The organism is Haemophilus parahaemolyticus, assembly GCF_002015035.1.
In the GTDB taxonomy this organism is placed as follows: domain Bacteria; phylum Pseudomonadota; class Gammaproteobacteria; order Enterobacterales; family Pasteurellaceae; genus Haemophilus_A; species Haemophilus_A parahaemolyticus.
On sequence record NZ_MUXY01000008.1, the window covers coordinates 1 to 57,671 of the forward strand.

General features: G+C 39.9%; 50 protein-coding genes, 5 tRNA genes, 1 other RNA gene and 5 pseudogenes (1 of these 61 running past the window's edge). 32 read left to right on the plus strand and 29 right to left on the minus strand.

Annotation, left to right across the window (positions count from 1 at the left end; genetic code table 11):
- A pseudogene (locus tag B0185_RS10345) lies at positions 1–366 on the plus strand (transposase); the annotation flags it as partial.
- A gap of 475 nt (positions 367–841) precedes the next feature.
- Here B0185_RS10345 and bioD read toward each other — a convergent pair.
- The 9 genes and pseudogenes from bioD to ssrA all read right to left on the minus strand — a co-directional run bounded on the left by bioD (position 842) and on the right by ssrA (position 7,507).
- On the minus strand, positions 842–1,483 hold the full coding sequence (gene bioD, locus B0185_RS06065; RefSeq protein WP_005707547.1) for a dethiobiotin synthase: 642 nt from the start codon (positions 1,481–1,483) through the stop codon (positions 842–844).
- A gap of 8 nt (positions 1,484–1,491) precedes the next feature.
- A complete protein-coding gene (gene bioC, locus B0185_RS06070; protein ID WP_005707501.1) occupies positions 1,492–2,274 on the minus strand; it encodes a malonyl-ACP O-methyltransferase BioC in 783 nt (260 codons plus the stop codon).
- A complete protein-coding gene (locus B0185_RS06075; RefSeq protein WP_005707596.1) occupies positions 2,262–2,909 on the minus strand; it encodes a pimeloyl-ACP methyl esterase BioG family protein in 648 nt (215 codons plus the stop codon). Before B0185_RS06075 ends, bioC begins: the two co-directional genes overlap by 13 nt.
- A 9-nt stretch (positions 2,910–2,918) precedes the next feature.
- Positions 2,919–4,061, minus strand: coding sequence for an 8-amino-7-oxononanoate synthase (gene bioF / locus B0185_RS06080; RefSeq protein WP_005707553.1), 1,143 nt, complete (start codon positions 4,059–4,061; stop codon positions 2,919–2,921).
- Between the two features lie 8 nt (positions 4,062–4,069).
- On the minus strand, positions 4,070–5,359 hold the full coding sequence (bioA, locus tag B0185_RS06085) for an adenosylmethionine--8-amino-7-oxononanoate transaminase (RefSeq protein ID WP_039863435.1): 1,290 nt from the start codon (positions 5,357–5,359) through the stop codon (positions 4,070–4,072).
- Positions 5,360–5,380: 21 nt separating this feature from the next.
- Positions 5,381–5,568, minus strand: a pseudogene (locus tag B0185_RS06090) (lipoprotein-releasing system transmembrane subunit LolC); the annotation flags it as partial.
- 26 nt (positions 5,569–5,594) lie between these two features.
- Entirely contained in the window at positions 5,595–5,801 is a 207-nt protein-coding gene (locus B0185_RS10150) for a hypothetical protein (protein ID WP_005707597.1), read from the minus strand.
- 110 nt (positions 5,802–5,911) lie between these two features.
- Positions 5,912–6,934: pseudogene (locus tag B0185_RS06095) on the minus strand (integrase arm-type DNA-binding domain-containing protein); the annotation flags it as partial.
- Between the two features lie 206 nt (positions 6,935–7,140).
- Positions 7,141–7,507, minus strand: a transfer-messenger RNA (tmRNA) gene (gene ssrA, locus B0185_RS06100).
- 78 nt (positions 7,508–7,585) lie between these two features.
- On the opposite strand from ssrA, the gene rpoH reads away from it, so the two are divergent.
- Positions 7,586–8,545 carry an RNA polymerase sigma factor RpoH gene (rpoH, locus tag B0185_RS06105; RefSeq protein WP_005707542.1) on the plus strand — a complete coding sequence of 320 codons (960 nt, stop codon included), beginning with the start codon at positions 7,586–7,588 and terminating at the stop codon, positions 8,543–8,545.
- Between the two features lie 58 nt (positions 8,546–8,603).
- Here the strand turns inward: rpoH and crr are convergent, their stop codons facing one another.
- The 3 genes from crr to B0185_RS06120 form a co-directional block, all read right to left on the minus strand.
- Complete coding sequence (crr, locus tag B0185_RS06110; RefSeq protein WP_005707503.1) at positions 8,604–9,104, minus strand: PTS glucose transporter subunit IIA; 501 nt, start codon at positions 9,102–9,104, stop codon at positions 8,604–8,606.
- 79 nt (positions 9,105–9,183) lie between these two features.
- Entirely contained in the window at positions 9,184–10,905 is a 1,722-nt protein-coding gene (ptsI, locus tag B0185_RS06115; protein WP_005707533.1) for a phosphoenolpyruvate-protein phosphotransferase PtsI, read from the minus strand.
- Positions 10,906–10,979: 74 nt separating this feature from the next.
- The gene (locus tag B0185_RS06120) at positions 10,980–11,240 is read right to left on the minus strand and encodes an HPr family phosphocarrier protein (RefSeq protein ID WP_005707572.1); all 261 of its coding nucleotides are present in this window, start codon (positions 11,238–11,240) and stop codon (positions 10,980–10,982) included.
- A gap of 248 nt (positions 11,241–11,488) precedes the next feature.
- Here B0185_RS06120 and thiP point away from each other — a divergent pair, with 248 nt between their 5' ends.
- From thiP to B0185_RS06190, 14 genes and pseudogenes are all read left to right on the plus strand, one after another.
- On the plus strand, positions 11,489–13,069 hold the full coding sequence (thiP, locus tag B0185_RS06125; protein WP_005707568.1) for a thiamine/thiamine pyrophosphate ABC transporter permease ThiP: 1,581 nt from the start codon (positions 11,489–11,491) through the stop codon (positions 13,067–13,069).
- Positions 13,070–13,204: 135 nt separating this feature from the next.
- Entirely contained in the window at positions 13,205–14,245 is a 1,041-nt protein-coding gene (locus B0185_RS06130; protein WP_005707551.1) for an extracellular solute-binding protein, read from the plus strand.
- Positions 14,246–14,423: 178 nt separating this feature from the next.
- Entirely contained in the window at positions 14,424–14,993 is a 570-nt protein-coding gene (locus tag B0185_RS06135) for an acetate uptake transporter (protein ID WP_005707520.1), read from the plus strand.
- 172 nt (positions 14,994–15,165) lie between these two features.
- On the plus strand, positions 15,166–16,800 hold the full coding sequence (locus B0185_RS06140; RefSeq protein ID WP_005707536.1) for an ABC transporter substrate-binding protein: 1,635 nt from the start codon (positions 15,166–15,168) through the stop codon (positions 16,798–16,800).
- A gap of 83 nt (positions 16,801–16,883) precedes the next feature.
- On the plus strand, positions 16,884–18,554 hold the full coding sequence (gene ettA, locus B0185_RS06145; protein ID WP_005707524.1) for an energy-dependent translational throttle protein EttA: 1,671 nt from the start codon (positions 16,884–16,886) through the stop codon (positions 18,552–18,554).
- Between the two features lie 225 nt (positions 18,555–18,779).
- Positions 18,780–20,096 (plus strand): dicarboxylate/amino acid:cation symporter, encoded by a 1,317-nt coding sequence (locus B0185_RS06150; protein ID WP_005707578.1) that lies wholly within the window; start codon positions 18,780–18,782, stop codon positions 20,094–20,096.
- A gap of 69 nt (positions 20,097–20,165) precedes the next feature.
- The gene (gene aroE / locus B0185_RS06155) at positions 20,166–20,981 is read left to right on the plus strand and encodes a shikimate dehydrogenase (protein ID WP_005707580.1); all 816 of its coding nucleotides are present in this window, start codon (positions 20,166–20,168) and stop codon (positions 20,979–20,981) included.
- Between the two features lie 173 nt (positions 20,982–21,154).
- A tRNA-Met gene (locus tag B0185_RS06160) sits at positions 21,155–21,231 on the plus strand.
- Positions 21,232–21,234: 3 nt separating this feature from the next.
- Positions 21,235–21,319: transfer RNA gene (locus B0185_RS06165), tRNA-Leu, on the plus strand.
- Between the two features lie 23 nt (positions 21,320–21,342).
- A tRNA-Gln gene (locus tag B0185_RS06170) sits at positions 21,343–21,417 on the plus strand.
- Positions 21,418–21,465: 48 nt separating this feature from the next.
- Positions 21,466–21,540, plus strand: a tRNA-Gln gene (locus B0185_RS06175).
- A gap of 152 nt (positions 21,541–21,692) precedes the next feature.
- Positions 21,693–23,333: a glucose-6-phosphate isomerase gene (gene pgi, locus B0185_RS06180; protein WP_005707491.1), complete on the plus strand. Its 1,641-nt coding sequence runs from the start codon at positions 21,693–21,695 to the stop codon at positions 23,331–23,333.
- A 74-nt stretch (positions 23,334–23,407) separates the two neighbouring features.
- Positions 23,408–23,986, plus strand: coding sequence for a crossover junction endodeoxyribonuclease RuvC (gene ruvC, locus B0185_RS06185; RefSeq protein ID WP_005707522.1), 579 nt, complete (start codon positions 23,408–23,410; stop codon positions 23,984–23,986).
- Between the two features lie 12 nt (positions 23,987–23,998).
- Positions 23,999–24,272 (plus strand): annotated as a pseudogene (locus B0185_RS06190) (acylphosphatase).
- A 32-nt stretch (positions 24,273–24,304) separates the two neighbouring features.
- Here the strand turns inward: B0185_RS06190 and B0185_RS06195 are convergent.
- From B0185_RS06195 to B0185_RS06205, 3 genes are all read right to left on the minus strand, one after another.
- Positions 24,305–25,177 carry a hypothetical protein gene (locus B0185_RS06195; RefSeq protein ID WP_005707530.1) on the minus strand — a complete coding sequence of 291 codons (873 nt, stop codon included), beginning with the start codon at positions 25,175–25,177 and terminating at the stop codon, positions 24,305–24,307.
- A 58-nt stretch (positions 25,178–25,235) separates the two neighbouring features.
- Positions 25,236–27,002: an aspartate--tRNA ligase gene (gene aspS, locus B0185_RS06200; RefSeq protein WP_005707511.1), complete on the minus strand. Its 1,767-nt coding sequence runs from the start codon at positions 27,000–27,002 to the stop codon at positions 25,236–25,238.
- A gap of 484 nt (positions 27,003–27,486) precedes the next feature.
- Positions 27,487–28,473: an amidohydrolase family protein gene (locus tag B0185_RS06205; RefSeq protein WP_005707588.1), complete on the minus strand. Its 987-nt coding sequence runs from the start codon at positions 28,471–28,473 to the stop codon at positions 27,487–27,489.
- Positions 28,474–28,888: 415 nt separating this feature from the next.
- On the opposite strand from B0185_RS06205, the gene thiB reads away from it, so the two are divergent.
- From thiB to prlC, 5 genes are all read left to right on the plus strand, one after another.
- Positions 28,889–29,884: a thiamine ABC transporter substrate binding subunit gene (gene thiB, locus B0185_RS06210; RefSeq protein WP_005707505.1), complete on the plus strand. Its 996-nt coding sequence runs from the start codon at positions 28,889–28,891 to the stop codon at positions 29,882–29,884.
- 217 nt (positions 29,885–30,101) lie between these two features.
- Positions 30,102–30,548, plus strand: a complete 447-nt coding sequence (gene dksA / locus B0185_RS06215) for an RNA polymerase-binding protein DksA (protein WP_005707519.1) — start codon at positions 30,102–30,104, stop codon at positions 30,546–30,548.
- Between the two features lie 168 nt (positions 30,549–30,716).
- Entirely contained in the window at positions 30,717–32,150 is a 1,434-nt protein-coding gene (gene pcnB, locus B0185_RS06220) for a polynucleotide adenylyltransferase PcnB (RefSeq protein WP_005707587.1), read from the plus strand.
- Positions 32,150–32,623, plus strand: coding sequence for a 2-amino-4-hydroxy-6-hydroxymethyldihydropteridine diphosphokinase (folK, locus tag B0185_RS06225; protein ID WP_005707498.1), 474 nt, complete (start codon positions 32,150–32,152; stop codon positions 32,621–32,623). Before pcnB ends, folK begins: the two co-directional genes overlap by 1 nt.
- 59 nt (positions 32,624–32,682) lie before the next feature.
- Positions 32,683–34,713, plus strand: a complete 2,031-nt coding sequence (prlC, locus tag B0185_RS06230) for an oligopeptidase A (protein WP_005707589.1) — start codon at positions 32,683–32,685, stop codon at positions 34,711–34,713.
- Between the two features lie 47 nt (positions 34,714–34,760).
- Here prlC and thiQ read toward each other — a convergent pair whose 3' ends face one another.
- Together thiQ and mqo are read right to left on the minus strand one after the other, a co-directional pair.
- A complete protein-coding gene (thiQ, locus tag B0185_RS06235) occupies positions 34,761–35,393 on the minus strand; it encodes a thiamine ABC transporter ATP-binding protein (RefSeq protein WP_039863429.1) in 633 nt (210 codons plus the stop codon).
- Positions 35,394–35,483: 90 nt separating this feature from the next.
- Positions 35,484–36,944, minus strand: a complete 1,461-nt coding sequence (gene mqo, locus B0185_RS06240) for a malate dehydrogenase (quinone) (protein ID WP_005707544.1) — start codon at positions 36,942–36,944, stop codon at positions 35,484–35,486.
- 187 nt (positions 36,945–37,131) lie between these two features.
- Between mqo and B0185_RS06245 the strand changes: the two genes are divergently transcribed.
- Positions 37,132–37,779 (plus strand): bifunctional 4-hydroxy-2-oxoglutarate aldolase/2-dehydro-3-deoxy-phosphogluconate aldolase, encoded by a 648-nt coding sequence (locus tag B0185_RS06245; protein ID WP_005707513.1) that lies wholly within the window; start codon positions 37,132–37,134, stop codon positions 37,777–37,779.
- Between the two features lie 116 nt (positions 37,780–37,895).
- Here B0185_RS06245 and B0185_RS06250 read toward each other — a convergent pair.
- The 5 genes from B0185_RS06250 to potA form a co-directional block, all read right to left on the minus strand.
- Positions 37,896–37,985, minus strand: a tRNA-Ser gene (locus B0185_RS06250).
- 102 nt (positions 37,986–38,087) lie between these two features.
- Positions 38,088–38,399 carry a BolA family protein gene (locus tag B0185_RS06255; protein ID WP_005707586.1) on the minus strand — a complete coding sequence of 104 codons (312 nt, stop codon included), beginning with the start codon at positions 38,397–38,399 and terminating at the stop codon, positions 38,088–38,090.
- Between the two features lie 110 nt (positions 38,400–38,509).
- Entirely contained in the window at positions 38,510–39,277 is a 768-nt protein-coding gene (gene potC / locus B0185_RS06260) for a spermidine/putrescine ABC transporter permease PotC (RefSeq protein ID WP_005707579.1), read from the minus strand.
- A complete protein-coding gene (gene potB, locus B0185_RS06265) occupies positions 39,277–40,137 on the minus strand; it encodes a spermidine/putrescine ABC transporter permease PotB (protein ID WP_005707525.1) in 861 nt (286 codons plus the stop codon). The genes potC and potB overlap by 1 nt, the downstream gene beginning before the upstream one ends.
- Positions 40,127–41,239 (minus strand): spermidine/putrescine ABC transporter ATP-binding protein PotA, encoded by a 1,113-nt coding sequence (gene potA / locus B0185_RS06270; protein WP_005707523.1) that lies wholly within the window; start codon positions 41,237–41,239, stop codon positions 40,127–40,129. Before potA ends, potB begins: the two co-directional genes overlap by 11 nt.
- Before the next feature lie 265 nt (positions 41,240–41,504).
- Here potA and rep point away from each other — a divergent pair, with 265 nt between their 5' ends.
- The 3 genes from rep to tsaC are packed head-to-tail and all read left to right on the plus strand — an operon-like array spanning position 41,505 to position 44,626.
- A complete protein-coding gene (gene rep / locus B0185_RS06275; RefSeq protein ID WP_005707512.1) occupies positions 41,505–43,523 on the plus strand; it encodes a DNA helicase Rep in 2,019 nt (672 codons plus the stop codon).
- Between the two features lies 1 nt (position 43,524).
- Positions 43,525–44,079, plus strand: coding sequence for a DNA topoisomerase family protein (locus B0185_RS06280; protein ID WP_005707581.1), 555 nt, complete (start codon positions 43,525–43,527; stop codon positions 44,077–44,079).
- Positions 44,072–44,626, plus strand: a complete 555-nt coding sequence (tsaC, locus tag B0185_RS06285; RefSeq protein ID WP_005707560.1) for an L-threonylcarbamoyladenylate synthase type 1 TsaC — start codon at positions 44,072–44,074, stop codon at positions 44,624–44,626. Before B0185_RS06280 ends, tsaC begins: the two co-directional genes overlap by 8 nt.
- Before the next feature lie 143 nt (positions 44,627–44,769).
- On the opposite strand, the gene B0185_RS10350 is transcribed toward tsaC, so the two are convergent.
- The 6 genes and pseudogenes from B0185_RS10350 to B0185_RS06315 form a co-directional block, all read right to left on the minus strand.
- Complete coding sequence (locus tag B0185_RS10350; RefSeq protein ID WP_005707493.1) at positions 44,770–44,883, minus strand: YetF domain-containing protein; 114 nt, start codon at positions 44,881–44,883, stop codon at positions 44,770–44,772.
- 47 nt (positions 44,884–44,930) lie between these two features.
- Positions 44,931–45,200: a sulfurtransferase-like selenium metabolism protein YedF gene (gene yedF / locus B0185_RS06295; protein WP_005707539.1), complete on the minus strand. Its 270-nt coding sequence runs from the start codon at positions 45,198–45,200 to the stop codon at positions 44,931–44,933.
- A 36-nt stretch (positions 45,201–45,236) separates the two neighbouring features.
- The gene (gene yedE / locus B0185_RS06300; protein WP_005707510.1) at positions 45,237–46,454 is read right to left on the minus strand and encodes a selenium metabolism membrane protein YedE/FdhT; all 1,218 of its coding nucleotides are present in this window, start codon (positions 46,452–46,454) and stop codon (positions 45,237–45,239) included.
- Between the two features lie 255 nt (positions 46,455–46,709).
- Positions 46,710–47,378, minus strand: coding sequence for a hypothetical protein (locus B0185_RS06305; protein ID WP_005707599.1), 669 nt, complete (start codon positions 47,376–47,378; stop codon positions 46,710–46,712).
- A 240-nt stretch (positions 47,379–47,618) separates the two neighbouring features.
- Positions 47,619–47,852, minus strand: a pseudogene (gene ushA / locus B0185_RS06310) (bifunctional UDP-sugar hydrolase/5'-nucleotidase); the annotation flags it as partial.
- A gap of 5 nt (positions 47,853–47,857) precedes the next feature.
- Positions 47,858–48,220, minus strand: coding sequence for a diacylglycerol kinase (locus B0185_RS06315; RefSeq protein ID WP_005707495.1), 363 nt, complete (start codon positions 48,218–48,220; stop codon positions 47,858–47,860).
- A gap of 231 nt (positions 48,221–48,451) precedes the next feature.
- Between B0185_RS06315 and sstT the strand changes: the two genes are divergently transcribed.
- The 4 genes from sstT (at position 48,452) to B0185_RS06335 (ending at position 52,595) form a co-directional block, all read left to right on the plus strand.
- Entirely contained in the window at positions 48,452–49,669 is a 1,218-nt protein-coding gene (gene sstT, locus B0185_RS06320; RefSeq protein WP_005707598.1) for a serine/threonine transporter SstT, read from the plus strand.
- A 390-nt stretch (positions 49,670–50,059) separates the two neighbouring features.
- On the plus strand, positions 50,060–50,560 hold the full coding sequence (ftnA, locus tag B0185_RS06325; protein WP_005707556.1) for a non-heme ferritin: 501 nt from the start codon (positions 50,060–50,062) through the stop codon (positions 50,558–50,560).
- Positions 50,560–51,057, plus strand: coding sequence for a non-heme ferritin (gene ftnA, locus B0185_RS06330; RefSeq protein WP_005707545.1), 498 nt, complete (start codon positions 50,560–50,562; stop codon positions 51,055–51,057). Before ftnA (B0185_RS06325) ends, ftnA (B0185_RS06330) begins: the two co-directional genes overlap by 1 nt.
- A 236-nt stretch (positions 51,058–51,293) precedes the next feature.
- Positions 51,294–52,595: an NCS2 family permease gene (locus tag B0185_RS06335; protein ID WP_005707549.1), complete on the plus strand. Its 1,302-nt coding sequence runs from the start codon at positions 51,294–51,296 to the stop codon at positions 52,593–52,595.
- Positions 52,596–52,724: 129 nt separating this feature from the next.
- On the opposite strand, the gene B0185_RS06340 is transcribed toward B0185_RS06335, so the two are convergent.
- Entirely contained in the window at positions 52,725–54,029 is a 1,305-nt protein-coding gene (locus tag B0185_RS06340) for a cation:proton antiporter (protein WP_005707574.1), read from the minus strand.
- Positions 54,030–54,273: 244 nt separating this feature from the next.
- Between B0185_RS06340 and B0185_RS06345 the strand changes: the two genes are divergently transcribed.
- The 3 genes from B0185_RS06345 to apbC all read left to right on the plus strand — a co-directional run.
- Positions 54,274–56,148, plus strand: coding sequence for a SurA N-terminal domain-containing protein (locus tag B0185_RS06345; RefSeq protein ID WP_005707514.1), 1,875 nt, complete (start codon positions 54,274–54,276; stop codon positions 56,146–56,148).
- A 112-nt stretch (positions 56,149–56,260) separates the two neighbouring features.
- The gene (locus tag B0185_RS06350) at positions 56,261–57,010 is read left to right on the plus strand and encodes a periplasmic substrate-binding domain-containing protein (RefSeq protein ID WP_005707496.1); all 750 of its coding nucleotides are present in this window, start codon (positions 56,261–56,263) and stop codon (positions 57,008–57,010) included.
- 71 nt (positions 57,011–57,081) lie between these two features.
- A protein-coding gene (gene apbC, locus B0185_RS06355) for an iron-sulfur cluster carrier protein ApbC (RefSeq protein ID WP_005707508.1) crosses the window boundary here: on the plus strand, positions 57,082–57,671 show its 5' portion. 508 nt of this gene lie beyond the right edge of the window; only the first 590 of its 1,098 coding nucleotides appear in the window; its start codon is at positions 57,082–57,084; the stop codon falls past the right edge of the window.

The window sequence follows — 57,671 nt, forward strand, 5'->3', positions numbered from 1 at the left end:
GCTTATGGATTAAGTCGTCGCCCAAATGGCAGGTTAGTGCAAGAAATGCTGTTACAAGCGGTTAAAAAATTGCCGAGAAATGCGAATTTGATATTACATTCAGACCAAGGAATCCATTATTAAATGCCGAGCTATCAACGCTTATTAGCGAAAAATAGGATTTCTCAAAGTATGTCGCGAAAAGGGAATTGTTTGGATAATGCGGCAATGGAAAGCTTTTTTGGGCGAATGAAAACGGAGTGTTTTCACGGAAAATCATTTACTAGCATTGATGAACTTGAAAAGGTTATCAATGATTATGTGCGGTACTATAATGAAAAACGAATCCAATTAAAATTAAAAGGACTGAGTCCGATACAATATTAAAAGCAGTCCTTTAAATAACAGTCTAACTTTTTGGGGGCAGATCAAACAAAGGCGACACCACGAAATAAGACAGGCAACCGTGCGAATAAGTGGAGATATTCAGTATTAGCAGTTGAACCCTTGTTACACCTTTTCAAAAGTGTGAAACAAGCCTTACTAACTAAATATACTGAGGACATTTCAATGTTCACCTATCTATTCAAAGGCATTGCAAGAAGAGATTTAGGCAATATGTAGTGATCAACTAATTCAACAGTCCCCGATAGGTTGTTTTTGTTAAAATAGGCGGCAAGCCTTGATTGTAACGATGTGGATGAAAAAAATTGTAATACATCACATAATCTCTTACATCGTTTATCGTTTGTCCTAATGTTAAGTAGACGCTCTTTTGCATCCACTTGTATTTAAAACTGCTGGGCTCATACTTTGTGTTAAAGCATAAGCTTGCGCGAGTCTATCACACTTTTCCTTGAGCTTAAATTTCAATACACCCAAAGCATTCAAATCCTGTTTCAGGAAAATGTTTTTCAAGATAACGTTTTAAATAGCGTTGGGTTTCTTGACTAATAATAGGATCATATTCTGGGTAACCGTTATACATTACACTAAATACTGAAATACCGCGAGTACGGCAGGCCTCTAAACTTAATAATGTATGGTTTATACTACCTAATTTTCCCGATGTCACTAAAATTAAAGGGTAATTATTTAACTGGATATAATCCAACGTCGTCTCTTCTTCACAATAAGGTACCATTAAGCCACCAGCACCCTCCAATAGTACATAATCATATTTTTCTGCCAAAAGTGCGGTAGATTTTTCAATGATTTTTGCTTCAATTTTTCTACTTTCTCGCTTTGCAGCTAAATGTGGCGAACAAGGATATTCAAAAACATAAGGGCAGGTTTTGCCTTGTAAATCTTCTTCCGTTAAATCAATCCCTTGAATCTTTCGATGCACAAGCAAATCATCAGCGATATTTTTACAACCTGTTTGAATCATTTTTTGTGTAATCACGGAAGAGCCTTGTTCCATCAACTTTTTAGCATAAATCCCTGTTGCCACTGTTTTACCCACATCGGTATCAATCCCCGATATAAAAATAACTTTGCCCATAAGCTGCCTTATTGCCTGCCCGCCGCAGAGTAGCGCGCGATAAAAAATAACGGATGATAAGTCAGGCGCACTTTGCCCGACGGCATACCGAACGCCGACAAGTAATCGCCAATAAATCCATTGAGATTTTTTCTTGTCCAATTTTTTTGGTTCGTGGCGGTAACGCCTGTATATTTAAGGTGTTTGAGTACATCTAACGGCGTATCAAAGTCTAGTATTACCTTAAAATCCTCACACCATAAAAGCTCAAAATCTTTGGCTAACCAAGTCTGCCATTGGGATAAAGTCGGGTAATTTAAGCCTATATTTGTAATTTGGCGGACTTCTTTTAAATTGTCTTTGCCAAAGGTTGCTACCGCCAATAATCCGTTTGTTTTCAAGCCTGTTTTGCAATGGGGGATAAAAGCCTCGGGTTGATGAAACCATTGCACGGCGGATGCGCTTGCGATTAAGTCAAATTGTCGTTGAAAAGGAAAGTTTTCCGCATCGCCGCAATAAAAATCAAAGGATTGCGGCAGTTTTTCAGCCAGTTGGGGCTGCACATCGCACAAATCATTAAATAACCAATAATTCGCTGAAATCTGTTTTTGCAGCAAGGCACTCAACATTCCTGAGCCGCAGCCCAATTCCAACACGTTTTCCAATGGCATATCCGGCAAATAATCTTGCAAATGCGCCATTAAATTAATCGTCATTTTTTGTTGGATTAAGGCGTGCCGGTCATAATCGTTTAATGCTTTTTGGAAAGCCTGCCGAATGCGCGATTTATTTATGGCAGTCAGTGATTCCATAGTGCCGACCAATGGGTGAATCTTGAAAACAGGTAATGTCCGCCGTCAATTTCCCGAACGGTGCAACGCGGTGTCCAATATCGGTGCTGATTGGCAGGCATAAAAATTTTATCGCCCGATCCGACCAAGGCATTTGTCCAGCGGATAAGATCTGTACGTCTATCTTGCCCGATCATCGCAAAAAGTGCGATAAGTTCTTGATGAATTTCGTCAAACGGGCGTGCGGGAAATTGTTGGTAATCTTCAAAAGATGCTTTATCACCACACATTCTGCGTTCAAATTTTAAACGGGTGTTTTCCGTGAGGTTCTCCAATGTGCCTTTAAAAACGGCGCAAGGGATACCGAAATTATCATCGCAAGGCAAATCTGTGCCATTCACTGCCGTTGCGGATTTTAATCTTATTCCTTGCAATGCCCTCTCTGCCGCCCAAACGCCCATTGACCACGCCACCAAACGGATGTGCCGATAGGCGGAAAAATCAAAATCCAAATTTAAATCTTGATAATCATAGCAAATCAATAAATCGTGATTTTCCGGCAAAATCAAATGATTTACAGCATCGGGCGGCGTTCCCCAACCTGCAAAATACAGAATTAAATGTCCGCCTTGATGATTGTAAAATTTCGTTTTCATATCATATCCTTACAGGCACGCCGCAAACTGCCGCACTTCATCCGTTGTCATATCGGCAGTCAAAGATAATCGTATTCTGGATGTACCTTTTGGTACTGTCGGCGGTCTGATGGGCAGGCAATAATAACCCTGCCCTTGCAGGTATTCCGCTTTGGCAAGGGTGGCTTCATTCCTGCCTAAAATATAGGGGACGATACAGGTTTGGCTCGGCATTATTTGCGTCCGATGCGCCACTTCCCGCCGTAAAAATGCACTTAACTGCTCAAGATGGCTTCTTTCTTTTGAGAATTGCGGCAATCGTTCAAAAATAAAATAAGTCCAAGCCACATTAAACGGCGGCAATGCGGTTGAAAAAATCAATGGGCGCATTTGATTAATCAAACATTCTTTCAATACTTGGTTGCAGACGGCATACGCCCCCACCGAGGCTAAGGCTTTGCCGAAAGTGCCGACCAGTAAATCAATCTCGGCAATCAGATTATCCCGTTCGGCAATCCCCAATCCGTTTTGCCCATAAACACCGATTGCGTGGGCTTCATCCACATAAAGATAAGTATTGGGAAACTGTTTTTTTAATTGGACAAGCTGTTTCAAATCCGCCACATCACCGTCCATACTGAAAACAGATTCGGTAACGATAAAAGTGCGGTCAAATTTTCCGACGTTTTTTTCAAGCAGATTTTTCAAATGTTCATAATCATTATGACGATAACGGAAAAACGCACACCGGCTCAAACGGATGCCGTCAATCATACTGGCGTGAACAAATTTATCTGCCAAAATCAAACTTTTCGTCGTCGTCAAAGCAGGCAAAATACCGAGATTGGCGTGATAGCCGCTGTTGAACAATAACGCGCTTTCCCGTTGGAAACGTTGTGCGACAAGCTCTTCCAAATCGGTATAAATAGGAAAGTTGCCCGTTAATAAACGCGATGAAGAACTGGTAAAAGAGGGAAAATTACCGCCGTATTGCTGCAAAAAAGACCGGCGCAAGTTTTCATCTGATGCCAAACCCAAATAATCATTAGACGACATATTCAGCATTTTGCAGTTTTCCCGCGTAATATACCGCCCTTGATGAATCAAATCCGGAATCGAACGATATTGGTTTTGCGCGCTAAGCTGTTCCAGTTGCTGTTTGAAAGCATCCATTTTTCATCCTAATGTTCATATTCCTGCGTTAAAGCCAAAATCATGCCTTCCGTTAATTTCTGAAGTTCATCATCTTTAATCACAAACGGCGGCATAACATAAACCAATTTTCCGAAAGGTCTAATCCAAACACCTTGTTCCACAAAACGCGGGACTAAGGTTTTCATATTTACCGCACTTTTCATTTCAACCACCCCTATCGCCCCTAATACGCGAACTTCTTTGACATAATCTTTTTCAGATAAAGGCGAAAGCTGTTGTTTTAAGGAATGCTCAATTCGCTGAATATTTTGCTGCCAAGGACTTTCCAACAATAAACGGATAGATTCCGCCGCAATCGCACAAGCCAACGGATTTGCCATAAAAGTGGGGCCGTGCATAAAACATTTAGCCTCACCGCGACAAATAGTTTGTGCGATTTCAGTAGTCGTAATAGTTGCCGATAAAGTTAAATAACCACCTGTTAATGCTTTACCGATACACATAATATCTGGCGAAATGCCTGCGTGTTCGGCAGCAAATAGTTTTCCTGTTCGACCAAATCCCGTAGCGATTTCATCAAAAATCAGCAAAACGCCATATTGTTTACAAAGTGCTTGCGCTTTCACTAAATAAGTTGGCGAATAAAAATACATACCGCCTGCACCTTGCACAACAGGTTCTAAAATTAGTGCGGCAATTTCATTACCTTTTTCTCGAAGTAAATCAGCTAAAGGTTCAATCGCACAATCATTCCAAGATTCATTAAATGAAACATTAGGTTGAGGAAGAAAATACTGCACGGGCAGGCTTTGATGAAATAAATGATGCATCCCTGTGGTTGGATCACACACTGACATCGCATTCCACGTATCGCCGTGATAACCTGAACGAATAGTGGCAAATTTTTGTCGTTGTGGTTCCCCTTTTGCGTGCTGATATTGAATAGCCATTTTCATCGCCACTTCTACCGCAACTGAACCGCTATCGGCAAAAAAGATTTTATCCAGTCCATTGGGCGAAATTTGTACTAATAATTGAGCTAATTCCACCGCTGGATCGTGGGTAAATCCACCAAACATAATATGGCTCATTTTTTCCAATTGATTCTGTGCTGCCGCATTTAAGCGTGGATGATTATAACCGTGCAACGCCGCCCACCAAGAGGACATACCATCAATCAAACGACGACCATCTTTTAAGGTTATCATCACGCCATCAGCGCGTTCTACTGCATAAAGCGGCATATCAGAAGAAACTGAAGAATAAGGATGCCAAATATGTTGTGTATCAAAAGCTAAAAGTGATTGTTCATCCATCATTCATTTACCATTAAAAATTTATTTGTATCTCAAAGCAGCAGGTTCTACTTTCGCAGCTCGATAAGCGAGATAAAGTGTAGACAGTAAAGAAAGCAACAAGGAAAATCCAATGACAAAAATCATTTGAACAAAGGATAATTCTGTCAGTAAAAAACACCTTGTGGATTTACTGCACTTACAGTGTCTGTTAAGTTCAACGTAACTACGCTTATTCGGTTATAAATTGGTTATATCATTGAGCAATTGCTGATTCAATAAAGTGGATATACCGCCTTTCAATGTGTAAGCTAGTAAAAGCCCCTTTTAAAATTCGCTTGTAAAGCTCGTCATTGATAATTTCTTTTTTGATGAATCGCCCTGTGCTTATTCCTCGCTTGATTTTTTCTAGCGTTTCTATTCTCGCTTGCTTGTTGTTTATGTATTTATGGGTTAAGTTCATTTTGTTTTCTCCATAAGCGGGGAATAAATCCCCACGCCAATAAAATATTAAATAATTATCAAATAGGTGCTTGCAATGCTACGCAAACCGTGGGCTACTAATTTCCCCTAGCCCATACGTTTTATAGCTCCGTTCGCTGTCTGTGTGTTTACGTGGGTTTGTGGGTTCTTCACACTAGGGAATAAATAAACCTTTCCTCCGCTCAATTTCTTAATCTCTCTCAATAATGCCATCGCTTGCCGTGATAGGGTAATTTTATGTTCACGCCCCCGCCCATCTTGTTTAATGCCTTTCTGAATGTAAACTGTCCATATTCTCGAACGCTCATCAATATCTTCATACTTGGCAGTAGCTGCCTCATTTGGACGGGTCATTGTCAGTAATTGCCATAGAATTAAATAGCGGGTCTGTAAATGAATTTGAGCATTGTTCAGCGTGTAGATAAATTCGCCTAAATCTTCAGGCTTAATCGTTTTGAAGTGTTCTACGGTTGGACTGTCAAACTCTTTTGAAATATTGGCGGTAGGATTGAACGGGATGAGTTCACGATGTAATGCGTAAGTCATTATCTCGTTATGCTTTTGAATCGTCCGCTTTAACTTCTCTAGTTTCCCCTCATCTTGATACTGCTTAAAGGCTTTTAACGCCATTGGTGCAGTAATCTGTGAAATTGGCAAGTGTCCAAAATGTGGCAAGAGGTTTCTTCTTATTAGGCTTTCAACATCTTTCTGATAGCCCTCTGAAAAGTTACGTTTACTTTTGCGATACTCAAACCACGCCCACGCTACAGCCTCGTAAGTGTTCAATAGTTCCGTCTGTTGTGCCCGTTGCTGTTGTTCTCGGTGGTCTTGCGGGTCGATACCTTTCGCCAATAATTCACGACATTCAGCCCGTTTTATTCTTGCATCTTGTAGTGATACATTCGGGAACGTGCCTAAACTCATTTCAGTACGCTTTTTAGAATTCGGTTTATAGTAATTGAACCGCCATAGTTTTGAGTCGTTAGGCGTAACCAACAGGAAAAGCCCCTGCCCGTCTGTGAGTGTGTTTTTTATAGGTTTACCGTCTTTATCTATTTTGGGTTTTGCTTTCTCTATTTCGGTATTAGTAAGTGGTTTGGTAGTACGTGCCATAAATGCCCCCAATGCTTGATAAATAAGGGTTTAACGCTGTTTTAGTAGTACGACATTTCCCCCTTTTTGTGCGATCCTACTAAAAAACTACTAAAATTAAAGGCTTTAGTAGGTTCTAATAGGTACGCTTAGGACAATAAAAAAGCCTTAAACCGTTATGGCTCAAGGCTTTATAGGTTCTTTTCGAACCGCTTAGGTATCCTATTTGGTGGAGCTGGGGGGATTTGAACCCCCGTCCGAAATTACTCTACCTTTAGCACTACACGTTTAGTCTGGTCTTTAATTTCGCTTACCCCCAGCGGACAGACACGCAAAGAGTAAACTAGTTTGATTTAATTTAGTGCTTCGATCCTCAAACGGCGGCTTCAACACGATCTCGTTTTGGGTGACTTATCGTTATCCTCGTCTTACGAGCGGAAGCTGAGGCGATAAGGCTTTAAGGCAGGTTATTAAGCTGCTAAAGCGAATTGTTCGTCGTTTGCGACTATTTTTTTGCGGTTTGTTTACGAGGCCTACCGCACCTCGACGTGCACCTTGGGCTTCGCTAATCCCGTCGAATCCAGAATCAGCCCCAAAAAGTTTGGTAATTTTATCAGAAAGCGGTATGATCTGTAAACTTTTTTGCAAAACAACTTAATGCTAAGGAAAAAGATGAAGAAATTTGACGATATTGATGATGCAGAAGTCATTGAGCCTGAAGAGATTGAAGAGGCTGAATTAGCGAAAGAAGCTGATGATAAAACTTCGGATGTGATGCATCCAGCCTTGCTCTCAGGTGGAATGCCTATTACAACGGGTAATATTGATAGTTACATTCGTATGGCGAATCAATATCCGATTTTATCTGCTGAGCAAGAAAAAGAGTTGGCGGAGCGTTATTACTATGATGAGGATATTGAGGCGGCAAAGCAGCTGATTTTATCGCATATGCGCTTTGTAATTCATATCGCTCGCGGTTATTTGGGTTATGGATTGCCGTTAGCTGATTTGATCCAAGAAGGTAATATCGGCTTGATGAAGGCAGTAAAACGCTTCGACCCAAATGTAGGTGTACGCTTGGTCTCTTTTGCCGTGCACTGGGTTAAGGCAGAAATTCACGAATATGTGTTGAAAAACTGGCGTATTGTGAAAGTAGCAACGACCAAGGCACAGCGTAAACTTTTTTTCAATTTGCGTAAAAATAAAAACCGTTTGGCGTGGTTTAATGAGGAAGAGATTAAAAGAGTTGCAGCAGATTTAGGGGTATCTGAAGATGAAGTCCGAGAGATGGAGTCCCGAATGAGTGGGCAAGATCTTGGTTTTGATCTACCTGTTGGCGAAGATGATGATGAGGTTTACACGCCTTCTATGTATTTAGAAGACAATAGCTCAAACTTTGTTGATGATTTGGAAGATGCTGAGTATACAGGTGAGGCAACAGCAAAATTGGTTTATGCATTATCTACACTAGATGAACGTAGCCAAGATATTATTAAAACCCGTTGGTTAGATGAGAATAAACTCACATTGCATGATTTAGCTACGAAATATGGTATTTCAGCAGAACGTGTGCGTCAGTTAGAAAATGCTGCATTGAAGAAAATTAAGGATGCGATTAGTTTGGATGTGTAAGTGTTAAGCCTAAAAGGTAAGTATAAAAAAGCCCGCGACAAGCGGGCATTTTGAATGATTATTTTGTTAAAGTTAAAACCACTGTTTCACCAGCAATTACTGAACCTGAACGTTTTTCGAGGTTTGCAATTTCATCCATGTTAGAAATCACAACTGGAGTTAATACAGATTTTGCTTTCGCTTCTAAAGTCGCTAAATCAAATTTGATGATTGGCTCACCCACTTTAACGTTTTGACCTTCTTCGGCGAGGCGTGTAAAACCTTCCCCTTTTAATTCAACGGTATCGATACCAAAGTGAACGAATAACTCAACTCCATCTTCAGATTCGATTGAGAATGCATGGTTAGTTTCAAAAATTTTACCGATAGTACCATTTACAGGTGCAACGATAGTATCGCCTGCAGGACGAATTGCTACGCCATCACCTACGATTTTCTCAGAGAAAACCACATCTGGCACATCTTCAATGTTCACAATTTCACCTGAAAGTGGGGCGATAATTTGAATTTCTTTTGCTTCTTTTTGTTTAGAACCAAATAACTTACTTAAAAAACTCATAGGGAATCTCCGTTGTATGAAACAAAATTTTCATATATTTTATACGAGAATTTTGTTTTTGTATGCTTTTTAATTAAAACTAGCTTAATTTAGCGTAGAAATCGTTTACTAAACGTTCGATGTCTGTGGCGGTTGGTTGAGCTAATGCTGTATCTGCTAATGCTTTTGCATCAGCGTAATTGATTGAACGGGCTAATTTTTTCACATGTGGTACAGAAATCCCACTCATACTGAACTCATCTAAGCCCATACCGAGTAATAATGCAGTTGCACGTACATCACCTGCTAGCTCACCACACATACCTGTCCATTTGCCTTCAGCGTGTGAAGCATCAATTACTTGTTTAATTAAGTTTAACACAGATGGTGTTAATGGGTTGTATAAGTGTGCAATGATTTCGTTACCACGATCTACCGCAAGCGTATATTGAGTTAAGTCGTTTGTGCCGATACTGAAGAAGTCTACTTCTTTCGCAAGGTGACGTGCATTTACCGCTGCTGATGGTGTTTCTACCATCACGCCTAATTGTAAGTTTTCATCAAATGCTTTGCCTTCTGAACGAAGCTGCTCTTTTAAGCTTGCTACGATAGATTTTAATTCACGGATCTCTTCCACAGAGATAATCATCGGGAACATTACCGCTAATTTACCAAACGCTGAAGCACGTAATACCGCACGTAATTGAGTATCTAAAATCTCACGACGTGTTAAACCAATACGCACAGCACGCCAGCCCAAGAATGGGTTCATCTCTTTTGGTAAATCTAAGTATGGTAACTCTTTGTCACCTCCGATATCCATGGTACGAAGGACAACTTGTTTACCACCCATTGCTTCCACGATCTCTTTATAAGCTTGGAACTGCTCTTCTTCATCTGGTAATTCGCTACGATCCATAAAAAGAAATTCGGTACGGTATAAGCCAACAGACTCCCCACCGTTGCGTAATATACCATCCACATCACGGATTGTACCAATGTTACCTGCTACTTCAATGCGATGACCGTCTAAGGTTTCAGCTGGTAAATCTTTTAATTTTGCTAATTCTGCTTTTTCTGCGGCAATACGAGCTTGTGTTGTTTTGAACTCGTTGATTTGTGCTTCAGATGGGTTGATGTGGATTTGGTTATTTTCCGCATCTAAAATCAATAAATCGCCTGTGTTTACGCAAGCTGTGATGTCATTTGTTCCAACAATGGCAGGTAATTCTAATGAACGTGCCATAATTGAGGTGTGAGAGGTTCGACCACCAATATCGGTCACGAAACCTAATACTTTTTCAAGGTTTAATTGAGCTGTTTCAGATGGCGTTAAATCGTAAGCAACAAGAATCGCCTCTTCTTGGATATCGCCTAAATCTACGATATGCATACCTAAAATATTACGTAATAAACGATTACCGATATCACGCATATCACCTGCACGCTCTTTTAAATACTCATCATCGATTTCTGAAAGTACTGCAACTTGCTGATCGATTACTTTGCTCGCTGCAACATCCGCTGTTGATAAATTATCGTTAATATAGCCTACGATCTCTTCTTCTAGCTCCTCATCTTCTAAAAGCATTAAATGCCCTTCAAAGATCGCAGCTTTCTCTTCACCTAATGTGCGTAAGGCTTTCTCATGAATAGCGGTCAATTGTGCTGCGGCTTTTGCACGCCCATCAAAGAATTTCGCTACTTCAGTATCAACCTGATCTGCGGTGATCTTGTGAGTGTTAAGAACAATCGGCTCTTCTTTTAAAACTAATGCCTTACCAAAAACAATACCAGGAGAGGCTGAAATACCTGAAATCATAATGTTATCCTTTTAAAAAGTAGTGTAAAAACAATGGCAAGCCGAAACTTGCCATAGGAACAATAAAGGTAGGATTATTCTAACGTTGGGATTAAATCGACTAAGAAATCCACCGCTTTTTGCTCATCTTCGCCTTCTGCGGTAATCGTAATATTAGTGCCTTGCGTTAAACCTAAAGTTTGAAGTTTGAATAAGCTTTTTGCACTTGCAGATTTACCGCTTGAAGTTACGGTAATATCTGAAACGAAACCTTTTGCTGCTTTCACAAATTCAGCCGCTGGGCGAGTGTGTAAACCACTTGGAGCTGTAATAACAACGTCTTTAGAATACGCCATAATATTTTCCTCTCTGCGTAAAGAATGTAAGTTTTTTAACTGCCTGCACTTTACTATAAAATGAATATAAATTCACGATAAAAAATAAAAAAACGTGATAGAGTTCACATTTTTCCGCGAAATTTGTATAGTGATTCAGCTAATTTAACGATTTTTTGACATTTATATTACAAAATAAAGTTGATTTTCAGCCAACAAGCGGTTGAAAAGTGATAGAATCTTGCAGTTTATTTAAAAAGTGTATTTCAATGTTCAATAACCTTACCAAAATCACCGCTTGGCTACTTTACGCAACTATTGTATTGCTTTACGCTTTTAGTTTATGGGCATTGATGGATAACCGCCAAGAAGAGACACTCTTTTCGCTGACAGAAACCCTGCCTATCCTCAAATATAGCCTTCTGCAAGCGGTGCTTTCTGCCAGTATTTCTACCATTCTCGGTATATTGCTTGCCAAAGCCTTTTTCTACCTCGAATTTAAAGGCAAAACCTGGCTTTATAAAAGTATTCTTTTTGTTTGGTCGCTTCCTTCACTTGTGATTATTTTTGCTGTGATTGGTATTTGGGGCAATTCAGGTTGGATTGCACAAGTAATGAAGTGGATTGGTATTGATTGGCACTCCAATATTTACGGCTTACAAGGTATTCTTATTGCACACGGATTACTCAACATTCCGCTTGTAACGAAATATTGTGTGGAGGCACTTGCCCTCATTCCGTCTAGCCAATACCAACTTTCAGCACAACTTAACCTTTCGGGTTGGAATTATTTCCGTATTGTTGAATTTCCTATGTTTAAACGCATTCTGCCCTATGTGTTTATAACGATTTTTATGATCTGTTTTACTAGTTTCCCTATCGTCTTAATGCTTGGCGGCGGGCCTAAATATAGCACGCTAGAAGTAGCGATTTATCAAGCGGTGAGTTTTGAGTTTGATTTTACTAAAGCCGTTATGCTGATTATGGGGCAGTTAACGATAGGTATCGTGCTGCAAGCTTTGCTATTTTTCTTCTCACAACGTGCTTTAAAGCAAAGCAACCAAACCACCAACGTTGAACTGTGGAAGCCACGTTTAGCGGGTAGTCGCAAACTGGGTTTGCAAAGCATTTTGATTTTGCAAACGTTATTGATTTTATTACCGCTTGTTAGTGTACTCTGGGCAGGGATTTCCGTTTCTCGTTTTTGGCAACGCCTTATCAATCTAGAACTTTGGGAAGCTACGCTTTTTTCGGTGCTGATTAGCTTAATTGCCTCAATCACCACGGTTGGCGTGACTTACCTGATTGCACTTGAAACCCGCCAATTACTTTACCGTAAACACCATTTTCTATACGCAATTTTAGGTAGCGTCGCTACTTACCCGCTGATTTTACCCGTATTTTTACTGGCAGTCGGGCTCTTTTTATTGCTGATGAATATCTCGCTTTCTACTACTCAACTTCTGGTTTTGGTTGGCGTAATGAATGGCATTATCTTAATTCCTTACGTCTATCCGATGCTCTTTTCTTCTATGTGGGAAACGTTCAATGCCCAAGATAAACTTGCTCGAAGTCTTGGTTTATCGGGCTTCAACCGCTGGTGGATTGCGGAAAAACATTACCTAGTCCGACCGCTTGCCAATGCTTTTATCTTAGCAATGTCTGCCAGCCTAGGTAGTTTTGCTGTTATTGCATTTTTTGGCACGCCTGATTTTAGTACGTTGCCTTATTTGCTTTACCAACAACTCGGCAGCTACCGCACCGAAGATGCTTCCGTAACTGCGTTGATGTTGATGCTATTTGCTTTGTTACCGTTCTTGTTTAATCAAAGAACTAAAACAAGTAAATAGAGGCTTAAAAAATCTAGCCAAGTATTATGTAAATCGTTATAATTGCACGCTTTTTAGGCATATGGATTGAGCATAGAGCAACCTAGGTTCATTTTTTATTTCTCACTTTACTTCTTACATTAAGAGGACAAAAAATTGAAAAAATTTTTCGCGAAATTAGCTGTTACGGCAATGGCGTTTTCTTCTGTGGTGGCAAATGCGGCAGAAAAACTTTATGTGTATAACTGGACAGAATATGTACCGTCTTCTCTGTTGGAGCAATTCACCAAAGAAACGGGCATTGAAGTGATTTATTCGACCTTTGAAAGTAACGAGGAGATGTACTCCAAATTAAAACTTTCTGGATCAAAAGGTTATGATATCGTTTTCCCATCAAGCTACTATGTGGGCAAGATGGCAAAAGAGGGGATGTTAGCGGAATTAGATAAGTCTAAACTTAGCAATTTAAAAAATGTTACGCCTGAGCTTATGCATAAACCGTTTGATCCTGAAAATAAATACTCTCTGCCTTATGTGTATGGCTTAACAGGGATTGGTGTAAATGTTGCAGATATTGATCCGAAAACAATCAGCAGCTGGGGCGATTTATGGCGTGATGAATACAAAGGCAAATTATTGTTGATGAATGACCCGCGTGAAGTGTTCCATATAGCATTGTTGTTAAACGGCAAATCACCAAACACTGAAAATGAAGAAGAAATCAAAGCGGCTTACGAACGTTTAAAAACGATCGTGCCGAATGTGTTAGTGTTTAACTCAGATTCACCTGAAATGCCTTATTTGCAAGGCGAAGTAGCGGTAGGTATGCAGTGGTCTGGTTCTGCTCACCGAGCGAAAAGTGAAAATCCAGACTTGCAATTTATCTTCCCGAAAGAAGGTGCTGTGCTTTGGATGGATAACTATGTGATTCCAAAAGGTGCAGCCAATAAAGAAGCAGCACATAAATTCATCGATTTCTTACTTCGTCCTGAAAGTGCGAAAGAAGTGATTGAAATCATGGGCTTCTCAATGCCAAACGAAGGCGTGAAAGCATTGCTTTCGCCAGAATTAGCGAGCGATCCGTTGATTTTCCCTCCAAGTGAGGAGATTAACAAAGGCGTTTTACAAGCGGATGTAGGTCCAGCTGTAGAAATCTACGAAAAATACTGGAACTTGCTAAAAACAGGCGGAAAATAACCGCTTGTTAAATAATAAAGTATATAGCTGTAGGGCACGTTGAACTCCTCCCTACATTAAGCACTATGGTTGCAAACCATTATTTTTGTGGCACAAATAATTATGCCGTTTTTCCCGACATTGGCACAGGTGGAAACTTGAGCCAATGTTTTTTTACTCGACATAATAGAGGTCTTTCATGTCAAATCAACACTCCTTAACGGCAAACCCAGCACCACTTGGTTTATGTGGCTTTGCATTAACAACTTGGTTATTAAGCCTTATCAATAACGGCACATTCGGTGGCGAAAATGTTGGCTTAGTACTGGTAATGGGCTTTGCATTTGGTGGCTTAGCACAAATGTTGGCGGGTCTTTTTGAATTCTCAAAAGGCAACACATTTGGTTTTACCGCTTTTACTAGCTATGGTGCATTCTGGATTTCATTTGCATTATTCAAAGTATTCTTCTCTGAAGGCGTGAGCCACGATTTCGTGGGTTGGTACTTAATCGCATGGGGAACATTCACACTGATGATGTTTATCGGCACACTCGCTAAAGCACGTGCATTACAAGCGATTTTTGCAGCATTAACCATCACATTCTACTTATTAGCAGCAGGTGATTTTACGCACAACACTACATTAACCAACATTGGTGGTAACTTCGGTTTATTAACTGCGTTATTGGCGTTCTACTTAGCAGCGGCAGACATCATTAACGACAGCTTTGGTCGTGAAGTATTGCCAGTAGGTCATCCGAAAAAATAAATTTTAAGTTATTTTAAGCGGTTGAATTCTGTCGTTAATTTTCAAATTCGCGATAAAATTCAACCGCTTTTTTATATCTTTTTATTATAAAAACAATCAAATCATTCTTTACTCATCTTAAAATTACAGGTACTCTCTCCTCAATTTTTCACTCATCTGTTTTGAGGTCTTTATGAAATTTACCAAATTAACCGCCATTTCTACCGCTTTAGTTGCTGCTTTTGCACTTGCGGCTTGTGATGATAAAAACGAAAATAAAACCACCGCAAAGCCTGCTGCAGAAAAAACATTTGTGAACTGCGTGAGCCGCTCTCCACAATATTTCAGCCCTGCATTAGCGATGGATGGTATCTCTTACAATGCTAGCTCACAACAAGTTTACAATCGCTTAGTTGAATTTAAACGCGGCTCAACCGAGATTGAACCTGCATTGGCAGAAAGTTGGGAGATTTCAGAAGATGGCTTAACTTATACTTTCCATTTACGTAAAGGCGTGAAATTCCACTCAAACAAAGAATTTACGCCAAGTCGTGATTTTACTGCTGATGATGTGGTTTTCTCCTTTAACCGTCAGTTAGATCCGAATCATCCATACCACAATGTGTCGAAAGCGACTTATCCATACTTCAAAGCGATGAAATTCCCAGTGCTTTTAAAATCGGTTGAAAAAGTAGACGACAACACGGTGAAATTTACGCTAAACAAGCCAGATGCAACCTTCCTTTCAAGCTTAGGAATGGATTTTACCTCCATCTATTCAGCCGAATATGCTGATGTAATGTTGAAAGCGGGCAAACCTGAAACCGTAGATACTACGCCAATCGGCACAGGTCCATTTGCTTTTACAGGTTATGTATTAGATCAAGCGAGCCGCTATGTCGCATTTAAAGATTATTGGAATGGCAAGGCAGATTTCGACCGCTTGATCTTTGAAATCGTGCCAGATGCGACCACGCGTTATGCGAAATTACAGGCGGGGCAATGTGATTTAATGAATTTCCCGAATGCGACCGATATTGAAAAAATGAAAACCGATCCGAAAGTGAACTTGCTTTCAAACCCAGGTTTAAATATCGCTTATGTTGCTTTCAACACGGAAAAAGCCCCGTTTGATAATGTAAAAGTGCGTCAAGCCTTGAACCTTGCAGTCGATAAAAAAGCGATTATTGATGTCGTTTATCAAGGTGCGGGCGTGGCTGCGAAAAGTCCATTACCGCCAACGATTTGGGGCTATAACACAAGTTTGCCAGAGTCTGAGCAAAATATCGAAAAAGCAAAACAACTTTTAGCTGAAGCGGGTTATCCGAATGGTTTTGAAACCGAACTTTGGGTACAGCCAGTGGTGCGTGCATCTAACCCAAATCCACGCCGTATGTCAGAAATTATTCAAGCTGACTGGGAAAAAATTGGCGTAAAAGCAAAATTAGTGACCTACGAATGGGGGGACTACATTAAACGTACTAAAGCAGGCGAATTAACGGCAGGAACTTACGGCTGGTCTGGCGATAATGGCGATCCTGATAATTTCTTATCGCCGTTATTTGGTTCATCAAATATCGGCAACAGCAACTATGCACGCTTTAATAGCCCAGAGTTAGATGCTTTATTAGATAAAGCGATTGGTTTATCGGACAAAGGTGAACGTACCAAACTTTATGAACAAGCTCAGGTGCTTTTAAACGAGCAAGCCCCATGGATTAACGTGGCTCACTCAATTAACTTTGCCCCAACTAGCAAACGTGTGCAAGATTACAAACAAAGCCCATTTGGTTACACTTACTTATATGGAACGAAGTTGGTGGATTAACTATTATTGAGAGGATGTGCTAGACTATATTTTCGCCCTGTTTTCAAGTAGAATAGGGCGAATTTTTTTATGAGGAATAGAAGATGTCATCTCAATTTGTTTATACGATGCATCGCGTGGGCAAAGTGGTTCCACCGAAGCGTCATATTTTGAAAGATATTTCTTTGAGCTTTTTCCCAGGTGCGAAAATCGGGGTATTGGGCTTAAATGGTGCGGGTAAATCGACCCTTTTACGCATTATGGCGGGCGTAGATAAAGAGTTCGAAGGTGAAGCACGTCCACAACCAGGGATCAAAATAGGTTATCTTCCTCAAGAGCCAAAACTTGAGCCGCAACAAACCGTGCGTGAAGCGGTGGAAGAAGCCGTTTCAGAAGTAAAAAGTGCCTTAACCCGTTTAGATGAAGTTTATGCACTTTATGCGGATCCTGATGCGGATTTTGATAAATTAGCGGCAGAACAAGCTAATCTTGAAGCGATTATCCAAGCACACGATGGACATAATTTAGATAACCAATTAGAGCGTGCAGCAGATGCGTTACGCTTGCCAGATTGGGACGCAAAAATCGAGCATTTATCCGGGGGCGAACGTCGCCGTGTGGCACTTTGCCGCTTATTGCTTGAAAAACCTGATATGTTGTTGTTAGACGAACCAACCAACCACTTAGATGCAGAATCGGTAGCGTGGTTAGAACGCTTCTTACACGACTACGAAGGCACTGTGGTGGCGATTACCCACGACCGTTACTTCTTAGATAACGTGGCAGGTTGGATCTTAGAACTTGACCGTGGTGAAGGTATTCCTTGGGAAGGTAACTACTCTTCTTGGTTAGAGCAAAAAGAGAAACGCTTAGAACAAGAACAAGCGGCAGAAAACGCACGTCAAAAATCTATTGCGAAAGAGTTAGAATGGGTACGTCAGAACCCGAAAGGTCGTCAAGCGAAGAGCAAGGCACGTATGGCTCGCTTTGATGAATTGAATAGTGGTGAATACCAAAAACGTAACGAAACTAACGAACTCTTTATTCCACCTGGTCCACGCTTGGGTGATAAAGTGATTGAAGTACAAAACCTCACCAAATCTTACGGTGATCGCACTTTAATTGATGATTTATCATTCAGTATTCCAAAAGGTGCGATCGTTGGGATTATCGGGGCGAATGGTGCGGGTAAATCTACCTTATTCCGTATGCTTTCAGGGCAAGAGCAGCCAGATGCTGGTTCGATTACAATGGGTGAAACCGTGGTGTTAGCTTCCGTTGATCAGTTCCGTGATGCGATGGACGACAAGAAAACCGTGTGGGAAGAAGTCTCTAACGGACAAGATATTCTGACTATCGGCAACTTTGAAATCCCAAGCCGTGCTTATGTAGGGCGTTTCAATTTTAAAGGTGTAGATCAACAAAAACGCGTGGGCGAATTATCAGGCGGTGAGCGTGGTCGTTTACACTTGGCAAAACTTTTACAACGCGGCGGTAACGTGTTGTTATTGGACGAACCAACCAACGACTTAGACGTAGAAACCTTGCGTGCGTTAGAAAATGCAATCTTAGAATTCCCAGGCTGTGCAATGGTAATTTCGCACGACCGCTGGTTCTTAGACCGTATCGCAACCCACATTTTAGACTACGGAGATGAAGGTAAAGTGACCTTCTATGAAGGTAACTTCTCAGACTACGAAGAGTGGAAAAAGAAAACCTTAGGTGATGCAGCAACGCAACCGCACCGTATTAAATATAAACGAATTGCGAAGTAATTAAAGTATTAGATAAGCGGTTAGATTTTGCAAAAAATTTGCAGAATTTAACCGCTTTATTTTACTGTTCTTACTTCAAGCAATCGTTTGCCATTGAATAATAATTCAGAGGTAAAATTAAATATAAAGAGTATATTTAATACCAAAAATTTAGTACTATCAGCCATCTTTTTTAAGTAATACAATGAAATTGTTCATTTTTTCAATGAGCTAAGAGGAGTATTTATGCTGACAATTGACGCTAATTCGCCACCGTCATCACCACGCAAACCAAGGTTCTATGAGGTTTTATATGTGCAAGTTATTTTTGCCATTATTGTCGGGATTTTATTAGGGCATTTCTTTCCAGAGTTTGGGGAAAGTTTAAAGCCATTGGGCGATGCGTTTATTAAACTCGTAAAAATGATTATTGCACCCGTGATTTTCCTTACCGTGGTAACAGGTATTGCGGGTATGAATGATATGAAATCGGTTGGGCGTGTAGCGGGCAAGGCAATGCTCTATTTTTTAACCTTCTCAACATTGGCATTGGTTGTCGGGATGGTTATCGCCAATATTATTCAACCTGGGGCGGGGCTAAATATTGATCCGAGCACACTGCAATCTACGAAGGTGTCAGAATATGTGAGCAAGGCACAAGAAAGCTCAATGATTGCTTTCTTTATGAATATTATTCCAACCACAGTGTTAAGTCCGCTCACGGAAGGGAATATCTTACAGGTGCTATTTGTCTCTGTATTATTTGGTATTTCCTTAGCTTCAGTCGGCGAGCGTGGTAAGCCTATTACAGATTTACTGCAAGTTGCTGCGGCACCAATGTTTAAATTGGTTTCAATTGTGATGAAAGTCGCCCCTATTGGTGCACTAGGCGCAATGGCATTTACGATTGGCAAATATGGATTGCATTCTATTAGTAATTTAATGTTGCTTATTGTAACCTTTTATATTACATCCATTTTATTTGTGCTTTTAATTCTTGGAGCGGTTGCTCGCTATAACGGTTTCTCCATTGTTGGGCTTATCCGTTATATCAAAGATGAACTTTGGCTAGTTTTAGGTACTTCTTCTTCAGAAGCAGCATTGCCAAATTTAATGCAAAAAATGGAAGCTGCAGGCTGTAAAAAATCGGTGGTAGGATTGGTTGTACCAACAGGTTACTCATTTAACTTAGACGGCACAAACATTTATATGACGATGGCAGCATTATTTATTGCTCAAGCGACCAATACCGATTTAACCATAGGGCAGCAAATCACTTTATTATTGGTGGCAATGCTGAGTTCTAAAGGTGCGGCTGGCGTAACGGGTGCTGGCTTTATTACTTTGGCGGCAACCTTGTCTGTTGTACCAGGTTTACCTGTAGAGGGGATGGCACTGATTCTAGGGATTGACCGTTTTATGTCAGAATGTCGTGCTTTAACTAATTTTATTGGTAATGCGTGTGCAACCATTGTGGTTGCTCGTTGGGAAAATGCGTTGGATAAAGAGCAATTAGGTAAAGCAATGCGTGGTGAGTTAGTGGTTAAAACAGAAATGCACTAATAGCAAATAATGTGAAATAGGCTTTGAGTATGCTATGCTCAAAGCCTATTTTTATATAAGGAATGTAAAATGAACCAATATGCCGTGTGGGGCAATCCCATTGCTCAAAGTAAGTCACCTCGTATTCATCAGCTTTTTGCGGAACAAGCGGGCAAAAATATGAGTTATATTGTAAAATTAGGCGATGAGCAAGATTTTGAGCAGCAGCTCATTGAGTTTTTCAAACAGGCTCAAGGTGCGAATATTACCGCACCATTTAAAGAAAGAGCATTTAAGTTAGCGGACGAGCATAGCGAACGCTGTTTGTTAGCGGGGGCTTGTAACACGTTGAAACGCTTGGAAGATGGGCGTTTGTATGCGGATAATACGGATGGCGTGGGGTTGTGTAATGATTTGGCTCGTTTAGGTTGGCTAAAAGCGGGGCAGAAAGTTTTGATTTTAGGTGCAGGCGGTGCAACAAAAGGTGTGTTATTGCCAATGTTGCAGGCAGAGCAAGTAATTACGCTATATAATCGAACCTTTGAAAAAGCAGTTGATTTATCCGAGAAATTTGCAAAATTTGGCAATATTCAAGCCGCTTGTTGGGAAGAGATATGTTCTCAAAAATTTGATTTGATCATCAATGCCACTTCGCTTGGTTTGCAAGGGAAATGTGTCGAATTGCCTGCTCACCTTTTCCGAGATGCTTGCGTTTATGATATGCAATATGGCATTGAGATGAAAACGCCATTTTTGAATTATGCTCGCATGCAGGGTGCGAAAAAATGTCAAGATGGCTTGGGAATGTTAGTGGGGCAAGCCGCGGTTTCTTTCCAATTGTGGGAAGGGGTAATGCCAGAAGTTGAGCCTGTTCTCAGACAATTAAAATCAGAAATGAGTAAATAGCACTATTTCAAGCTGTTATTTAATAAACAAAAAATGCTGTTTTTATGCCAAAGTGTTGAAATTGTCGGCAAAAGAGATAAAAATCACATTTTTTGCGAAAAAACGTTTGACGAGCAGGGATAAAATCAGCATAATGCACCCCGTAAGCCGATACGGTGAACGCAAAATAAAATGGCTACATAGCTCAGCTGGTTAGAGCACAACACTCATAATGTTGGGGTCGCAAGTTCGAATCTCGCTGTAGCCACCATTTGCGGGACTGGCGAAATTGGTAGACGCACCAGATTTAGGTTCTGGCGCCGAGAGGTGTGTGGGTTCAAGTCCCTCGTCCCGCACCATTTAGGTTTACAAAAATTAGTGTTGGGGTATCGCCAAGCGGTAAGGCACCGGGTTTTGATCTCGGCATCCCTAGGTTCGAATCCTAGTACCCCAGCCATCTAATTTAAGTCAATAATAAAGCTAACGTTTGTTAGTTTTTTTCTTTTGGGGTATCGCCAAGCGGTAAGGCACCGGGTTTTGATCTCGGCATCCCTAGGTTCGAATCCTAGTACCCCAGCCATACTTTTCAATATTTTATAATTTCCTTAATTTTTCTTTTTGATTTTATTTACATTTTATTCTATTGTATTTGCTTCGTTTATCACTTTTGATTTCCTTAAAAATTCATTAAAATACCCCTAATTTTTTATAATTAAATTAAAGGAAATCACCATGCAAAAAATCAATCCGACGAGCACAGCAGCTTGGCAAGCATTAGAAGCACACAAAGCAGACAATCTTACCATTCCACAGCTTTTCGCAGAAAATCCAAACCGTTTCGAACAATACTCTTTAAATTTCGCAGATCAAATCCTTGTCGATTACTCCAAAAACGCCATCAATGAAAAAACCTTAGGTTTATTACGCCAATTAGCAAGTGAATGCGGTCTAGCATCAGCAACAGAAGCAATGTTTACGGGGCAAAAAATTAACCGCACAGAAAATCGTGCTGTTTTACACACTGCATTACGTAACCGTTCAAACACTCCTGTTTTAGTGGATGGTAAAGATGTTATGCCTGAAGTGAACGCTGTATTAGCAAAAATGAAAGATTTTTGTGAGCGTGTAATTTCAGGCGAGTGGAAAGGCTACACTGGCAAAGTGATTACTGATGTGATTAACATTGGTATTGGCGGTTCAGATTTAGGTCCTTATATGGTAACCGAAGCGTTACGCCCATATAAAAACCATCTCACTATGCACTTTGTTTCAAACGTAGACGGCACACATATTGCAGAAACCTTGAAAAAAGTGAATCCAGAAACAACGCTTGTGTTAGTGGCTTCGAAAACTTTTACTACCCAAGAGACTATGACCAATGCACACACTGCACGCGATTGGTTATTGGCTGCAGCAAAAGATGAATCTGCGGTAGCAAAACATTTTGCGGCACTTTCAACTAACGCAAAAGAAGTGGAAAAATTTGGTATTGATACCAACAATATGTTCGAATTCTGGGATTGGGTTGGCGGTCGCTACTCGCTTTGGTCTGCTATCGGCTTATCTATCGCTCTTTCAATCGGCTTTGAAAATTTTGAGCAATTGCTTTCAGGTGCACACGAAATGGATAAACATTTCCGTACCGCACTAATTGAGCAAAACATTCCTGTAACCCTTGCATTAGTAGGTATTTGGAATAGCAACTTCTTAGGTGCAGAAACTGAAGCATTATTACCTTATGATCAATATTTACATCGTTTTGCAGCTTATTTCCAACAAGGTAATATGGAATCAAACGGTAAATTCGTTGGCCGTGATGGCAAAGCGGTAAACTACCAAACAGGTCCTATCGTATGGGGCGAACCTGGCACAAACGGTCAGCACGCTTTCTATCAATTGATTCACCAAGGTACCAAAATCATCCCTTGTGATTTCATCGCACCTGCTCAAACACACAATGCCGTAGGTGATCACCATGCAAAATTACTTTCAAACTTCTTCGCTCAAACCGAAGCATTAGCGTTTGGTAAATCAAAAGAAGTGGTTGAACAAGAGTTCTTACAAGCGGGCAAAAAATTGGAAGAAGTTGCGGAAATCGTGCCGTTCAAAGTATTTACAGGCAACAAACCAACTAACTCAATTTTGGTGCAAAAAATCACCCCATTTACATTAGGTGCATTGATTGCGATGTATGAACACAAAATCTTTGTTCAAGGTGTGATTTTCAATATCTACAGCTTCGACCAATGGGGCGTAGAACTCGGAAAACAATTAGCAAACCGCATCTTACCAGAGCTTCAAGGCAGTGAAAAAGTAACTAGCCACGACAGCTCAACGAATGGTTTAATCAACCAATTCAAAGCGTGGCGTTAATTTTGTAATTTAACTATGATTCAAGCGGTGCAATTCGTAAAACTTTTTGCAAATTGCACTGCTTATTTTTTGATATGGCAATTATTTTAGGCATAGACCCAGGCTCAAGGCTCACAGGCTACGGCGTTATTCGCCAAACAGGGCGACACTTAGAATATCTTGGCAGTGGTGTGATTCGCACTGCAGCAGACGATCTTCCTACGCGTTTAAAACGTATTTATGCAGGCGTCACCGAAGTGATAACCCAATTCCACCCCGAAATGTTCGCAATTGAACAAGTCTTTATGGCAAAAAATGCCGATTCGGCTCTTAAACTTGGACAAGCTCGTGGCACGGCAATTGTCGCAGCAGTGAATCACGATCTTCCAGTGTTTGAATATGCGGCTCGATTAGTGAAACAGACGGTAGTAGGTATTGGTTCAGCTGACAAAGTGCAGGTGCAAGATATGGTAATGCGAATGCTGCAACTTTCCGCCAAACCACAAGCAGATGCGGCAGATGCGCTTGCCATTGCGATTACTCACGCACACTCTATTCAGCATTCCTTAGTCGTAGCAAAACAAAGTAGCCAAAAAGTAAATAGCGAAAAAGAACAAATTTTAGCCTTAATGAAAACTCGTTACAGCCGCGGGCGTTTTCGTTTAAAAGGCTAATAGGAGGGAAAAGTGATCACCAAACAATTCTTTGTTTTTGGGCGAGTACAAGGTGTAGGCTTTCGCTTTTTCACCTTACAACAGGCGGGGAAACTAGGCTTAAAAGGCACAGTCCGCAACCGTATTGATGGCAGTGTAGAAGTAATAGCTCAAGGCACAGAAGATCAAATATCGCTTAATGCGAGCTTGGCTTGTAGATGGGCCGAAAACGGCAACGGTAGAAAGAGTGGTTGAGAATAACTATTTTGAAGATAAAGTGTTTGAAAAATTCTTAATGATTGGATAATAAAAATGCTGGAATATTCCAGCATTTTTTATTTACATTTTATTAATAACTGTTTCTAATAAATTATTTTTTTCAAATAAACATTTAACAGAGTACTTATCTTTTTCTCCATGAGAATTTTTTAAAGTTATACTAGAAATTAAACTAACTCTTCCGTTAGGGTGTTGAAGGTAAGATACATCTAAAAATTTAGAAAAATTAACTAATTTTTGTTTAGAAAATCTACGTTTTATATCTTTTTCACATAGCTGAATAGCTTTTTGTTGAGAAATGTATTCTATTGATTGCGATTTCCCAGAATTCATATCACCTAAAGAAAAAAATACATTAAATGCCGATAGCCCTTCTCCGCAAGTAACATAGAATACAGGATTGCTTTTAGTTCCCTTGGTTGATGAGACATCTAATACTGCAGGATCGATTTTTTTACACTTAGCATTTTCTCTATGAATTTTATTAAGTTCTGCTGTTATTAATTTCTTATAAGGCTTTGTTCTATCATTCCAATTAACATCTTCTTCTTCAATAATTCTAAATCCCTTTTCATCGAATTTATCTTCTTTTAAAAATGAGCTTTTAATCCAGCCAACATGAGAGTCAGATAAATAGGAAGGGGATACAGCTTTAACTAGAGACCAAGAGTGATTAGGAGTATGGCATAATTCTCTCACAACATATTCATTGCTAAATTCAATATAAGAAATTTCATTTATAGCTTTACTGAGTGTTTCATTAACGACTTTCTCGCTCTTATCACTTGGTTTCGTGTAAACAGGAATCTCACTTCCTTTTGGTCTGTATTCAGCATCAGTTTTCACATCTGTATTGGCACAAAGCTGAATATTCTGAGCATATGTATTAATAGAAACTCCGAAAAATAATAAAAATTTAAGAATACTTTTCATAGTAAATTCCTTAATCGCTAATTATAGATAAAACAAAGGGGGAATAATCCCCCTTACATTATTCAGACTTAGTAACTTGAATCGCTAACTCTTCCAACGCTTGCGGATTCGCATAGCTTGGGGCTTCTGTCATTAAACACGCTGCTGCGGTGGTTTTCGGGAATGCGATCACATCACGGATGTTTTCTGTACCAGTGATAAGCATCGTCAAGCGGTCTAAACCGAATGCCAAGCCTGCGTGTGGTGGTGTACCAAATTTTAATGCATCGAGCAAGAAACCAAATTTTTCTTGTTGTTCTTGTTCGTTAATGCCTAAAATATTGAACACGGTTTGTTGCATTTTCGGATCGAAAATTCGCACAGAACCACCGCCCACTTCGTAGCCGTTGATCACCATATCGTAAGCGTTCGCTACCGCATTCACAGGGTTTATTGCTAATTCTTCAGGGGTTAAGCCTTTTGGTGAAGTGAATGGGTGGTGCATCGCTGAAAGATTACCCTCTTCATCACGTTCAAACATTGGGAAGTCGATAACCCATAATGGTTTCCACGCACTTAAATCAGTTAAGTTTAAGTCACGACCCACTTTTAAGCGTAATGCACCCATTGAGTCGGTTACCACTTGCCATTTATCTGCACCGAAGAATAAAATATCGCCCGTTTGAGCGTTGGTGCGGGCAATTAATGCTTTGATTACCTCTTCATTTAAGAATTTCGCCACGGGGCTTTGTACACCTTCTAAGCCTGCGTTCACATCGTTAATTTTCGCCCACGCTAAGCCTTTCGCACCATAAATGCCGACAAATTGAGTGTATTCATCAATTTGTTTACGGGTTAAAGTTGTACCGTTTGGCACGCGTAATACTGTGACACGTCCATCTGGTGAGTTCGCTGGCTCGTGGAATACTTTGAATTCCACGTCTTTTAAAATATCTGCAACATCAACTAATTCTAACGGGTTACGTAAATCTGGCTTGTCTGAACCAAAGCGATTCATTGCTTCATGCCACGTCATCATTGGGAATTTGCCTAAATCCACATTTAAGCGATCTAACCATAAACCGTGGATCATCTCTTCCATAATGGCACGCACTTCTTCTGCAGTTAAGAATGAGGTTTCCACATCAATTTGGGTAAATTCAGGTTGGCGATCAGCTCGCAAATCTTCATCGCGGAAACATTTCACGATTTGATAGTAACGGTCAAAGCCCGACATCATGAGTAGCTGTTTAAAAAGTTGTGGAGATTGTGGCAACGCATAGAATTTGCCTTTATGCACACGGCTTGGCACTAAATAGTCACGAGCTCCTTCTGGCGTCGCTTTGGTGAGCATTGGCGTTTCGATGTCTAAGAAACCGTGTTCATCCATAAAGCGACGTACAAAGCTGGTAATTTTCGCACGGGTTTTAAGTTTTTCCGCCATTTCAGGACGGCGTAAATCTAAGTAGCGATATTTTAAGCGTTGCTCTTCGGTGTTGTTTTGGTTGAAGTCAAGTGGCAGCACATCAGCATTGTTATAAACTAACACATTTTTCACTAACACTTCGATTTCGCCCGTTGCCATATCCTTATTGATTTGCGACTCATCACGAGCAATCACTTCACCTTGAATTTGCACGCAGGCTTCTGCACGCAAGCTGGATGCTATTTTAAATAACGCTTCATCTCTCTCATCGAAGAATACTTGCACCACGCCTTCACGGTCGCGGATTTGCATAAAGATAAAACGACCAAGGTTACGCACACGGTGTACCCATCCACTTAAAGTTACATTTTGTCCAACGTGGCTACGGTTTAATTCGCCACAATAGTTTGTACGCATCATAATTATGTCCTTTTGAAAATTATCTCCCGATAAAGGGAATATAGCGGGAAAATTGTGGGAATTATAGCGGAATAGGCGAAAGATGGGTAGATAAAGGCAGGCAAGCGGTGAAATTTCTTTAAGATTTTGCAACAACAAAAAAGAAAACCTCCGAATGGAGGCTTAGATTAATTATCCCTTTGGAACAGGGCAGTGTCTTTCGACAAATCATTCACGCTAAACGAAAAAGCAATTAGTGTCTCAATCCCTTTGAAACAGGGCAGTGTCTTTCGACTGCAGTGGTATTTTGAAGCCTTGTGGCACAAGGCTTACGAGAGCCACTTCCCAACTTTTTCTGAGACTTAGAGAGTTGGGTCTTGATTTGATTAAATGTTGTACAATTTTTAACATTCTATTCACTTATCAAGCGGTCGAAAACGGAAGGGATTTTACCAGAGTTTTTAGATTTTACTAGTCTTAATTCCTTAAAAATCCCCAATAAATCTTAAAGTAAGCCCAACACCTTACGTCCGTTAATTGAGGCGATGTTCGACATCTCTTCAAGATTAGTAAAGCGGCAGCCTGCAGAAAGGAGACTGAGTTCTTGCCACATATCGCCCTCGCAGAGCGGTACCATGTAGTCACAAATGTTATCTGTACCAATTGCAACGGTAATGCCTTCAGGGATTAGCTCGTCGGCTGGGGTTAAAGCGTTGTGGAACGGTTGTAAGTCTTCTTTACGACCGCTATCAATCCACGCCATTGGGCAAGCAATGACCATCATTTGACTATCACGCATTTTTTGATAGAGCATTTTGCGGTATTCTTTAGGATGTGCACCGATAGAAATCCCGTGAATCGCTACTACACGACCCTGCATACTGTGTTCAATCGCTTTATCGCAAAGTTGTTCGGTCTCTTTCTCTTTTGGCGTGTTGAATTGATCCACGTGTACGTGTAGCATTTTGCCGAGTGATTTGGCTTTATCCATCAAAATATCCATCGCTTCTAAACCTTTGCCATAATCCAACTCATCACGATAAGGTAAACCACCAATTATATCCACCATTTCTGAGCCAATATCAAACCATTTTTTTGCGGTTGGCTCAATGACACCTTTTAACGTTTGGTTGGCGAATTTTAAAATAATATCACTTTTGTACACTTCGCGTGCTTTGTGAGCGGCACTAATGGCACGATCTTCACATACGCCATCAATATCTACGAAAGTACCGAATGCGGTTACCCCTTGAGAAATCATCAGCTCAATGGCTTGCGAGAAACGGCGGTAATAGTCGTCTACGCTGGATTGGCGTTTTATTTCATCCACTAAGTCCCATTTTTGCTGTAGATTAGCATTTTGGTAGATGGTAATTTTTTCTGGGGTCATAGTGAATGCACGGTCAGCGTGAGCGTGTGCATTTACCCAGCCGCCTTTTTTAATGATTTCATCACGAATATGACCTTTCAGTGTACGAATTAATTGGCTCATGTTTGCTATCCTTTATGTAAATTTCGGGCGAAAAAAAATCGCTTATGAAAAAGCGATTTGATCAAATTAGGAAAAATGAATAAAAAAACAGCTACGCCTCGAAGAACGATGCGTAGCTGAAAAAATAATGTATAAGGAGTTAATATATGAAGATTCATTTCTAGTTTCTACGTTTAAAACTAGGAGTGTAGTATAGCGATGTTGTTAGTAAAAAGCAAACGGTTGTAAGCGGTTGAATTTCTCTTTTTTTTTGCATAGAATTCGTTCTGTTCTCATCGGAGTGCAAGGATTAACAATCTATGCTGAGAGGTGTAAGCCAATCCGTAGAACCTGAACTGAATAATTTCAGCGTAGGGATTTGAGACGAGTGATCGACTTAAATCCTTTGATTTAAAATTTAAACAAAGGAAACATTATGAAAACTGTATCTTTTACTTTATCTGTCATTGGCTTAGCCGTTGCTACTTCTGCTTTTGCTACTGAAAAACCTGTACTCAATGTTTACACTTATGATTCGTTCGCTTCAAAATATGGCCCTGCTTCGCAATTAGAAGCTAATTTTGAAAAAGTGTGTCACTGCGATCTGCGTTTTTTACCATTTGATAATGGTGTAACAATGTTGAATCGTGTTCGTTTAGAAGGTAAAAAAACCAAAGCTGATGTTGTGGTTGGTATCGACAATTTTACTCAAGCTGAAGCAGAAAAAAGCGGGTTGTTTGCTGCAAATGAATTAACCCTACAAGATACTGCATTACCGATCACTTGGCAAAGCCACACTTTTTACCCATACGATTATAGCGAATATGCATTCATTTATAATAAAGAGAAATTAGCAAATCCGCCGAAATCGTTAAAAGAGCTTTTTGAGCGTCAAGATTTACGCATTATTTATCAAGACCCGCGCACTAGCACGGTAGGGCGTGGATTACTTGTGTGGGCAAATCAAGTGCTTGCTTCAGAAGGTGAGATGAGCAAATGGTGGGAAAGCTTAGCAAAACACACGGTAACTGTTGGTAAAGGCTGGTCTGAAACTTATGGTGCCTATTTAAAAGGCGAAGCGGATATGGTATTGAGTTACACTACTTCACCGCTTTATCATCAATGGTATGAAAATGATAATAAAAATGTAGCGGCGATTTTTGAAGAAGGGCATTTGATGCAAGTCGAGCTTGCTGCCATTTTAAAAAGTAGTCAACAAAAACAGCTTGCTCAGCAATTCTTACGTTTCTTACACGAGCCTGAATCACAAAAAATTATTGCGAAATCGAATATCATGAAGCCTGTTGTGGCGGGTGAGATTGATCCGCTTTTAACATCTTTGCCAAAAATTAAAGTATTGGAAACGCTACAGCCTAATGCGGATTTAGTTCGTCAGTGGTTGGCGAATTGGCAAAAAGCGGTAAGTAAGTAATATACATTCCTCTCTCCCCTTGTGGGAGAGGGCAATTTTACCTTAAGTAGAGAGAACTAATAAAAACAGAAAGGATGCTGTTTTTTTGCAAAAAGATTTGCCAAACGTATTAACTTCTGTTATCTATAGCGTCCTTAAAAATCCCTATACTTTTTCTACCCCTTTTTTGCTCCTTTTAAGGTAGGAGTAGGGGTAACTTAACTAACAGGAGTGTAATATGGCTGTGGGCAATACCACGTCTTTAGGTTTATTATCTCTCGCAGGGGTAAAACCTTACGAACTGAAAAAGAATGAAGAATATATGAATGATGCTCAAAAAGAGCACTTCACTAAAATTCTGAAAGCGTGGCATTCTCAAATCATGGATGAAGCCGCTCGCACGAAAAACCAAATGCAGGAAGATGTGACTAACTTCGCAGACCCTGCAGACCGTGCAACTCAGGAAGAAGAGTTCAGTTTAGAATTACGCAATCGTGATCGTGAGCGTAAATTATTGAAAAAAATTGAACAAACTTTACATAAAATTTCTGATGATGATTACGGTTATTGTGAAACCTGTGGCGTAGAAATCGGCTTAAAACGCCTTGAAGCACGCCCAACTGCGGATTTGTGTATTGACTGTAAAACCCTTGCTGAAATCCGTGAAAAACAACTTGGTTTATAAGATAAACAACGGAGAATGGTCGCATTCTCCGTTATTACTTTTAGCCTAATTTAAATGAGGTGAATTATTTTTAATTACATTAAATCATTTTTTTCTCGTCCTAAAAAAGCAAAAAAATCGGCAGAAGAGACCGCTATTTATGCAGAGAAAAAAATTGATAATCGCCCAATGCGTCCTGCCGTTGAGCTAAAACGAACAGAACGAGCGACATCCAAAGGTAAAAAAGCCCAAGATGGCGTACCCTCCCATATTTTGCATAAAAAACATACCATTCACGCAGGGCAATATTGCATTAGCCCGAAAGATTTCCCGAAAAATGCATTAGCCATTGTTGAAAAATTACATCGTGCAGGCTATGAAGCCTACATCGTAGGCGGTTGCGTTCGCGATTTATTGCTTGGTAAAAAACCAAAAGATTTCGATATTTCAACCAATGCTCGCCCTGAAGAGGTACAGAAAATTTTTGGGCGTCAATGTCGCTTAGTGGGACGCCGTTTCCGCTTAGCACATATTATGTATGGTCGCGAAATTTTTGAAGTTGCCACTTTCCGTGCGGGGCACGAAAATCACACTAACGATAAAATCTCTAAAGTCAGTGATGAAGGAATGCTGTTGCGAGATAATGTTTACGGCACGTTATTTGAAGATGCAGGGCGTCGAGATTTCTCCGTCAATGCGTTTTACTACGATCCTCGCCACAATTTAATTTACGATTTCTTCAACGGGATTGAAGAGCTGCGTGCGGGCAAATTGCGTTTACTGGGCGAGCCAACTCAACGCTACCAAGAAGATCCTGTGCGAATGTTGCGTGCAATTCGCTTTATGGCGAAATTGGATATGTTTTTGGACAAAGAAACCGAAGCACCAATCAAAACCCTTGCACCGTTGTTAAGCAAAATTCCTGCCGCACGTCTCTTTGATGAGTCGTTAAAACTCTTGCAATCGGGCACGGGCTTCAAAACCTATGAATTGTTGCGTGAATATCACCTGTTTGAGCAGCTGTTCCCTGTACTCACACCGTTTTTCACTGAGCATCAAGACTCAAATGCGGAGCGAATGATCAAGCGAGCCTTGATGTCTACCGATGATCGTATTCGCGATAAATTACCAGTGAACCCTGCGTTTTTATTTGCAGCCTTATTCTGGTATCCGCTACGTGAAAAAATTGATGAGTTGAAGAACGAAGGCGGTTTGAATACGCACGATTCAATGATGCTTGCGGCAAATGAAATTTTAGACGAAAGCTGCAAAGCCGTGGCATTGCATCGCCGTCATACGGGCATTATCCGCGAGATTTGGGCGTTACAATTCCAAATGACTAAACGCACAGCCAAGCGTGCCCTACAAACCTTGGAAGTACAAAAATTCCGTGCGGGTTTTGATTTACTCGTGATGCGTGCCGAAACCGAAGGTGGCGATCTAGTTGAGCTTTCTGCTTGGTGGCACGAGTTCCAATTCAGTAACGATAAACAACGTGATGAAATGTTGCAAGCAGTGAAAAAACTACCGAATTTTGCGAACGAAGAGGCTAAGAAAAAACGTCGTCGCAAAACATTTCGTCGTAAAAAACCTGCGAATAAAAAAGCGGAGGTAAATGCTTAATGAAAACCGTTTATGTTGCTTTAGGTTCAAACCTCAATGATCCGCTTAATCAACTTAAGCAAGCGGTGCAATCGTTGCAAGCATTTGCAAATAACTTTGAAGTCAGCCCATTTTACGGCTCAAAACCTGTTGGCCCGCAAGATCAGCCAGATTATGTAAATGCGGTCGCAAAATTTGAGACTAATTTGCCTGCACTTGAATTATTGGACAAGCTACAACATATAGAAAACTCGCAAGGGCGTGTCCGACTTCGCCGTTGGGGCGAACGCACGCTAGATTTAGATCTCATTTTATATAGTGATGAGCAGATCCAAAATGAGCGTTTAACCGTGCCACATATTGAAATGCAAAACCGCGAATTTGTGATCGTGCCGATGTATGATCTTTCGCCAGATTTGGTGCTCCCAAGCGGTCAAAAATTGGCAGAAATTTACCAACGGTTTAAAGATCATCAGATGATAGTTTTTGAATAATAAAAAATGTTTGCTCCCTCCGTTCGCGGAGGGAGGGAAGTTAAATATAAGGAATAACCATGTCAAATCCATTACTCAACTACACAGGCTTGCCGCCATTCTCGCAAATTAAACCTGAACATATCCAACCTGCGGTAGAAGCTGTGATTAAAGAATGCCGTGAAACTATTGAACGCGTTTCACAAATTGACAATCCAACCTGGGAAAATTTCTATCTGCCACAAGTGATGGCGGGCGATAAATTTAACCGTGTGTGGTCACCCATCGGGCATTTAAATGGCGTGAAGAACTCGCCTGAATTGCGTGAAGCCTATCAAGCCTGCTTGCCGTTATTATCCGATTACAGCACTTGGGCAGGGCAACACCAAGGTTTGTATGAAAGTTATGTGAAGCTCAAAAAGTCTCCAGAATTTGCGACCTATTCTGTAGCACAGAAAAAAGCAGTCGAAAATAGCCTACGTGATTTTGAGCTTTCTGGCATTTCATTACCCGCAGACAAACAAAAACGCTACGGCGAAGTTTCAGCACGCTTATCAGAACTCGGCTCACAATTTAGTAATAATGTGTTAGATGCAACAATGGGTTGGGATATCGTTGTGACAGACGAGGCACAGCTTAAAGGTTTGCCAGAATCAGCATTAGAAGCGGCAAAATTATCTGCCCAAAGCAAAGGCAAAGAGGGCTATCGTTTCACCCTTGAATTCCCAAGCTATTACCCTGTGTTAGTCTATTGTGAAAACCGCGAATTGCGTGAAATGCTCTACAAAGAGTACGCCACCCGTGCTTCCGATCAAGGTTCAAATGCAGGCAAATGGGACAACTCAGCAAACATTGAGGAGAAATTAAAACTTCGTCTTGAAATGGCTCAATTGCTTGGTTTTGAAACCTATGCTCATCTTTCATTAGCGACCAAAATGGCGGAAAACCCGCAACAAGTGGTCGATTTCTTGGAAGATCTTGCAAAACGTTCAAAAGAGCAAGGTAAAAACGAAATTTGCGAATTGAAAAAATTTGTTAGAGAAAACTACGGTGTGGAAACCCTAGAACCTTGGGATATTGCTTTCTACAGTGAGAAACAGAAACAAGCGTTGTATGCTATCAACGATGAAGAACTTCGTCCGTATTTCCCAGAAGATCGCGTACTTTCAGGCTTATTTGAGCTTATGAAACGCATTTTTGGCTTACGTATTGAAGAGAAATTTGGCATCGATACTTGGCACGAAGATGTGCGTTTCTTCCAAATTTATGACGAAAAAGGCGAAGAGCGCGGCTCGTTCTACTTAGACTTATACGCTCGTGAAAATAAACGTGGTGGGGCGTGGATGGATGATTGCATCAACCAAAAACGCTTAGCAGATGGTTCATTACAAAAGCCCGTGGCGTATTTAACCTGTAACTTCAACAAGCCTATCGGAGACAAACCTGCATTGTTCACCCACGATGAAGTGACTACGCTTTTCCACGAATTCGGACACGGTATTCACCATATGCTGACCCAAATTGATGTAGGCGACGTGGCGGGCATCAACGGTGTGCCGTGGGATGCGGTGGAATTGCCAAGCCAATTCTTAGAAAATTGGTGCTGGGAAGAAGAAGCCTTACAGTTTATTTCAGGGCATTATGAAACGGGCGAACCGTTGCCGAAAGAGAAACTCACGCAGTTACTGAAAGCGAAAAATTTCCAAGCAGCAATGTTTGTGCTTCGTCAGTTAGAATTCGGTTTATTCGACTTCCGCTTACACTTAGCTCAGCCGCGTGAAGGCTTGGTGTTAGAGACCTTACAAGCGGTCAAAAAAGATGTCGCTGTTGTAAAAACGCCTGAATGGGTGCGCACCCCGCACAGTTTTAGCCATATTTTCGCAGGCGGTTATGCAGCAGGTTATTACAGCTACTTATGGGCAGAAGTGTTGTCGGCAGATGCATTCTCAAAATTTGAAGAAGAAGGCATTTTCAATCGCCAAACAGGGCAACAATTCTTAGATTGCATCTTAACCCGTGGCGGCTCCGAAGAACCGATGGTGTTATTTGAACGCTTCCGCGGTCGCAAACCAACCCTTGATGCACTGTTAAGACACAAAGGGATTGCGTAATTTCAAGCGGTTAGATTCGATTGGACATTTACAAAACCGAATGGAATCTAACCGCTTATTATTTTTCCATTTTCAATACAAATAATGCGATCGAATAAGGCTCTGCTTTCTTCAATCTGATGGGTTACCATTAACAAGGTGAGTTTACGTTCTTGGCAGAGTTGTGCTACAAGTTGTTGGAGCTCTTCTCTGCGTTTAGGATCAAGGGCTGAAAAAGGTTCATCTAACAATAAAATCGGCTTATCGCGTAACAATGTACGAGCCAGTGCGACGCGTTGTTTCTGTCCACCAGAAAGCTGATCGGCTCGACGATCTAATAATTCAGTGATGCCCATTTTTTCTGAGATATTAATGATTTGCGATTTTTGTTGAGTAGTTAATGACAAACGAGGTACTAACGCCAAGCCAATATTTTGAGAGACAGTGAGGTGTGGGAAGAGATTGTTATCTTGAAATAGCATAGAAACAGGACGATGGGAAACTTCTGTGTGTGTATGATTACAATTATCCAACCAAATTTCACCGCTTGTGGGCAATTCAAAGCCTGCAATCAAGTTGAGTAGCGTACTTTTCCCTGCTCCACTTTCACCAATAATGGCAATTTTCTCCCCCTTTTTCACGGAGAGGGTAAAATGCATTGGCATTTGCTCATAATCGAACTTAATATTTAGTGCTATCATTATCATATTTATTAAATGTTATAAAGTCGTTATTATGGCACAAAAAACCGCTATTCGGCTTAATTAAAATAACGGTTTATATTTATTGCATTATACTCCTAGCCACTTCTCTGCTTTGGAGCGAATTTGGTGGATCAGCTCTGGTTTATCCCTAAGTTTTTCGCCATAAGAAGGTACAATCTGTTTCAACTTCACTTGTAATTCGGAATGTTTTTCCACAAAACATTTTGAGAATACGCTCAGCATGGCATCAACTGAAGTAGAAGCACCAGGAGATGCACCAAGTAATGCTGCTACGCTTTTATCTTCGGAGGTAATCACTTCTGTCCCAAAGCAGAGAGACCCCCGCTCATTGGCTAAATCTTTGATAATCTGCACGCGTTGCCCGGCGATAATTACATCCCAATCTTCACTTTTTGCTTCTGGATAAAATTCTCGTAAGTCTGCCATTCGTTGTTCTTTGTTGAGCAAAGCTTGCTTGATCAGATAATTTGTAAGCGGAATATTTTTTATTCCTGCAATCACCATGGTTGCAAAATTATCAGGCTTGAATGAAAGCGGGAAATCAAGCTGTGAACCGTGTTTAAGATACTTCATTGTAAAACCAGCAAATGGTCCGAATAAAAGCGATTTTTTTCCTTCGATAAAGCGAGTATCTAAATGCGGCACAGACATTGGAGGAGCCCCAATTTTCGCTTTGCCATAAACTTTAGCGTGATGTTTTTCCACTATCTCAGGATTACGGCAGACCATAAAAATACCGCTTACAGGGAAGCCACCAATATGTTTTCCCTCTTTAATGCCTGTTTTTTGTAGTAATGGCAATGTGCCACCGCCACAGCCGATAAAGAGGAATTTGCAAGAATGTTGCAAAATTTGATCGCTTGAATCTTTCACGGTTAGTGTCCAACCTTCAGTAGTTTTCTGAATATTTTGCACTCGATGATCCAGTTTTAATTCGCAGCCCTGCTTTTGCAGATTTTTAAACAGTTTTCGTGTTAATTCGCCGAAGTTCACGTCTGTTCCGCGCTCAATCAATGTGGCTGCAAGGGGGGCATTTCCTTGACGATTTTGCATCATCAAGGGAATCCATTTCGCTAATGTTTCACGATCATCGGAAAATTGCATCCCTTCAAACAACGGATGCTGAGCAAGTGCTTCAAAACGTTTGCGTAAGAACTTCACATCTTTTTCGCCTTGCACAAAGCTCATATGTGGCAGCTTACGAATAAATTGGGCAGGATTTTCAATATCACCTTTTGCAACTAAATAAGACCACATCTCAAGCGAAAGTTGATATTTCTCGTTGATACTCAAGGCTTTTGTGATATCAATCGATCCGTCGGCTTTTCCTGCAGTGTAATTCAACTCACATAAGGCTGAATGCCCTGTACCCGCATTGTGCCATTCATTTGAACTTTCTGTTGCCACAGCATTTTGGGCTTCAAAAATGGTGATACTCTGTTCTGGTAGAATCTCTTTAATCAGCGTGCCAAGCGTGCCGCTCATAATACCTGCACCGATTAAAACAACATCAGATTGGTTTGCCATAATATCCTTCTTATTTACTCTTTTTTAGGTAGCTTTATTATTCAATAATAATCGGGAAAAACCAGCTTTGCAAACGGTTGCGAAAAGATATTTTGCTGAATCGTTTTAGCTAAAAAATAAGCAGAATCAATTGGTTAATTTATGGCAAAATAGCAATAACTATTGGTAATGTAGCTAGGAGGAAAATATGAAATGGAAATTATCTGTAAAAGATATTTTTAATGCCTCACCTGTTGTGCCTGTGATGGTTATTAAGCAGATTGAAGATGCAGAGCCAATGACTCAAGCCTTGCTGGAAGGGGGGATTCGCGTATTTGAGATTACGCTTCGCACTGATGTGGCATTAGAAGCAATTAAGCGAATTAGCAAGGCTTTTCCCGAAGCTATCGTTGGGGCGGGAACAGTTATTAATATTGAACAGTATGATGCGATAGTCGAAGCGGGAGCTAAATTTGCTATCTCACCTGGGGCTACAGAAGAATTGTTGATGCATGCGGCAAAAGGTAAAATAGCCCTCGTTCCTGGCACGGCAACACCATCGGACATGATGAAAGCACTAGAGTTAGGTTACGATCATCTGAAATTCTTTCCAGCTGAAGTCAATGGTGGAGCAGCTGCACTGAAAGCGATTTCGGCAGCATTGCCACAATTGAGATTTTGTCCAACAGGAGGAATTTCTGAGAAGAATCTTGCTCATTATTTAGTATTAGATTGCGTGGCTACCGTTGGCGGATCTTGGATGCTACCGAATGATGCGATTGCGGCAAAAGATTGGGCAAAAGTCACTGCTTTAACAAAACAAGCGGTGGATTTGGTAGCAATAAAAGCAAAATAATTGGTATATAGGAAAAAAATCCCTAAGCAAAATGCTTAGGGATAAAGTAAAAAATAAAGTATAACTACTTTAACTTAACCAAGGAAATATCTATGAAAACATACTTTCTTACTTAATGGCGGTGAGAGGGGGATTCGAACCCCCGATGCAGTTTCCCACATACACGCTTTCCAGGCGTGCTCCTTCAACCACTCGGACATCTCACCGAATCAATAAAAAAGACGAGCTAATTCTAGCGTTTTTAGGCGTTTTTATCAAGATATTTTTAGTTTGTAAAATAAAGTCGGAATTTTACCGCTTGTTATGGTTTAAAGACCAACACCTGCACAACGTGGGGAATCTGGTCTTTGTTCGCCGATAGCTTGCCACTCTTCTGGTGTGTAAGTATGCAATGCTAATGCGTGAACACCGCCTTCTAATTCAGCGTTAAGACATTGATAGATCGCTTGATGCCGAGCTACGCCACGTTTGCCGTTAAATGCTTCTGTTACTAATGTCACTTTAAAGTGTGATTCTGAGCCACGTCCAGAGCTATGCATATGGCTTTCGTTTTCAATTTGTAAAAAAGTAGGATTAAACGTTTCAGTTAATTTCTTTTCAATAGATTGTTGGATGAGCATGATTAGTTCTCGTAGGATAGACTTCAGTCCACTATGTCTATATACAATTCGGCGGACTGACGTCCGCCCTACAAAATAGCCCACATTTTGTGGGCTATTTACGTTTTAAATTAATGTTTTTTGCGTAATGCTAATTGGCTTAGAACCACGAGTGAAAGTGAGAACACAATCATAATGGTAGCAAGAGCATTAACCTCTGGCGTTACGCCTGTCTTCACGAGTGAGAAGATTTTAAGCGGTAACACTTCGTAACTTGGGCTAGTTACGAAAGAAGAAACCACAACATCATCAAGCGAGATAGTGAAGCTTAATAACCAACCTGAGATGATGGAAGGTAACGCAAGTGGAAGAATAATTTTGCGTAAAATCGTCACTTCACTTGCTCCTAAATCTTTCGCGGCTTCCAACATTTTGCCATCAAAGTCACTTAGGCGTGCTGAGATGGTAATAACCACATAAGGTAAACAGAAGGTAATATGAGCAATCAATAATGAGATAAAGCCAAGCTGAATGCCTAACATCATAAAGAGTACGAGCATTGATACTGCCATAACAATATCAGGCGACATCATTACAATAAAGAGCAAACCGCCCACCATTTGTTTACCGCGGAATTTATAACGATAAAGGGCGATTGAGGTTAATGCCCCTAAAATCGTTGATAATGTTGCCGCAAAAAATGCAATGGTGACCGAGTTTAATGTGGCTTGAACAAGAGTATCGTTGTTAAATAAACGCTCATACCAGTTCCAGCTAAAGCCTTTCCATTGCAAGCCGTATCTGTCCGCATTAAACGAGTTTACTACCAAGATAATAATCGGAATATAAAGGTAGGCAAAAACCGCGAACATAAAAAGATTTCTAAATGTCTTTTTCATTATTCAAGCTCCACCTTTTTATTTAATAATTTATTCGCACGATAGTAAACATAAAGCATTAATGCCATTAAAATGGTTAATGCGATACTTACTGCAGAGCCCAACGCAAATTGGTTGGTATTTAAGAACAAGCTCTTAATAATGTTACCTACCAATGGTGTTTTACCGCCACCAAGCAAGTCGGCAACGTAGAACATCCCCATTGCTGGAAGAAGTACTAATAAACAGCCTGATACAATACCTGGCATCGTAAGCGGAATAGTGACGCGAATAAAGCGTTGGAACGCATTTGCCCCTAAATCTTTTGCCGCTTCTAATAAACGATTGTCGATTTTTTCAATCGAAGAGTAGAGCGGTAAAATCATAAATGGTAATAAAATGTAAACTAAGCCGATGATAATCGCAAGCTCTGAGTTTAATAAACGCAATGGTTCATTAATGATGCCTAACCACAATAATGCTTCATTTAACAAACCTTTCACACCTAAGAAAATCTTGATGCCGTAAATACGAATAAGCGAGTTCGTCCAGAACGGCAACACCACTAAAAAGAGTAAAATTGGACGTACTTTAGCGGGCAATTTTGCAATAATAAATGCAAAAGGATAGCCAATAATCAAACAGAAGAAAGTGGCAATCCCCGCCATATACAAGGAGTTCCAAAGTACTGTGGCGTAGGTATCGTTAAAGAGTGCTTGATATGCACTTAAGCTAAATGCAAAATCAACGAAATATTGACTTTGGCGGTTTTCAGTTAAGAAACTAATGATAAATACAAGCACATTCGGCACTAATACGAAAAGTAAAAGCCAACCGAAAATCGTCGCCACCGTTCCTTTTTGGAATTTATTATTCGTCATCGTTTAGGACAACCTCCCAACCTTCGTGCCATGTTAACGCCACTTTTTGGCCTACTTCGTGGTCAATGTTTGGATCATCTTCATTGAAGAATTCGCTTACTAACACGTTCATACCGTTGTGATCAAGTTTCACGCTAGATTCAAGCGTCATCCCTTTGTAGTTACGGTCGATAATGTGACCGATGATTGCTTTTGAGCTTTCATCTTCATCTAATTCTTCAATCACAATATCTTCTGGGCGCAGTAATACTTTCAGTTTTTGATTTGGTTTAACGTCTAAATCTTCTACTTTAATGTTGCAAATTCGACCTTCCACGTTCGCTTTAACGCTTGTGCTATCCACACGTTCAATTACAGTTGCGTCGAACACGTTGATTTCACCAATAAAGTGTGCCACAAATAAGTTTTTCGGCTCTTCATAAATTTCACGCGGTGTGCCATCTTGAGCAATTTTACCTGCGTTCATTACGATAATACGATCCGACATCGTTAACGCTTCTTCTTGGTCGTGCGTTACAAAAATAAAGGTAATGCTTAATTGACGTTGTAATGCTTTTAACTCTTGTTGCATCTCTTTACGCAATTTGTAGTCAAGAGCAGAGAGTGATTCATCTAAAAGTAAAACTTTTGGTTTATTTACCACCGCACGTGCAATAGCAATACGTTGTTGTTGACCGCCTGAAAGCTGTGCTGGTTTTTGCTCGGCACGGTCTTCCAAACGCACCATACGTAATGCTTCCATTACACGCGGTTTGATTTGATCGTTTGGCACTTTTTGCATACGCAAACCAAATGCCACGTTTTCAAAAATGGTCATATGTGGGAAAAGTGCATAGCTTTGGAATACGGTATTCACAGGGCGTTGTTCAGCAGGGATATTAGATACATCTTGACCATCAAGAATAATTGAACCCTCTGTTAAATCTTCAAAGCCCGCAATTAAACGTAACGCAGTTGTCTTACCACAACCTGAAGGACCTAAAATCGTTAAAAATTCACCATCATTAATGGTTAAATTTAAATTTTTCAGAATCGTTTTGCTACCATAGCTTTTGGTAACATTGCGAAGTTCGATAATGGGTTTGTTATCTAACTTTTCCATTTACTGTTGTTTTCCCCTATGAAGAGAGTTGAGAAAATGAATTGCAAATTCAATAAAAATTGCTTGATTTGCAACGCGAAATGAGAATAAATCAATTTGGTATCATATAGCGAATAACTTGATTTTGAAAGTAAAAATTTACTTTTTGAGCGATAAGCGGTGGATTTTCTGGCGGATTTTGCACAATATACAAATTAAGAAAGAAATTAGACCGCTTACAGGCTTTAGGCTAAAATAGCTTCTAATAAAATAAATAGATAAAACAATGAAACTCAACAACCAACAACAACAAGCCGTGGAATATGTCGATGGGGCTTGCCTTGTGTTAGCCGGGGCTGGCTCTGGCAAAACGCGGGTTATTATCAACAAAATTGCACATCTAATCGAACATTGCAACTATTCGCCGAGAAATATCGCCGCCGTAACCTTTACCAACAAGGCAGCACGTGAGATGCGCGAGCGTGTGGCTCATTCTATCGGCAAAGAAAAAACTAAAGGGCTGACAATTTCTACCTTTCACACGCTAGGCTTTGAAATTCTCAAACGTGAGCATAAATTGCTCGGTTTTAAGTCTGGAATGACGCTGTTTGATGAACATGATCAAATTGCTTTGCTCAAACATTTACTGCCTGAAAACGTGGCGGAAGATAAAGATCTCTTAAAAGCGCTGGTTTCCACTATTTCAAATTGGAAAAATGATCTGCTTTCTCCTGAAATGGCGATACATCAGTGCAAATCGGAGCGAGATCGCGTTTTTTCACACTTTTACCAACTCTATCAAAATCAGCTAAAAGCCTATAACGCTCTTGATTTTGATGATTTGATTATGTTGCCAGTGTTGCTTTTCCGCCAATTTCCTGAAGCGAAAGCCCATTGGCAGCAAAAAATTCGCTATTTGTTGGTGGATGAATATCAAGACACCAACACTAGCCAATATGAGTTAATTAAACTTATCGTAGGCGAAAATGCGAAGTTTACCGTCGTGGGTGATGATGACCAGTCGATCTACTCTTGGCGTGGGGCGAAACCTGAAAATATGCGGCGTTTACGGGAAGATTTCGATCTAAAAGTGATTAAATTGGAACAAAATTACCGTTCTAGTCAGCGGATTCTGCATTGTGCCAACATTCTGATTGATAATAATGAACATATTTTCGACAAAAAAATCTTCTCGGAATTAGGGCAAGGCGAAAAGCTGAATATTATTGAGGCGAAAAATGAAGAACACGAAGCGGAGCGTGTCGTGGGAGAAATTATCGCCCATCGTTTTTCCAAAAAAACGAAATATAAAGATTACGCCATACTTTATCGAGGCAATCACCAGTCGCGGTTGCTCGAAAAATTGTTGATGCAAAACCGTATTCCGTACAAAATTTCGGGCGGAACATCGTTTTTCTCTCGAGCTGAAATTAAGGATATGATGGCGTATCTGCGTTTGGTGGTGAATCCTGAAGATGACGCTGCATTTTTACGCATTGTGAATGTGCCAAAACGTGAAATTGGTCCAGCTACGCTTGAAAAACTGGGCTTGTTGGCAAATGAAAAACATATCAGCCTGTTTGATGCGATTTTTGATTTTGAGCTGATTCAACGCTTAACGCCAAAGCCTTATCAAGCCTTGCAAGATTTTGCTAATTGGGTCGTTAAAATTGCCGAGCAAGCGGTTCATTCTGATCCGATTGTTGCAATGAAAGATATGTTGGGGCAGCTTCAATACGAAGCTTATTTGTATGAACAAGCAACCTCGCCCAAAGCAGCAGAAATGCAAAGCCGCAATGTGCAAACGCTGTTTGAATGGGTTGAAGCGATGCTGGCTGGCGATGAAATTGAAACTCCGATGACTTTGGAGCAAGTGGTCAATCGCCTGACTTTACGGGATATGCTTGAGCGTGGCGGAGATGATGACGAAGCCGACCAAGTGCAGCTAATGACGCTACATGCTTCAAAAGGGTTGGAGTTTCCGCACGTTTTTCTCATTGGAATGGAAGAGGGTATTTTGCCACACCAAAATAGCCTTGATGATGACAACGTGGAAGAAGAACGTCGCTTGGCTTATGTGGGGATTACTCGTGCCCAGAAAACGTTGACGTTTTCACTTTGCAAAGAACGCCGTCAATATGGAGAACTGATTAAACCCGAACCAAGCCGCTTCTTGCTTGAGCTTCCGCAAGATGATTTAGTTTGGGAAAGTGAAAAACCACAAATGAGCGAACAACAGAAAGTGGATAAAGTTTCCTCAAACATTGCCGATTTAATGGCAAAATTAAAAGCGAATAAGAGATAAAATGTCACTTTTTAAATCAACTAAACAAGAAGAGCATTGCCCCGAATGCGGGGCATTGTTGCAGATTAAACAAGGTAAATACGGGCTATTTCTAGGCTGTTCACGCTACCCAGATTGTAGCTACATTAGACCACTACACCAAAGTTCGCACGTAATAAAAACGCTAGACGAAATCTGCCCTGAATGTGGTCATTTTCTGCAAATTAAGCAAGGGCAGAATGGGATGTTTATCGGCTGTAGCGACTACCCAGAATGCCACTTTATTGTGCAAGAAGAACAACCTGAAACAGAAGAAAAGTGGCTCTGCCCTGAGTGCAAAAAGCATCATTTAGTGGCAAGAAAAGGGCGAACAGGTAAGATTTTCTACGGCTGTGAAGGCTATCCGAAATGCCGATTTACCCTTGCAGGCAAACCGATTGAAAAAGAGTGCCCTGCGTGTCATTTTTCATTAGCCGTGCTACGTAAAGGTAAAAAAGGTTACCAATGTGCGAGCAAAGCGTGTCAGCATATTTTTGAAGAGCAAGAAATAGAACAAGCGGTGAAAAAAGATGAATAATTTGCAAAAAATCGTGGAGCAATTTCAACAAAATGAAGTGATTGCCTACCCAACCGAAGCTGTTTTTGGTTTAGGTTGCAATCCAAACAGTGAACAAGCGGTGAGAAAATTGCTTGCTTTGAAAAAACGTGAAGAAAGAAAAGGGTTGATTTTAATAGCCCCAACGGTGGAACTGCTTTTGCCTTATTTAGATGAGAGCAAATTGGCGGAAACAGAATGGCAGCGTTTTGGCACGATTAGCAATCAAGCGATTACATGGATTATGCCTGCCAAACCGAATTTACCCCGTTTTCTCACAGGGCAATTTAATTCGATTGCAATGCGATTATGTCGAACCCCTGCGGTGGAAGCTCTTTGTCTTGCCACCCAATCAGCGATTACCTCCACCAGTGCCAATATTTCAGGCTTACTACCTTGTCGCACAAGCGGTCAAGTTTATGCTCAATTTGGCAAAGATTTTCCCGTGCTAGAAGCTGAAACCGAAGGGCGAACCAACCCTTCAGAAATTCGAGATATTTTCACCCAACAGGTTTTGCGAGCAGGCTAAGCTTTTTCATATAAATAGGTAATCAATTGACCGTTTAAATATTCGCCAACATAAATCTGATTTATTGTCAAATTTTGAGCTTCAAGTTCGGTTTTAAGCTACTCTTCATCTCGGTTGATGATGTCTAAAATATCGTGGTCGAGTTATCCATCAATAATCAGTGGGTAGCGTAAATCCTGATCGCCATATTGAATGATCGAAAGTTGCCCGTTTTGTCCTAATACGGCTCGTTTCACCGATGCGATTTCATATGACAAAGCCTAAACATCTTAATGTTTAGGCTATTTTTGTAAATAGGAAAAGATTAACGCTGAATCAAATAACGCAATTTCGTGCCATCTTGTTCAACGCTTAACAATGTATAACCATGGTTTTTTGTGTCTACAGGAATATTATTAATCGATTGAGCACAATCGCTTAATAGCTCTAAAACCTCACCTTTTTTCAATTCTGGCATCGTTTCAAGCATCACGATAGCAGGGTAGGGGCAAGGCTCGCCTAGGGTATCCAGTGTGTAATCTGGGGTGATGTCTTTCGGATCTTTATCCAATTTTTGTACGACAGTAAATGCCATAATGTTCTCCTGATGTTTTAGGTTATGTGGTATTGATTAGTTACAGCCGCAAGAAGCTGCCGCTACTTTCGCTTTGGCTTTAGTAAGGAAGCGTTTTTCCCACCAAACTACAGCAACCAAACAAGCGATTAATAAGCCATAATTAACGAGCAAGCCACCGACGGGGCCAAACTCTTTGAGTAAGTTAAGTTTGTCGTAATCTAAGGCGAGTGCTGGTGCGATATCGTCCCATACGTAAGCAAGGTAGGTTGAGCCGATAACGTTACCTACACCAACCCACATAAAGTGTACTTGCCCTTCCATAGAGCGATACATCCAACCAGTTTCGCAGCCACCTGCTAATACGATACCAAAACCGAATAATAAACCGCCGATAATCGCATTTGGGCCTGCCCACATAATTTTAGGAGAAACGCCTAATTGAATGTATGAGAACACCCCAATTGTGCCAACGAAGATTCCAAAGATAATCGCTTTTGCCATATAAGCACGACCTGTTACCCATAAATCTCGGAATGCGGAGGTAAAGCAGATTTGTGCACGCTCAATCAATAATCCGAAGATTAATCCGCAAAGCATTGCAAAACCAAGTTTGATAGACGATTGCATCACATAGAGGGAAGCGGTCAAATATGCTAAAAAGATTACCATCCCAATGCGGAAGCGACGCGTAGCTTGTTTCGGATCGCTTTCTTTGATTTTTGCTGCCCCTTTTTTGAGCTGCAATTTTACGCGGAACATTGGCAATAAGGTTACTTTCACGCCAAAGTAGGTGCCGATAGCCGTGGCAATGGTAAAGAACCATGCGTGAACAGAGAATTGAGGAATCCCTGTAAAAAGTGAGGCCAAATTACAGCCCATTGATAAACGGGCTCCAAAACCAGCTAAAGCACCGCCAATGAGTGCTTGAGCAATACGACGTTTATGCGGTTGGTTACGCCATTTTACGTTATTCGCCCAAAGTGCAGCCGAAATACAGCCCGCGAACATCCCCAAAATCATTACGCCATCAATACGGGTAAAAATTGTACCTTGCATCCCGATGATTTTGTAATAGCTCCATTCGCTTACATCTACGCCAAGAGCTTGTAACGCGTGCCCTCCCCAGCGAGTAAACTCGCCTGTTACTGCCCAATAAGTGCCTGTTACACCGAAATAATAAGCCGAAAGTAAACCTGCCGCAATAACCGCAGCCACTGGGTTCCAATATTTAATCAGATAATCTTGTTTGAATTGTCGCCAAATCTCTAACATTGTCCTTAAATCCTTAAGAGAGTTAATGATTTGCAAGCGAAGGTATATAATGAAAAATAGAATTGAATTGAGAAAAACAATTGGATTTGTTCATTTCCTATACACAAACTTGCGATATATGAATGAATTACCGTTGAAGTGGTAAAAGTATAATCAAAAAATAGAGAGAAAACAAACAAAATTGATAGATAGCAGATAAAATAAAACCTCAAGTTAAATAACTTGAGGTTCTGTTTTAACTGAATTAGCAAAAAATTATTTAGATTCAACCGCTTCTTTTACGGCATCTACTTTTTCACCAACTTTGTTCATCATTTCTGATGTTTTTTCAGCTGCTTTATCTGCCATTGCATCTGCAGCTTGTTTTACTTCTTCTGCTTTATCTGCTACTGCAGTTTTAGTTTCTTCAACTTTAGCTGTTGCAGCATCTTTTACATCAGCCGCTTTTTCAGCTACTGTTGCTTTCATTTCGTCAACTTTAGCTGCTGTTGTCTCTTTTACTTCGGTCGCTTTTTCAACCGTTGCTGCTTTCACTTCTGCTGCTTTATCTGCCATTGTATCTGCAGCTTGTTTTACTTCTTCTGCTTTATCTGCTACTGCAGTTTTAGTTTCTTCAACTTTAGCTGCTGCAGCATCTTTTACATTAGCCGCTTTTTCAGCTACGGTTGCTTTCATTTCGTCAACTTTAGCTACTGTTGCGTCTTTTACTTCAGTCGCTTTTTCTACCGTTGCAGCTTTCACTTCTTCAGCTTTATCTGCAGCAACTTGTTTGATTTCTTCTGCTTTTTGAACTGCAGTCTCTTTCACTTCTGCTACTTTCTCTGTTGCAGCTGCTTGAGCTTTTTCAGCTGTTTTTTGAGCTTGATCACAAGCCGTTAAAGCTAATGCTGAACCTAAAACAAGGGCTAATAATGATTTTTTCATAAGAACTCCATAAAGTTAATTTTGCATCAATTACTTACACTTAGTATATGTTTCTAACAAAAAGTTCATTTATTTATTCAAGAACTAAAATTAGTTTTGTTTTTGTGTAAGGTGTTTCGGTTTAAAATTGAATAAATAAAATAATGCCAAAAATAGCATTTAGATAGCACATACTAATATTTCAGATTAAAAGTATACCCTATTATTCATAAATATTCATTCTTAGTTTTTGAAAATTACTTCTTCTTTTTTAATGGTCTTTTTTAGGTTGATTGGAATCAGTTTGTAATCCATTAAAGTGGCTTTACCATTTTCAAATTCGAAATCAGTACGCTCTAAATATTCACCCCATTCGCCTGCTTGCATAATCCAAGAACTGTTTTGGTAGTCTGGTTTACATGCTATTGTTGGTTTGAATTTTTCGATAAATCGACCTTTCTTATCGAAAAAAACGGTATCGTATGTATGACTGTATAATATTAGAACAAAAGGATTAAGCCCCAAGTAATAGTAAAGAGCACCATTGCTACGAAAACAGCAGCAGAGCCAATGTCTTTGGCACGCCCTGAAAGTTCGTGATATTCCGAACCAATGCGGTCGACCACCGATTCTACTGCACTGTTGAGTAATTCAGCAATCAAGACAATAAAAATGCTACCAAGAAGTAAAATTTTCTCGATAGCACCATTGCCGAGCCAAAACGCTAGCGGAATTAAAATAATTGCTAACCAAACTTCTTGGCGAAAAGCTGCTTCATTGATATATGCTGATTTCAAGCCTTTCATTGAATAGCCTGCTGCTCGAATAACTCGTGTTAAATTTGCTTTATTTTCAGGTTTCATAACTTAATCCAAAAAAAGAAAAACGGGCGATATTTTACCTAAAGAAATCGTTTGTAACAAAGACAAGATCACTTTTTAAACAAAAATTAACCAGTTATAACGTAAATAGGCATAATTTTTTATCTGAATTGAACTTTTCCCTATTCCATTAAAAGAAATTTTCGGCTAATCTGAGAACTCATCATTTATCGATGAATAATTGGTCTTTTATTTTTTCAGAAGTGAAACATTATGAGTAATTCTTTATCTTCAAAACTACTAGGCGGTAATCTTGTATTACGTATCGCAGTAGGTTTAATCTTAGGGATAGGCTTAGCCCTTATAAATCCTGAATGGGCAAAAGATGTTGGCGTTTTAGGTCAATTCTTTGTGAAATCTTTACGTGCTATCGCACCGATCTTAATTTTTGTATTGGTTATGTCGACCATCGCAAATAAAGAAGTGGGTTCAGATAGTAAAATCAAGCCGATTCTCGTACTTTACGTACTAGGTACATTTGTTGCAGCATTAACAGCTGTAGTATTAAGCTTCCTATTTCCAACGACTTTAGAATTAGTCGCAAGCCCGGATGGCTTAGCACCGCCAGATGGTATCGGTCAAATTATTAAAACCGTGGTATTTAACCTTGTTGATAATCCTCTTCAAGCCCTTGCAAATGCAAATTTCATCGGTATTTTAGCGTGGTCTATCGGCTTAGGTATTGCATTACGCCACTCTTCACCAAGCACTAAAACATTCTTAAGTGACTTCGCTGATGCGGTTTCAGCTGTTGTTAAAGTTGTTATTGCCTTAGCACCAATTGGTATTTTCGGTTTAGTCGCAGATACATTTGCGACTAACGGTTTAGATGCTTTCATTGGCTATGGTCGTTTATTATTAGTATTACTCGGTGCAATGGTGATTGTTGCATTCATCTTAAACCCACTTATCGTGTGGTGGAAAATACGTCGCAATCCATACCCACTTACTTTCATCTGCTTACGTGAAAGTGGCGTGATGGCATTCTTTACTCGTAGTTCTGCAGCGAATATTCCTGTAAATATGGGTTTATCAAAACGCTTAGGTTTACGTGAAGAGATTTATTCACTTTCTATCCCACTTGGTGCAAACATTAATATGGCAGGTGCTGCAATTACCGTTACTGTATTAACACTTGCAGCGGCTTACACACAAGGTATTGTGCCTGATTTCTGGTCTGCGTTATTATTAAGTATTGTGGCTTCAATTTGTGCTTGTGGTGCATCTGGTGTGGCAGGTGGTTCACTTTTATTGATTCCATTAGCGTGTAGCTTATTTAATATCCCGAACGATATTGCCGCACAAGTAATCGGTGTAGGCTTTATTATTGGTGTTATCCAAGATTCAGCTGAAACGGCACTGAACTCATCAACAGACGTATTGTTTACCGCTGCGGTAAGTATGTCTGAAGATCACAAAGAAAATTCATAAGGAGAACAAAATGGGTACATTTGGTTACGCAATGATGACTGTTGTTGCATCACTTGCTATGATCTGTTTTTTAGCATTTAGTATTTTCTAGTAAATAATTTAACAAAGGGATAAAACGATATGATTGTTCTATCCCTTTTTAATATGTTAGTTCCTAAAAAACATTCTCATTTAGCTTCTCTAAATGAGAATTCTTATTGTTTAAACTTATCAAAATTGAAATTTTGTTAGAAAAAAACTATTAAAATGCTTGATTACTTTTTCAACTTTGATATACTTGCAAGTGTTTTAAGGGCAGGATTTTTTTCTGCCCTTTGTTATATATAGATTTCTAAATGAGAGTATCTCTCATTTCATTTACATTTTCATAATATTTGCATAGGAGAAAATATGTTACAACAATCTATCGTTGATAAACTCAACGAACAAATCAACTTAGAGTTCTACTCTTCAAATGTTTATTTGCAAATGTCTGCATGGTGTTCAAAAAATGGTTTTGCGGGTGCAGCAACTTTCTTACTTCGTCACGCAGATGAAGAATTAGAGCATATGCAAAAATTATTCGACTACGTTTGTGAAGCGGGTGCAACGCCATTATTAGGTAAAATCGAAGCTCCACGCAAAGAGTACGAATCATTAAAAGAGTTATTCGATGTGGTTTTAGAACACGAGAAACACGTAACAGCTAAAATCAATGAATTAGTAGAAGTGACTTTCGCTGCGAAAGATTACTCAACCTTCAACTTCCTACAATGGTATGTGGCTGAACAACACGAAGAAGAGAAATTATTTGGTGAAATTTTAGATAAATTCGTGGTGGCAGGCGAAAGTAATAAATCACTTTACTTTATCGACAAAGACTTAGAAACCTTAGATCAAGGAGCAGAATAATGTTATCGCAAAATATTATCAAATACTTAAACGACCAATTAAACTTAGAATTCTATTCTTCTAACGTGTATCTTCAAATGTCAGCTTGGGCAGATAACAACGGCTTCCCTGGTGCAGCAAAATTCTTAAAAGCACACGCAACCGAAGAAATGGAACATATGCGTCGTTTATTCACATACTTAAACGAAACAGGTGCGTTAGCTGAAATTTATGCGATTGAAGCACCACAAGCAGAATATGATTCATTAAAATCATTGTTCGAAATCGTATTAGAACACGAAAAACACGTAACCTCAAAAATCAATGAATTAGTGGAAGTGGCTTTTGAGGCGAAAGATTATTCATCATTCAACTTCTTACAATGGTATGTGGCTGAACAGCACGAAGAAGAGTTTTTATTCAACTCTATCTTAGATAAATTCCGTTTATTAGGCGAAGATGGTAAATCTTTATACTACATTGATAAAGATTTAGAGCAAATGGCAGCGGCACATTAATTTACGTGGCATTCTGTTATCTTTAATGTGGGGTGAGTTGCTTACGACCTAATATTTTGGGTGATGTAGTAACCTCCTACTCGAATAACCAAGCCATCAAGCGGTTGATTTTTCATAGCATTTTGCAATCGTTATGAAAAATTGACCGCTTATTTTATAAATTCATAAGCAATCGTTTGCTTGTTAAAAGGGGATTCTGTAAAATTCGCTCTAATTTTTCTACACTTGAGGTCTTTATGTCTTTATTTAACTTTGAAGAACGTGGTTCAAACGTTCGTCAAGAGGTAATCGCAGGATTAACTATATTCCTTGCAATGGTTTATTCTATTTTTGTTGTGCCTGGAATGTTAAGCCAAGCAGGCTTCCCTGCTGAATCGGTGTTTATCGCAACCTGTTTAGTGTCAGGGTTAGGCTCAATCTTAATCGGTTTATGGGCAAACGCACCAATGGCAATCGGTAGTGCAATTTCATTAACTGCATTTACCGCATTCAGTTTAGTGCTTGGTCAAGGCATCTCAATTCCTGTGGCACTTGGTGCAATCTTCCTAATGGGGATTGTATTTACTCTTATTTCAGTAACAGGCGTACGTTCTTGGATTTTACGTAATCTTCCTTCTAGCATTGCTCACGGTGCAGGTATCGGTATCGGTTTATTCCTTCTATTGATTGCGGCAACTAACGTAAAATTAGTCATCAACAGTGGCATTGATATTCCTGTGAAAATGGGCGAATTTACCTCATTTCCTGTAATGATGTCGTTACTTGGCTTGGCTGCAATCGTGGGTTTAGAGCGTTTAAAAGTGAAAGGCTCAATCCTTTGGGTAATCATTGTGATTACTATTATCGCTTTAATTTTTGACCCGAATGTGAAATATTCTGGCTTCTTTAAAATGCCAAGCTTTGGCGAGAACTCATTATTCTTAGAATTAGATGTAATGGGGGCATTAAATGCAGCAATTTTACCTGTGGTATTCGCATTAGTGATGACTGCAATCTTTGATGCAACAGGTACAATTCGTGCTGTTGCGGGTCAAGCAAATTTATTAGATAAAGATGGTCAAATCTTAAATGGTGGCAGAGCTTTAACTTCTGATTCATTAGGCTCAGTATTATCAGGCTTATTCGGTACTGCACCAGCCGCAGTTTATATCGAATCAGCAGCAGGCACAGCCGTTGGTGGTAAAACAGGTTTAACCGCAGTAGTGGTGGGTATCGGTTTCTTATTGATGCTTTTCTTCCAGCCATTAGCAGGTTTAGTGCCAAGCTATGCAACCGCACCAGCATTAATGTATGTAGGCTTATTGATGTTAAGCAACGTATCAAAATTAGATTTTGATGACTTCGTTGGTGCAATGTCTGGCTTAGTATGTGCAGTATTTATCGTACTTACCGCTAACATCGTAACAGGTATTATGCTAGGTTTCGCTACTTTAGTGATTGGTCGCACCATTTCTGGTGAGTTCAAAAAATTAAACATCGGTACAGTGATTATTGCGATTGTGTTAGTTGCATTCTATGCGTTAGGGTTAGCGATTTAGTATTAAATATTATTTCATAGAAAAAGAAGCGGTGGATTTTGTTTAGCCTTTGAAGGGCTCTCAACAAAATCCACCGCTTGTTTATAAATTGATATTTTTTAGCGATAATTACGACTATACATTTTAAAGCTAATGTTTGCTAGGCTGCAAATACTCCTCACGATTTGGATCAACCGTTTTTGATTTTCTGATCATTGGTTCAATGGTTGAACCTTGCACAAGAATCGAGAACATGACCACCGCATAAGTCATTACTAAAATTAAATCTTTTACATCAATGGAGCCTGCAAATGCAGTCTTGCTTGGAATGGAAAGTGCCATCGCAAGAGCTAAACCACCACGTAAACCGCCCCAGGTCATAATTTTTAGCGTATAAGGGTTGTAGGTTCTGAATTGTTGCATTCCTTTGAATGGAATCCAGAGACTGAGATAGCGCGAAATCAAGCAAACAGGAATAGCAATAATCATCAATACAATCCCGTAGAATTCAAAGTCTACTAACAATAATGCAAAACCGATCAGAAAGAAGAGCAGTGAGTTTAAGAAGTGGTCGATCATCTCCCAGAAATGGTCGAGATAACGTTGGCTCTGTTCCGAGAAACCTGAACGGCGCGTCCAGTTACCAATCATAATCCCTGCAACAACCATTGCAAGTGCACCTGAAACGTGTAGTACATTAGAGGCAAACATAAAGCCTGCGGTTGGAATAGTAAGTGTGATGAGAATTTCCATTGAGCCATCATCGGTTGAGGAAATCAGCACGTGGGCAATAAAACCGAGTAAGAAGCCGAATAAAATCCCACCAATAGCTTCGTGCATAAAGAGGCTAAAAATATTGCTAACAGAAGTTTCTTGACCACCAAAAGCCACTGCAAAAACGGTTACGAAAATCACTAAACCGACCCCATCATTAAACAGCGACTCCCCTTCTACTTGCATTGATAAACGTTTGGGAGCGCGTAAGTTTTTGATAATCGCCAACACTGCAATCGGGTCGGTTGGAGAAATCAAGGCACCAAAAACGACGCAATAGATAAAGTCAATTGGCAATCCGATAAGGTTAGCGGGCATCCAAATCAATAATGCGATCAGGAAAGTGGAAATGAGGGTTGAGATAAGAGCGAATGCAGTAATTTCCCATTTTTGGTCTTTAAGTACGGGTAATTTTACCCCTAAAGAGCCCGCAAAAAGTAAGAAGCCTAAAATCCCGTTGAGTAAAAAACTTTTGAAATCAATTTGCTCCATCACATTTTTTGCGATAACGTCAATTTTAAACCAACCGAAAGAGCCTAAAATCCAGACTAATAATGAACAAAACATAGCAGCCGCAGTAATAGCAACAGTTGACTGCACACGAGCAGAAATTTTGCTTGTAATAAATCCAAGTAAGATAGAAAGAGCTGCCAGAAAGCAAATATAAGCATAAATATTCATCAAGAAAATCCAGTATGTTTCTGAATAGAGAAAATAAAAAAGAGTGTGTATTCTATCATAAATCACTTTATTAGGGCTTGTGCATGTTTCAAAAATACTTGTGTTGCCATTTAAAATTGCTTCTAGAGTAAGCATTTTTGAATAACGCTAAAAGCTTTAAGAATGGAAAAATCAGATTTGAGAAAAATTGAGTTTAAAGTATAATTCCTAGCATTTTTATATTCAGTATATTAGGGAATAGCCCATGATTGAAAAATGGCATGAACGAACCAATAGCGTTGGTTTTAAAATTATCTTCTCATTGGTATCACTTTCATTTGTGCTTGCAGGCATCGGTGGTGGTATTGTTGGTGCGAATACTTCTGCCGTAAAAGTGAACGGACAAGAGATTTCGCAACGTGCTTTTTCTGATGCAAAGAATCGCCAACAAACTATTATGTCAAACCAAATGGGAGCACAATTCTGGGACTTATTAGATAAACCTGAATTTGCAAACGAATTTAACCAATCAGTCTTAAATAATCTCATCAATGATGAATTGCTCCGTCAATACATTCAAGAATTGAATTTAGGAGTAAGTGTTGATCAAATTAAGTCTGAGATTGTTCATAGTCCAAACTTTCAGCAAAATGGCAAGTTTGATAATAATCTTTATCAGCAGACGTTACGCAATGCGGGGTTAACCCCCGATGGCTATGCTCAAATTGTAGGGCAAGGCATTCTCTTTTCTCAAATGGAAAAAGGAATTTTAGGTACTAGCTTTAATGTACCTATTCAAGAAGAAAACTTAGCCAAATTGTTATTCCAAAAACGCCAAGTGCGTTTAGCGTCTTACTCTTTAGCAAATGAAGTGCAAAAACAGACCGCTTCACAAGAGGAGTTGCAGGCTTTCTATGATAAGCATAAGACACAATTAGTGATGCCAGAGCAGTTTGTGGTGGAATATGTAACTTTATCGCCAAAACAAGTGGAAAATAAAGTACAAATTACGGATGAACAAATTGCTACTTATTATGAAACGAATAAAGCACAATATGTCACTAAAGGCGAATCTCAATTTGCACATATTCAAGTAGCAAATGAAGCAGAAGCACAAGCTATTGAGCAGCAATTAAAGTCAGGTGCTGATTTTGTAACCCTTGCAAAAGAAAAATCGTTAGATAAATTATCGGCAACAAAAGGCGGTGATTTAGGTTGGGCAAAAGCGGGCACATTTCCAGCTGAGTTTGAAAAGGCTGCTAACGCATTGCAAGTAGGGCAAGTTAGTCAACCAGTCAAAATGGGCAATGAATATCACATTATTAAAGTGTTAGATCGTAAACCAGAAACAGCTTTACCACTTGAGAAAGTGAAAGAAAACATTGTGAATACTTTGCGTCACGAATTAGTGGGGGCTGAGTATTCAACGTTAACGCGTAATATGGCAACTTCTGCGTATGAAAATGCAGGCTCATTGGAAGAAGTCGCAAAAGTAGCAGGCGTTGAAGTTCAAACTACTCCTATGTTTACTCGTGAGACATTACCAGAAGCATTAAAATCTGATGCAGTAACTAAAGTGCTTTTTGAGGGGGATTTAGCACAATCAGGTCAAAATTCAGAGGCATTAGAAGTGGGCAATGAAAATGCTTCTCGCACCATGTTTCTGCGTGTAAAACAATATCATCCACAGCGTGAGAAAACGTTTGATGAAGCAAAATCAGAAGTGGAAGTAATGGTAAAGCGTGAGAAAGCGGAAACGGCATTATTAGCTCAAGCAGAGGCTCAAGCAAAAGCATTAAGCGAAGGTAAAAATGAGGTTACTTTCGGCACAGCTCAAACACTTGTTTATGCTCAAGCACAAGCAGAACAACCTGCATTTGCCAAATCGGTATTTGCAATGCCAAAACCAGAGGGCAAACCAACTTTCAGTGTCGCTCGTAATACTCAAGGCGATGTGCTATTAGTGGCATTAGATAAAGTAGAAGATGGTTCATTAAATGAATTTAAACCACTTCAAGCTCAATTTAATGACGCAAATCGCACCACCTTACGTGCCGATTTAATCAATAATTTACGTGAGCGTGCGTCAATTGATGTGAATGAAGAGTTTATGCAACAGCTAAATTCGACAGCACAGTAATCATCTATTACGTTATTTTAGGGCAGAGATTATGATATCTGTCCTTTTCTTTATCAATTTCTCCAAATTAGCGTATAATAGCCATAGTTTAGAAATCTACTCAGGTATTTGTATGGCTTATTCTCTTTTTCAATCTCAAACGGTGAAATTTGCAAAAAATTTTGCAATATTTACCGCTTGTTTTTGTTTCTTTTTGTCAGCGAATGCCAAAATGGTAGAGAAAGTCGCTTCGCCAGCTAAACTTTGCACTTATTTTTACGATTTTAATTTTCACGATCCGCAGTTAAAAAAGCCTGAAGTTCGCCAAGCTATTAAAGCGATGGTCTTTTCAAATCGCATCAAATATGAAAATGGCGAAATCAATTACCATATTTTGCCGAAATCGTTACAAGTAGAAACGGAAAGTCATTGGTCGCCCATTGCGGTTGAGCAGTTGCTGATACAGAGTGGTATACGCTCCAAGTCGCCACTGTATTTGAATATTCTGTTTGAAAATCAAAAACCGCATAATGTGATTGGACGACAGATCAGTCGCGTATTAGCACAGTCAGATCTTATTCGAGTCAACCCGCAAGCGGTCAAAAAATCGGAGTTGATTGCACAACAAAAGAAAGGCAACTATCAGCTTATTCGCAGTGAGCAATGTGTTGAAAAGCCGAATGTAATGCTCTTTTTAGCCCGTTTTTCTTCAAAACATTCTGAAAATCTCAATGGATACGCTAATACAGAAGTGGATAGATTGCTCATAGAATTACAAACGAAAAAACTAAATAGTGCTAAACGTGCTGCGTTAATTCAACAACTTATTGAGATTTTAGAGCAAGATGTTGCGATCTTGCCATTATATGAATTTTCTAAATAACCCCTTTTTAGGGATTGATTCTATCGTTTAAATCTCCTATTTTGGCGATTACCTATCAATTAAGGATAATTATGAACCAACTCACTGAACAACAACTAAACGACATTAAGTTTGTGCTTCAAAATTTTACGCACGAAACGTTACAGAAAGATTTAATTGCACTGAATACGCTTAAAAAAGCAGAGCTAGGTGCAGGTATTTTACGCCTTGAATTTACTATGCCATTTGCGTGGAATACTGGCTTTGAAGCCTTAAAACAAGCAACGGAAGTAAAGTTAAAAGAAGTTACTGAAGCGACCGAAATTAAATGGATTTTGCATTACAACATCGCGACCTTAAAGCGTGCAAATCATCATCCTGCAGTGAATGGAGTGAAAAATATCATTGCGGTGACCTCTGGTAAAGGCGGTGTGGGAAAATCTACCACTTCGGTAAATTTAGCATTAGCTTTAAAAGCACAAGGGGCTAAAGTGGGTATTTTGGATGCTGATATTTACGGCCCCTCTATTCCACATATGTTAGGTGCGAAAGATCAGCGCCCAACTTCGCCAGATAACAAACATATCACGCCAATTGAAACTTACGGTATTCAGTCAAACTCTATCGGTTATTTAATGGCGGAAGATAATGCAACCATTTGGCGTGGCCCAATGGCGAGTAG

What these genes read in the sequence shown, in the direction of transcription:
- bioD (WP_005707547.1), bottom strand. Translation starts at nt 1,483, where the DNA reads ATGGGCAAAGTTATTTTTATATCGGGGATTGATACCGATGTGGGTAAA.
- bioC (WP_005707501.1), bottom strand. Translation starts at nt 2,274, where the DNA reads ATGGAATCACTGACTGCCATAAATAAATCGCGCATTCGGCAGGCTTTC.
- B0185_RS06075 (WP_005707596.1), bottom strand. Translation starts at nt 2,909, where the DNA reads ATGAAAACGAAATTTTACAATCATCAAGGCGGACATTTAATTCTGTAT.
- bioF (WP_005707553.1), bottom strand. Translation starts at nt 4,061, where the DNA reads ATGGATGCTTTCAAACAGCAACTGGAACAGCTTAGCGCGCAAAACCAA.
- bioA (WP_039863435.1), bottom strand. Translation starts at nt 5,359, where the DNA reads ATGGATGAACAATCACTTTTAGCTTTTGATACACAACATATTTGGCAT.
- B0185_RS10150 (WP_005707597.1), bottom strand. Translation starts at nt 5,801, where the DNA reads ATGAACTTAACCCATAAATACATAAACAACAAGCAAGCGAGAATAGAA.
- rpoH (WP_005707542.1), top strand. Translation starts at nt 7,586, where the DNA reads ATGAAGAAATTTGACGATATTGATGATGCAGAAGTCATTGAGCCTGAA.
- crr (WP_005707503.1), bottom strand. Translation starts at nt 9,104, where the DNA reads ATGAGTTTTTTAAGTAAGTTATTTGGTTCTAAACAAAAAGAAGCAAAA.
- ptsI (WP_005707533.1), bottom strand. Translation starts at nt 10,905, where the DNA reads ATGATTTCAGGTATTTCAGCCTCTCCTGGTATTGTTTTTGGTAAGGCA.
- B0185_RS06120 (WP_005707572.1), bottom strand. Translation starts at nt 11,240, where the DNA reads ATGGCGTATTCTAAAGACGTTGTTATTACAGCTCCAAGTGGTTTACAC.
- thiP (WP_005707568.1), top strand. Translation starts at nt 11,489, where the DNA reads ATGTTCAATAACCTTACCAAAATCACCGCTTGGCTACTTTACGCAACT.
- B0185_RS06135 (WP_005707520.1), top strand. Translation starts at nt 14,424, where the DNA reads ATGTCAAATCAACACTCCTTAACGGCAAACCCAGCACCACTTGGTTTA.
- B0185_RS06140 (WP_005707536.1), top strand. Translation starts at nt 15,166, where the DNA reads ATGAAATTTACCAAATTAACCGCCATTTCTACCGCTTTAGTTGCTGCT.
- ettA (WP_005707524.1), top strand. Translation starts at nt 16,884, where the DNA reads ATGTCATCTCAATTTGTTTATACGATGCATCGCGTGGGCAAAGTGGTT.
- B0185_RS06150 (WP_005707578.1), top strand. Translation starts at nt 18,780, where the DNA reads ATGCTGACAATTGACGCTAATTCGCCACCGTCATCACCACGCAAACCA.
- aroE (WP_005707580.1), top strand. Translation starts at nt 20,166, where the DNA reads ATGAACCAATATGCCGTGTGGGGCAATCCCATTGCTCAAAGTAAGTCA.
- pgi (WP_005707491.1), top strand. Translation starts at nt 21,693, where the DNA reads ATGCAAAAAATCAATCCGACGAGCACAGCAGCTTGGCAAGCATTAGAA.
- ruvC (WP_005707522.1), top strand. Translation starts at nt 23,408, where the DNA reads ATGGCAATTATTTTAGGCATAGACCCAGGCTCAAGGCTCACAGGCTAC.
- B0185_RS06195 (WP_005707530.1), bottom strand. Translation starts at nt 25,177, where the DNA reads ATGAAAAGTATTCTTAAATTTTTATTATTTTTCGGAGTTTCTATTAAT.
- aspS (WP_005707511.1), bottom strand. Translation starts at nt 27,002, where the DNA reads ATGATGCGTACAAACTATTGTGGCGAATTAAACCGTAGCCACGTTGGA.
- B0185_RS06205 (WP_005707588.1), bottom strand. Translation starts at nt 28,473, where the DNA reads ATGAGCCAATTAATTCGTACACTGAAAGGTCATATTCGTGATGAAATC.
- thiB (WP_005707505.1), top strand. Translation starts at nt 28,889, where the DNA reads ATGAAAACTGTATCTTTTACTTTATCTGTCATTGGCTTAGCCGTTGCT.
- dksA (WP_005707519.1), top strand. Translation starts at nt 30,102, where the DNA reads ATGGCTGTGGGCAATACCACGTCTTTAGGTTTATTATCTCTCGCAGGG.
- pcnB (WP_005707587.1), top strand. Translation starts at nt 30,717, where the DNA reads ATGCGTCCTGCCGTTGAGCTAAAACGAACAGAACGAGCGACATCCAAA.
- folK (WP_005707498.1), top strand. Translation starts at nt 32,150, where the DNA reads ATGAAAACCGTTTATGTTGCTTTAGGTTCAAACCTCAATGATCCGCTT.
- prlC (WP_005707589.1), top strand. Translation starts at nt 32,683, where the DNA reads ATGTCAAATCCATTACTCAACTACACAGGCTTGCCGCCATTCTCGCAA.
- thiQ (WP_039863429.1), bottom strand. Translation starts at nt 35,393, where the DNA reads ATGATAGCACTAAATATTAAGTTCGATTATGAGCAAATGCCAATGCAT.
- mqo (WP_005707544.1), bottom strand. Translation starts at nt 36,944, where the DNA reads ATGGCAAACCAATCTGATGTTGTTTTAATCGGTGCAGGTATTATGAGC.
- B0185_RS06245 (WP_005707513.1), top strand. Translation starts at nt 37,132, where the DNA reads ATGAAATGGAAATTATCTGTAAAAGATATTTTTAATGCCTCACCTGTT.
- B0185_RS06255 (WP_005707586.1), bottom strand. Translation starts at nt 38,399, where the DNA reads ATGCTCATCCAACAATCTATTGAAAAGAAATTAACTGAAACGTTTAAT.
- potC (WP_005707579.1), bottom strand. Translation starts at nt 39,277, where the DNA reads ATGAAAAAGACATTTAGAAATCTTTTTATGTTCGCGGTTTTTGCCTAC.
- potB (WP_005707525.1), bottom strand. Translation starts at nt 40,137, where the DNA reads ATGACGAATAATAAATTCCAAAAAGGAACGGTGGCGACGATTTTCGGT.
- potA (WP_005707523.1), bottom strand. Translation starts at nt 41,239, where the DNA reads ATGGAAAAGTTAGATAACAAACCCATTATCGAACTTCGCAATGTTACC.
- rep (WP_005707512.1), top strand. Translation starts at nt 41,505, where the DNA reads ATGAAACTCAACAACCAACAACAACAAGCCGTGGAATATGTCGATGGG.
- B0185_RS06280 (WP_005707581.1), top strand. Translation starts at nt 43,525, where the DNA reads ATGTCACTTTTTAAATCAACTAAACAAGAAGAGCATTGCCCCGAATGC.
- tsaC (WP_005707560.1), top strand. Translation starts at nt 44,072, where the DNA reads ATGAATAATTTGCAAAAAATCGTGGAGCAATTTCAACAAAATGAAGTG.
- yedF (WP_005707539.1), bottom strand. Translation starts at nt 45,200, where the DNA reads ATGGCATTTACTGTCGTACAAAAATTGGATAAAGATCCGAAAGACATC.
- yedE (WP_005707510.1), bottom strand. Translation starts at nt 46,454, where the DNA reads ATGTTAGAGATTTGGCGACAATTCAAACAAGATTATCTGATTAAATAT.
- B0185_RS06305 (WP_005707599.1), bottom strand. Translation starts at nt 47,378, where the DNA reads ATGAAAAAATCATTATTAGCCCTTGTTTTAGGTTCAGCATTAGCTTTA.
- B0185_RS06315 (WP_005707495.1), bottom strand. Translation starts at nt 48,220, where the DNA reads ATGAAACCTGAAAATAAAGCAAATTTAACACGAGTTATTCGAGCAGCA.
- sstT (WP_005707598.1), top strand. Translation starts at nt 48,452, where the DNA reads ATGAGTAATTCTTTATCTTCAAAACTACTAGGCGGTAATCTTGTATTA.
- ftnA (WP_005707556.1), top strand. Translation starts at nt 50,060, where the DNA reads ATGTTACAACAATCTATCGTTGATAAACTCAACGAACAAATCAACTTA.
- ftnA (WP_005707545.1), top strand. Translation starts at nt 50,560, where the DNA reads ATGTTATCGCAAAATATTATCAAATACTTAAACGACCAATTAAACTTA.
- B0185_RS06335 (WP_005707549.1), top strand. Translation starts at nt 51,294, where the DNA reads ATGTCTTTATTTAACTTTGAAGAACGTGGTTCAAACGTTCGTCAAGAG.
- B0185_RS06340 (WP_005707574.1), bottom strand. Translation starts at nt 54,029, where the DNA reads ATGAATATTTATGCTTATATTTGCTTTCTGGCAGCTCTTTCTATCTTA.
- B0185_RS06345 (WP_005707514.1), top strand. Translation starts at nt 54,274, where the DNA reads ATGATTGAAAAATGGCATGAACGAACCAATAGCGTTGGTTTTAAAATT.
- B0185_RS06350 (WP_005707496.1), top strand. Translation starts at nt 56,261, where the DNA reads ATGGCTTATTCTCTTTTTCAATCTCAAACGGTGAAATTTGCAAAAAAT.